Origin of the sequence: Bacteroides sp. OM05-10AA (genome assembly GCF_003439055.1) — a bacterium.
GTDB lineage: Bacteria > Bacteroidota > Bacteroidia > Bacteroidales > Bacteroidaceae > Bacteroides > Bacteroides intestinigallinarum.
This window is the reverse complement of sequence record NZ_QSUR01000034.1, coordinates 1-57,671: the sequence shown is the minus strand read 5'-3', so window position 1 is coordinate 57,671 and position 57,671 is coordinate 1. Positions and strand designations below refer to the sequence as shown.

Genomic DNA, 57,671 nt, shown 5'->3' with positions numbered 1-57,671 from the left:
CCCATTTTGAAGAAAACGAATTGCGCAAGCTGATGCAGAATCCTGTTATCTGGCCATTACTGAAACATCTCGTCTTTATCTGCAACGGACAGACGGGCTTCTACACCGATGGATTGCTGATTACAGTGAATGCCGTTTGCCTCCCGTTAAAACCGAAAGACGAGTTACGCATCGCGCATCCCACAGACCTGTATACAAGAGGAGACTGGCATGCTTATCAAAAATTCCTGTTCGATAAATCAATCCGCCAACCTTTCAAACAGGTATTCCGCGAACTTTACGTTCCGACTCCGGAAGAAGTAGAAGCCACTCAATCCCGCCGCTATGCCGGCAATCAGATTCAACCGCAGAAAACGGTTGCCGTACTGAAAGGACGCCGTTGGGTAGCCGATTATGAAGACGGCCTTCAAAAGATATATTACAAAGAGAATATCATCGCCACCATCTATGCCATGGCAGACTGGTTCTCTCCTGCCGACATCGAAGCTCCGACATTGGAATATGTCTGCTTCCATAGCCGCAAAGACTACAAGTTGATGAAAATCTCGGAGATTCCTCCTGTCATCTTCTCCGAAGTAATGAGAGACGTAGACCTGGCAGTAAGCGTAGCTCATGCCGGAAGCGTTGACCCGGAAACCAGCCACTCTACCATCGAGATGCGCAGCGTACTGGTGGAACTGACGATGCCGTTGTTTCATTTCAAGAACGTGACAATAAAAGGAAGTTTTGCTCACATCGAAGGTAAACTGGGTAAGTACAATATTCATCTGGGCAGCGGTGTGATCCATCAGGAGGGTGGTGCACAGATAGCCGTTCTTCCGGTACATTCGCAAAATCGCGGACGCCTGTTCCTGCCTTTCGTAGATGAAGATCCGAAGACTGCCGAGATACTGACTAAGATTATCTTCTTTGCAGAAGACGATAAGATAAAAGATCCGAGCATCCTGAACCAAATCAAATAGTAAAGAGATGGCAGAAAATTTAATCATCCACACAGGGAGCAAGGAAGAAAAGTATCGGGAGTTACTTCCGCAACTGCATGCTTTGGTAAGTACGGAAGCAGATCTCATTGCCAATCTTGCCAACATGGCAGCAGCCTTAAAGCAGACTTTCGGTTTCTTCTGGGTAGGCTTTTACCTTGTGAAAGAGGAAGAACTCGTACTGGGTCCGTTTCAAGGCCCCATTGCCTGCACTCGCATCCGCTTTGGCAGAGGAGTTTGCGGAACCGCTTGGAAAGAAGCCCGTACACTGATTGTTCCTGATGTAGAGCAGTTTCCCGGACACATAGCCTGTAGTTCGGACTCGAAATCGGAAATAGTAGTACCGATCCTCAAGCAGGGGAAAGTTGTCGGGGTGCTGGATATCGACAGTGATACATTGGATAGCTTCGACACTATCGACGCACGCTATCTGGAAGAGATTTGCACGTATATTGTATTATAAAATAACGGCATAAACATCCTGAAAAAACGGAGGCTCTGATTGAATGAATCAGAGCCTCCGTTTACTATAAATAGAGCCTCTGTTCGAATCAAACAGAGGCTCTATTTTTTTACCAGTCCATATCTTCTATTTCCCGTTCCCGGTACAGCAAAAGTTGTTTGCGAAGCGAACGCATTTCGTGCCTCATATCTTCCATCCTTTCCAGCAAATGATGAATGGCATCGATACCTTCCATGTTGATGGACAAGTCATAGTACATTCTGCTATAACGTTCCACGTTCGGGAGTTCCGACAAAAGCAGATAATGCTCGCCGCCTTCGGTATGCACGTTAATCAAACCGCCCTCTTCCAACATTTCGATGAATGAAGGCTCAATATGACATTTGTGACAGTATTCACTGACAATTATTAATTCGGTCTGCATAGTACTCATTCATTTTAGTTCATACTCTGTAATTGACGGAACAACTCTTTCTGTTTGTCGGTCAAGTTCGTAGGAATCTTGACAGAATAGGTCACAATCAAGTCACCGAATTGTCCTTCCTTCTTATAAACCGGGAATCCTTTACCTTTCAGACGGACTTTCGTACCGTTCTGCGTTTCCGGTTTTATCTTCAGTTTCACTTTACCGTCCAGCGTGTCGACTACTTTCTCGCCTCCCAATACGGCAGAGTAAAGATCTACCTCCACATCTACGTACAGATCGTCGCCCAGGCGTTTGAACACCGGGTCTTCGGCTATAACGAACGTAATGTACAAGTCGCCCGCAGGTCCTCCGTTGACACCTTCGGCTCCGTAGCCTTTCAGTTTAATAACCTGTCCGTCGGCTACACCGGCAGGGATGGTGATACGCACCTGTTTACCATTTACAGTCAATATCTGCTTATGCGTTTGAGCAGCATCACGAAGGGAAAGATGAAGTTCGGCATTAAAGTCCTGTCCGCGGAATCCCGCAGAGCCTTGTCCTCTTCCTCCCCGATGTCCGAACATTGATTCGAAGAAATCGGAAAATCCACTAGCGTTGCCACCGGAAAATCCTTCTCCATCGGAACTATACCAATAGGTTCCGTTACCGTCGGAAAAACCCTGACCCGCACCGCCGAATCCACCGAAACCTCCTGCACCGCCAAAGCCTCCGGCTTGTTGCTGTGCACGTTTCTGCGCTTCGAATTCATCGGCATGCTTCCAATGTTCTCCGTACTCATCATACTTTTTACGTTTCTCGGGATCACTTAGTACTTCATTGGCTTCATTGATTTCCTGAAACTTATCCTTTGCACTCGGGTCATTAGGATTCAAGTCAGGATGATACTTTCGGGCCAACTTACGAAAAGCCTTTTTGATATCATTCTGCGAAGCACTTTTGTCTACTCCAAGAATCTTGTAATAATCTATATAGGCCATGTTTTATGAATTTAATCGTTCATACATCATACGGCAAATAACACACCAATCCTGCTTTTGGATGCAAAAATTAACAAGGATTAATACCTAATACTTAATACTTGATATTCCTCTTTTCCAGCATCTGGAAGTCTTGCTTCTTCATGCCCAAATCATCCAACGGACGGGGTTCATTGTGATCGTTCAGATAAGCCCTCGGTTTTAGGACGTAGTGCGGAGCCGTCACAGCCTGCGAATCATCCCGGTAAGGAGTTTCTATTCCGCCTAAAGACAGCATGGTCGGGAAGAAAGAGCTGCTGGAAGAAACATTCTTATCCTTATTTTCAATAGCGGTATTCCAACGTTCGGGATACGTTTCGCGGTAGTCATCGGACATCCAAATCAGGAATGGCACATGAAGCTGATAATAAGAAGGTACGGGAGAAGCGTGGAGGAACAGATGACGGGAATCGTCGAAAATGTCCTCTCCATGATCGGAAGTGTAGAGCATGGCGGCATCTACCTGCTGTTTTTCCAACATACGGATAAGTCGTGACAGAAAATCATCCGTGTAACGGATAGAGTTGTCATAGGCATTCACCAGGTTATCCCGGTATTTTCTCTCTGCTTCCATCGGATAATCGGGCGTAAAGAAAGCATCTTTCGACGGGTAACGTTCGCGATAGTTAAAGTGGGAACCGTAGGTATGAAGTACGATGAATTGTTTCGTTGCACCTTTCGCCAGTTCCTGCTCCACCAATTTCAGAAGTTCGTCGTCAGAAGGATTGTAGGTAGAGCTGACCGAATCTTCTTTTATAAAATCGTACGTATCGGCTTCCATTCCGAAGAAGTCGATAAACGAATGGTTGTAACGTTGGTTGGAGAAAAAAGCCGTCCGGAATCCTGCCTCTTTGAAAGCGGTGATGATTCCTTTTTGATGATAGATAGAGTCGTAGTTGCAGGCAGTAGCATCCGACATCAGCATGGGGACACTTTTATGTGTCGTATTCGACTCTGTCAACACTTTTGGGAAAGCAATCAGACCCGTTTGCCGGGATAAGAGCGGGTTCGTTTCACGTTCGTAACCATACAATTGCCAGTTTAGGGCACGGGAGGTTTCTCCTACGACCATTACATATACTTCCCGCTTTCCCTCCGGATGAGTAGGCCGGGCATGGAAAGTAAAATCTTTGGATGTACGGTGATAATCCTGCGTCAGGGCGGTTCTTTGGAAAGCAAGACCTACGTTGTAGCATACGTTTAGCGGGTATAAATCAGATTTCAACTCATATCCCGAATCCTGCACATAGGCTCCGACAAGACTAAGGAGGGAGATTCCAAAGACCAGGAAGGCTCTCTTCCGTTCCCTGCGAATGAACTCTACCGTAAGTTTCCGTTTACGTATAATTGAAATCGTCCCTAATATCAGGGCAGGTACATAGAGTATGATTACAGCAATAATGGCAGGTGTGAGATTATCGAGCAGTTCCAATGCCTCACTCGAATTGGTGGTGACCAGATTCAGAAACATATCGACAGCGATAATGGACTGGCCGAATAAATAAAGCAACACGATCTGAAAGGCTCCGAAGAACAGGAACAGGAATAAAATCCAAAGCATCTTGCCGCAATTCCTCGACAAAGTCATCAACAGGTAATAGCAACCGAAAGGTAACAACACATTGGCGACTTTTGCCATAAATGATAAAGGCTCTGTAAAACAGAGTACTATATTAGGTACTATCAAGATAAACAGGAACAGATAAAACAGATGTTCCTGATTCTCCAACCAATTCTTTATATTCTTAAAAAGCTTCATTGATGTTAAAAATAAATCCGGTCTGGTGTTTGCCAAACCCTAAATCCAAACGTACATTTACTCTCTTCTTAAACTCCCAACGATAACCGAAGCCATAGTTAGGCAGAATGTGTTTCGGGGTGAACTCGGAGAGTCGTGGAAAAATCGTTCCCGCGCCTGCCCATACAGCCACTCCATTCCGCTTCCAGACGTGTTGGCGGAGTTCTATCTGTGCATCCATAGCACACTTGTCCCGATAGCGTCCTTCGTAATATCCACGCATGGAGTAAGAGCTTCCCAGCGTTGCCATCAAGCCCCAGGGGGTATCTCCATAAGTAAGCAATGTGTGGAATTGCCCTGCCAGTACTCCCCCCTTCCATATCGGTTGATAATAGCTGGTAGTGAGTTCTGTGCTGCTAAACGCATATTTATTACCGAGAAAAGCCGGACTGAACCTTTGGTCTATCCGCAAGTAATAGCCATGATATGCATTGGTCAGGAAGTCACGAGAATCATAAAGGAGGGAAAGTCCCAGACTGGTATTGGTGGTTCGCGCGGCCATTCCTTCCCATAGTTCCGGTTTCTCAAAATTCCGCCCGTCGATATAATCGAATACGGCCATCGGTCCGATGTAGAAGTTCTTTGCCAGCCGAAACATAAAATCGACTTTCACCTGTGCCTGAAAACGTTTATAATCACTTTCGTTATCAGAGTTCGCTCCATTGTCATATCCCCGACCCCAATACAGGCTGGGGAAAGAATAGAAATACAGATTGTAATTCAACCGGTATTTATCTTGCGGGAACAGATGGTTTCCACGGACTCCCAACAGATAGAAGCCGACCGTCGACACATCTCCGTAAAGAGAGACATTGGAAGGAGGAAGAAGCGAATCAATCCGATCGGTGCGATATAATCCGGCTGCCACCAGTCCGAGTCCGAACTTGGTATCACTGGAATAGTGAGGGCCGCCTATCACACTGAAATCAAACTTTTTATTCTTTTTTTCCTTATTGGCGTCATTGAAGTAATCAAGAAACTTCTTAAAAAAGCTGCGCTTGGCCGGAACAGAATCTTCAATGGGTACAGGTATAGAATCCTCCGGCAGTTCAATTTTAGTAGAATGCAGCTGCGCGCCCAATGGGGTTTGTGTCAATAACAAAATCGCGAATATGATTAGCCTGTTCTGTCTAGTATTCATAATCATAAGAAGTAGAAAACTTTGCGGACAAAGTTAGTTTCAAACTTCTTATAAAAACAGATATTCAGGCGTTTTTGTTGTTCCGGATTTCCTTTTTAACGTTTTAAAAGTCTTATAAACTCGTCTACATCCTCCTCTGTGGTATCAAAAGAAGTTACCAGACGGATTTCATTCTTCTCTTCGTTCCAAAAATAAAAGAAGTAAGACTCCAGCATCCGGTCGATAACCGGGCGGGGCATGGTGAGGAATAACTGGTTACTTTCGGCTCTTTGAGTGAAAGTTACTTCGGGCAGTTTCTTCAATTCAGCGTAAAGTTTGGTAGCCATTGCATTGGCATGGTTGGCATTCTTCAGCCAGAGGTCGTCTGTGAGGTATGCCGTAAACTGGCAAGAGAGGTAACGCATCTTCGACGCTAGTTGGGCGGATTGTTTACGAATGAAGCGGGCTTCCGATTGCAAGTCTTTATTAAATACAATCACGCACTCTCCCATCATCAGTCCGTTCTTCGTTCCGCCAAAACTAAGAATATCGACTCCGCAGTCTACTGTCAGTTCTTTTAAGGAAAGATTCAAAGCGGCACAGGCGTTGGCTATTCTGGCTCCATCCATGTGTACATACATACCATTCAGATGGGCAAAGTCAGTCAGACGTTTTAACTCTTCGGGAGTATAGATGGTGCCAAGTTCGGTACATTGGGAAATATAGAGAGCTCTGGGTTGCGAATGGTGCTGATCGCCGAAACCATGCAGATAGGGTTGCATCAATTCCGGGGTAAGCTTACCGTCGGGAGTAGCAATCGGACGAATCTGACAACCTGTCATTTTCACAGGAGAGCCGCATTCATCTACATAGATATGAGCCGTTTCCGCACAAAAGATAGAATGATACGGACGGGTCATCAGCTGCAATGCTACCACGTTGCTACCTGTTCCGTTAAATACAAACAAGGGGACACAGTTGGGCGTAAAGGTTTCCTTTATTTTCGCTACGGCTTCTTCTGTCCATTTATCATCGCCATATCCTAAAGAATGGTCTATATTAGCCCGGTTCAATGCTTCCATTACCAACGGATGCACACCGGAATTATTGTCGGAGGCAAAATTTCTCATTGTTTCTTACATTTTAATTCGTGATGCAAAGTAACAGAATTATTTCCGGAAATCCATTGAAAGGAAGATACATAAAGCAGAAAAAGGATAAAAAACGAGAATCTCCGAAGTGCTGACTATGCTGTCATCCCTCCGGAGATTCTTCTGTTCTCGTTAAAGTGCCAAACTCTTTCAGCCAATATAAACATTCACACAGAGATAAACATAGAGTTCTTCATCGCACTGATCGAACTCAATCTTGCTCTCTCTTGACAACCACCCCAAAGCGGCACCCAGCTCTTTATCTTTCAGCCCGGATTTTCTCTTCAAAAGTCCATAGCTCCACTTCTCATTATTGCTAAGCAGTTGCCAAACCTTACCGGCATTCACACCGATTTCATTTCTGTTCATTTTTCTAGAGTAATTAAGAGGTTTAATACATTAGGTTAAGATTTCGCCTATAAAGATAACAAAAGGATATTGCAATTGTTTATACATCTTTACTAAAAAGTTGTTACAGAATTAATTTTAACATAAAAGTGGTGATGTGTCCCGACACAAAGGCGTTATTAGCATATGTTAAATCAGAACTTTTCTTTGCAGCCATCTGTTATTACATAAAATCAATCCTAAACCAATTACAGCTATGGCAAAAAAAATAGCAGAACAGTTGATAGATACTCTGGTAAAATCCGGAGTTGAACGCATCTACGCCGTAACAGGCGACAGTCTGAATGAAGTAAACGAAGCAGTCAGAAAAAACGATCAAATAAAATGGATACATGTGCGCCACGAAGAAACAGGGGCGTATGCCGCTGCGGCAGAAGCACAACTGACCGGTCGCCCGGGATGCTGCGCGGGAAGTAGCGGGCCGGGACATGTTCATCTGATTAACGGCTTGTATGACGCACACCGATCCGGCGCACCGGTAATCGCCATCGCCTCTACAATTCCTACCGGAGAGTTTGGTACGGAATATTTTCAGGAGACGAATACCATCAAACTTTTTAACGATTGCAGTTATTATAATGAAGTAGCCACTACTCCCACACAATTTCCACGTATGCTCCAGTCGGCCATACAAACGGCTGTCACCCGCAAAGGGGTGTCCGTCATCGGACTTCCGGGTGACTTGGCAAAGGCTTCTGCCGTTACCGTCGACTCGTCGGTTATCAACTATCCTGCCCCACCGGAAGTTTGTCCGTCGGAAGAAGATCTGGCTCAATTAGCTGACATGTTGAACAAACATACACGTATCACTCTTTTCTGCGGCATCGGTTGCCGGGGAGCTCACGAGGAAGTGATCGCGCTTTCCGAGAAGCTGAATGCTCCGGTTGTATATACTTTCAAAGGAAAGATGGAGGTGCAATATGAAAATCCGTATGAAGTGGGTATGACCGGATTGCTGGGAATGCCGTCGGGCTATTACAGTATGCATGAAGCCGAAGTGCTTCTCATGCTCGGCACTGACTTTCCATATTCCGCTTTCTTGCCGGATGACATCAAGATAGCACAGATTGACATAAAGCCCGAACGTCTGGGACGTCGTGCAAAGGTTGATATCGGACTTTGCGGTGATGTTAAACTGAGCATCCAAAGTTTATTGCGTATGCTGAATCCGAAGACGGATGATTCGTTCCTGTTGAAACAACTCAAAAGATATGAAGGAGTAAAGAAGGATCTGGCTGCTTACACGGAAGATAAAGGCGATGTAAATAAGATTCATCCCGAATATGTGATGTCTGAAATAGACAAACTAAGTTCGGACGATGCTGTGTTCACAGTAGATACGGGAATGACTTGTGTATGGGGAGCGCGTTATCTGCAAGCAACAGGCAAACGCCACATGCTGGGTTCTTTCAATCATGGTTCTATGGCAAATGCTTTGCCGCAAGCCATCGGTGCCGCACTAGCCTATCCTGATCGTCAGGTAGTGGCACTTTGCGGAGACGGCGGATTGTCTATGACTTTAGGAGATTTGGAAACAGTTGTCCAATATAAGTTGCCGATCAAAATCATCGTATTCAACAACCGCTCACTGGGAATGGTGAAGTTGGAAATGGAAGTGGACGGACTGCCGGACTGGCAAACAAATATGCTGAATCCCGACTTTGCCCAAGTGGCTGAAGCGATGGGAATGGCAGGGTTTAATGTCAGCGATCCGGAAGAGGTGTTGACTACCTTACTTAATGCATTCGAACTGGATGGTCCGGTACTTGTCAATATCATGACTGATCCGAATGCACTGGCCATGCCTCCGAAAATTGAATTCGGACAAATGGTGGGTTTTGCACAATCAATGTATAAATTGTTAATCAACGGTCGCTCACAAGAAGTAATTGATACCATCAATTCTAACTTTAAGCATATACGGGAGGTATTTTAAGTTATTCTCTTTTTAAGATCTTCAATACCTCTCCCAAAGTATGACTTACTATTATTGCTAATCGCAATAAGGTAAGTCATACCTTTTTATAGTCTATTTTATAGTCTATCTTGAAGTGGAAATCATTTTATTTTCTTATGTTTGCAATTATCAAAAAGTAAAAACACATGGAAAAGCCCGACTTTTCGCCTTTATCCCGACAAGCTCTACATGCAGATAAAAAACAGTGGAATCAATTCCTTTCTATTTTTTTATTGGCAGTGGGTGTTGGCTTTACAGTGGCAGGCATCGTCTTCTTTTTTGCCTATAACTGGGATGAACTACCTAAATTTGCAAAATTAGGAATGGTAGAAGTATTATTAGTAGCCTCTGTCCTGCTCGCTACATTTACCCGTTGGAGTAAGCTCGTCAAACAAATTCTCCTCACCGGAGCTACATTTCTGATAGGTACGCTTTTCGCTGTCTTCGGACAAATTTACCAAACAGGGGCCGATGCTTACGATCTCTTTCTGGGATGGACTCTTTTCACCATTCTCTGGGCGATTGCTATCCGCTTCGCTCCGTTATGGCTGACGTTCATCGGATTACTTTGTACTACGATATGGCTGTATAATATACAAATTGCCGGCTATGGCTCTTGGGAAATAACTCTATTGGGCAATGCAGTAACCTGGATATGTGCCGTGGCAACTATTATTACGGAATGGATGAGTGCAAAAGGTCATTTGAACAGAAACAATCGTTGGTTTGTCAGTCTTCTTTCGTTGGCTACCATTCTACACACCAGCTTTCTGTTAATGGCGGCCATCTGTGATGATTATACCATATTATCTGTTCCTCTCATAACTACTGTCCTTCTATTCGCAGCGGGACTTTGGTACGGATGGAGAGAAAAGAGTCTGTTCTATCTGGCTATCATTCCTTTTGCCACATTAATGATTTTATTGACTACATTCATATCTAAAAGTGATCTTAGGCATGTTCAGATATTTTTCTATGGAGGAATCATTGTCATCACCGGAACAACTTTACTCATTTACATCATTCTTCATCTAAAAAAGCAATGGTATGGCACAGAAGCATAACCTCACTATTCAAGTCGTATCCATTATCGGGGGAATCCTGACGGCTATTTTCTTTCTGGGATTTCTGGCACTTGCCAGAATCATTCAATCAGAGATTTCCAGTCTGATTATAGGAACTTTGTTAATCATTACTACGTTAATAATCAGCCGCGTCGTTATCCGGCCTTTTCTGGATGCAATGAACATCACTTTATATATAGCAGGATGCGTATTGGCAGGCTTTGGCATGAGTGCTAATATTCATGCCCTCTTCTTTATACTTATAATAATCAGTATACTCACTTTCTTTTTATCAAGAGGATTCATTCTCCCCTTTCTTTCAGTCATCCTGTTTAATATATCTTTATTTGGAGAAGTTGCCTATGTCTTTTCTTCATTTTATCCCCTGCAAATAGCAGTAATCCCTATCCTCGGAGCATTTCTATTTATCAATGCTTTCGAAAAGCTGTTTGAGGGTACAGAGACGAAAAATTACTTTTCCAAATACAGACCATTTCATGCCGGTTTATTTGTATCCAGTATCGTATCACTGGGAGGATTATCAATCAGCTACCTGGTATCGGAAACAAATAGCTGGCTCGTATCGGGCATATTGTCCGTTTATATATGGGTAGGACTTCTCATCATGATTCAACAAATCATACAGGTCATGAAAGGGGATAATCCTGTGAATCAGGTTGGTATCTATATTCTTTGTATTATCATTTGTCTGCCTACCGTATTTGCTCCTTATTTATCCGGTAGTTTGCTACTGATTTTAATATGTTTTCATTATGGTTATAGAGCAGAGTGTGCCGCTGCACTCCTTCTCTTTATCTATGCCGTTTCCAAATACTATTATGATTTGAATTTGAGCCTGCTCACCAAATCCATTACGCTTTTCTTCATCGGAATTGCATGTATTGCAGCCTGGTATTTCTTCACTCAAAAAAGAACAAGACATGAAAAAATATAGCCGAATATTGATTATCGTAAACCTGATATTGTTACTAGGGTATTTCAACTGGTCGGTTTATAAGAAAGAGCAAATCTTGAAAGACGGACGGTTGGTTTTGTTACAGTTAGTTCCTGTCGATCCCCGCTCTCTTATGCAAGGAGACTATATGAGACTTAACTACCAGGAAGCCTCATCAGCTCCGGTAGACGAACAAACTGCCAAACGCGGTTATGCCGTACTTCGAACTGACAGTAATCAGGTAGGAGAAATAGTGCGACTGCAAAACGCTTTAGAACCTGTAAACAGTGATGAACTGGTCATCAAATATAAAATAGTACATTACCGGCTCTTCCTCGGTGCCGAATCTTTCTTCTTCGAAGAAGGACAGGATACTCTTTATCAAAAAGCCATGTATGGCGGACTGAAAGTGAATGATAAAGGACAAAACTTACTTGTAGGACTGTATGATAAGGACTTTCATCGTATTCAATCTGATAAATAAATAATAATGAGAAAGCCCGGACTTTCACAAGCCCGGGCTTTCCATACTCTCAAAACATCTCCTTAATCTATAGGGAAATAAGGGACTAGCAAATTGGTTCTAGTGCAAATAAGGAGATGTTATGAAATAAAGAAAAGGGATACCTGTGGGAAATAAGGGAGGTATCCCTTTCTATAAGAAGAACAGAATGGAAGGATTGACTTTCACAAGCCAAATCCTTCACTCTGTTTCTTCTCGGCGTATTCTTCACACAAAGTGAAGAAGGGTTTGATTTTTCTGAATTTGAAGTAGCTTCAACTGTAATACAGTCCTTTGCTTATTGAAGCATTAGAAAGTTTGAAGCTCTCCTATTTTTCTTCTTATTCTGCCGGAATGGTTACAGTAATTGTATTCTTTCCTTCATAATTCTTGATTGTACCCCACTTAGATGTAGCTTTTACTTCTACAGTATAAGTTACAGCTTCGTAGAAATGGTGAGATTTACCTTCCGATGTAAAAGTCACCTTTCCTGTAGAAGCATCAAGAGACAGATAAGTTGACGCAGCTGCTTCTTTGAATGCAAAAGTAGGAGCTACCAGACCATAGATATCAAGAGGATTAGTAACTGAACTTGCAAATCCATTGTTTCCTGTTCCTGCTATCACAGCACCGTCCTTCCACATAGTCTTACCAGCTAAATCATTCCAAGCAAAGCCTGTTGAAACATTATATTCTACTGATTTATTAGATAAAGAAAGAGCCGTTGCAGTCGGAGCAACCCAAGTTCCACTAATATCTTTCACTTCAACAATACCTTCAATCGTATCCTCTACTTTACCATTATAGCTAGCTTTAATAGTAAACTTAACTACAGCAGGTACAGTTTTACCGCCAACAGTCATTTTACCAGTATAGCGGTCTTTATCAAACGTAAACTTAGCATTGTTTTCATCATAGCTAACACCAGCAATACTATTTTCTGTAATGTTAGTAGTGATTACGAAAGTACCACCCTTAGCCAAAACAGCAGCCTTAACAGCATCAAAGTTGGAGAATATAGTAGCAAGCTTAAATTCGGAAGTAATAGCAGTAGCCGCTGTCTCTGAATCTTTTGTCGGAGTAAAGCCTGTACGAGTTTGATCTGAAGACCACATTTCTGATACTCTAGCCAATTTAGCCAAAGTGATAGACTTAATCTTAACTGGGACAGTTACAGTAAGTGTATAGCCATCTCCTTCGAACTTAGCTGTTGCGGTATAATCACCAGCAGCTGTATTTTTAGGAATGATTAAAGTCAAGGCATTATTTATACCCTTTTCTAAGCGTACACCTGATACAGGAAGAGTTTCAGCCAAGCTCAAACTTTCATAAGCTGATGGACGGATATTCACTGCCGGATCGTTATAAATGTCAGCAACATTTAAAACTACTCTCTCCTCTGCAGCAGCTGCAGCTTCATTAGTCCAGTCACGTTCTACCGAAGCATACACATGTGTAAGTCCATCAATAGTACGTGTTACTTTTACAGTTCCTAACTTTTTAGGATTATTAGAACTAGTTTCCAAATAGAAACCTGGAGCTGTTACTTTAGCCATAACATCAGCAGTTTTGTCCAAAGAAGCAATCAGACCGGATGTTTTTAGACTAACGCTACCTGCAGTAGAAACTTCAAATAGATTTGCATCTGTTCCAGTCAAGCTATAAGTCGTCGCAAAGATATTCTCTACATTCAGTTCTTCTAATGTTTTTGTAAATGCTGTGCTTCCACTTGCAGTTGTTGTATATGAAACTGTCAAAGCTCCAACCCCAGAATAGTCAACCGGTTGGGGGGCATCATAGATAATCTCGCCTGCTTTCTCTGTTGCTACCTCATAATAGGCAGTCTTCAGATAATAACTAGACTGTATCACTGCGATATAATCAGAATTAATATTTGTCGGAGTCAATCCTTCTTTACCTTCCATATCTTTTGTGCTTACAATATTCAAAGATATCGCATGGCTCTTTTCGCTTGAAGTTGTTAATGATACTGTAAGAACACCAGCTTCACAGTTCTTCACTTCTACGGCAAACGGTTCAGCAGCACGAGTCCAGTTACGTTCTTCAGCATTTAACTTGATTTCGTAGTTCTTATTGAAATCCTCCAATGTCATAGCAGCAGAAGCCGGAGAAATACGAAATTGCAATTCTTTTGCATCCGCACTCTTCGCAGCAACAACATAAGAAGATGAGGTTGAAGTTTTCTTAGCATACAAAGTATAGAAATCTACGCTACGATCTATGCTTGTAGGAATATATACTACACTCTGAATCATACCTTTAATAGCAACACCCAGTTTTGCAAGGTCATCTTCTAACGTATCTATACGGCTATTTACAGTCGTCAGTTCTGCTGAAACAATCGCCTTGACTTTTTCACTGAATTCTGCGCTTGCATAAAGACCGGAAAGAGTCGTTTTAAGAGATTTCACCTCTGCAATAACGGCTTCTACACTTTCGAAACCATTTTCTACCGCTTTATCTTCCAATGCTGTTTGATAGTCTTCCAGCGCAGTCAGTTTAGCAAGGATACCAGTTTTATCAGCATTAATAGCAGCATACAATTCTTTAATAACATCTGCTACAGTTGCATCCTCTCCGGCAAGAGCAGCAACTTCCTTCATACTGCCAAAGTCTGCAAGAACCTTTGTTTGAATAGCATCATTTATTGCAGCGGCAATCTCCCCATCTTCTCCCAAAGCTGTGGCAATTTCATCACTGATAAGTCCTGACAGTTTTGCAGATTCAACGTAGTTCTTCAGCTCTTCTTTTGTAGCAAAATTGACTTTTAAACCATCCAATTCCTCTTTAAGGTCTTCCAACTTTACAATTCTTGCTGTCAAACCATCAATATCAGACTTTTGAAGTTTCTTCAGTGCTTCTAAGTCATTCTTAGCTGTTGCCAAGTCTTTTGTCAGCTGGTCGACTGTTGCCTTATCAGCAGTCTTTGACAATTTGTCCTCCAAATCAGTAATTTTCAGACCCAAATCTTTAATTTGAGAATCCTTATTCTCCAATTTTGTCTTTAAATCAGCCAACTGACTTTCCAAAGCACTTTTAGCCGCATTAATGGCAGTTTGCATGTCTCCCACGCTTACAGGATTGTTTGACTTGATCTGGTCAATTTGTTCCTGTACACTTTTTATGTCATCATCATAGTCCTTACAACCTACATAGGTGACAGTAGAAAGTGCCAACGCCCCGAAGAACATCACTTTTACAAATTTTCTTTTCATAACTACTTAAAAATTACATTAATAATATATTATTAAACACTAAGTTTCAATAATAGCATGCCCGTTACTCTGTAGGTAACAGAGAAACCTTTGTGCCTGCTCTTCTGGAGTAGTCAATACTGAAAAATGATACCAAATGTGATGAAACTTTTTTACCCCTGCTTCTGAAAGGCAGTAGAGGGGAAGGAAATCTTTTGCAAAATTTAGAAGTTAACAAAGCCCTAATACAAAGAATCCGCGTGTTTTATTTGTTCTAGTTCTACTTTTGAATGCTTTATTAGAAAAAATGTGTGATTTCGTTTGGTTGTTTTAAGAAATATGCTCATATTTGCACCGATATTCATTCCCGTTACCTACAGAGTAACAGAATAATTTTCAGGCACTTACACCTGTCACAGAACGCTTCACAAAATCAAGAACTTGCTTATTTGCTTCATCGATTTTCTTATTCCTGAAAGGTTTCAGATAGGTTTCAGTGACGGTGATAGACGAATGTCCCATCGCTTCAGAAATAATACCCGGATGAATTTCACAATAATAAGCCGTCGTAGCCCAGGTATGACGGGCGGTGTACGAACTAAGTTTATCTCCCAATCCGAGCAATTCACCCAATAACATCAGCTGCTGGTTAAAGCTGCGTAATGCAAGCTGATATTCGCGATAAGCCTCTTTGGTTCCTTCACGACTTCTCAACAACGGAAATAAATAAGGAGAAGAAGAATCACGATTCATGTATTTCTTTACCAAAGCCATTGCTTCCGGAGTCAATGTCACCGACAATGGGCGCCCGGTTTTACGTCTACGATACGTTATTACATTATCGCGCAAATCACTCTTACGCAAATAAGCAAGATCGACAAACGGCATACCACGAAGCGAAAACATCAAGATGAATAGCTCCTGCGCCTGATATACCGCTAATGGTACACCCGATGCACGAGATAATTTAGTAAACACCTTCTTCATATCCTCATCACCCAACGCACGTTTATGGTCAGCTCGCGTCCCGGTATAAACCGAACGAAACAAATGAGGAACATAAGGAGCCTTCTGAAGATCGACCGCACGATTGTAAACCGCACGAAAGGTCCGTAAATAGGTGGAAACGGTGTTCCAACTACATCCACGACTACGAAGATATACTTCGAACCCTTTCAACCACTCCGAAGTCACTTCACTAAAAACAAAATCTTTTTTCCCACGATAAGCAATGATGGCATTCAGACTACTACGATAAACATGTGCAGTCCCAAAGTTTCCCTCCATCTGTAACCCAGTGGCTACCTGCTTCATAAATGCTAGTACTTTCAACATCTCATAATTTATTAATAATTTAGACGATAAATATACGAGTATTATCCCATCAATGGAAATACCTCGCATGAACAAACAAAGGAAACGGCTAAGATGTTCCAAAGACAAAAGAGTACAAAAAGCCCGGACTTTCGCAAGCCCGGGCTTTCTATACTCTCAAAACATCTCCTTAATCTATAGGGAAATAAGGGACTAGCAAATTGGTTCTAGTGCAAATAAGAAGATGTAATGAGACAAAAAAAGGGATACCTGTGGGAAATAAGGGAGGTATCCCTTTCTAAAAGACAGATATTTAAAGGATATACTTTCACAAGCATGATCTCTTCCATCTGTCTCTCAACATATTCTTTTCAAAGGATTTATTATCCCATATTTCAATCTGTAAAGAGAAGGCATCTTTAGTCCTAAAAGAATTAAGATGCCCTCAATTATTAGTTCATTAATCTAAGTTACTTAATCACTTCAACATAGATTGATGTAGTCTTCGTTTTACCCCACTTATCAGTGATCTTAACATCTACTTTACAAACTGGAGGAGTTACAATACCTGTTGCAGAAGGATTCTTAGATATAGTAACCTTGTTATCTTTCTTACCGTCTTCTGATTCAACTCCTGTAAACTTATTGTCAGATACCGCCAGATAAGTTTCAGCATTCTTATCTGCTAATGCAACTTCAACTTTAACTATTCTATCATCGTCAAATTTATAGATAGCACCATAAACATCCTCTTTCTTGAATTCACTCTCCAATATATCTATAGAACGACCACCATCAACTTCGAATGGATTATCCTTAGTTCCTATAACTTTATCATCTATCTTCTTCGCATATTCGAAATTACCTTCAAAGATTTCAGATTTTATTGTCAGATTAAATTCGTCAACAATAGCATTCAGACGAGGATTTCCGAACGGTGCATAAGTTACAGTTATCTTACGGCCCATGTAAGCACCACCATATGCAGGGGAAGGTTCAACTGATATATCTCCATTGCTAGTGCCTTGACTTTCCAACCATTGTTTTCCTTCCTTCTCATCCGCCTCATCTTCTGGTATTGCTTCATTGAATGCAACAAATGAATTAATAAGCTCTTCACCTTCAAGTATAGAGTTAGCTTGATACAAAGAGTAAAGATTATAAGAAATAGTCTTCGTTTCTACTCCATTCGCATATACCTTACCATATGCAGTAGCATCATTACCCTCAAAGTAAGCATCTGCACGCTTAAAGACAAACAACTTGTCATCCTGCTGATCTACAGTAATCGTAAATGTAGTTTCATACAAATATTGATTACCCAAATCTACCCCTTCTCCTGTGTAATCCTTATTCTTAAACTTCACAGTTGCAGTATGAGGTACAGCAGCAACATGCTCTTTGTCGAATTTAGCTCTGATTACATATTTAATAATAGACTTATCATCCAGTTCTTGAACATCTTCACCTTTTGCATTGAGACCAACTAAAGATAATTGAATACTATTTTTAGTTTCCTCATCTCCATATTCCAGATCTTTCTCTCCATTGATTGTTACCTTTCCACCAGTATATTCTATTTCAGAATCAATACCACTAATATATTTCTTAATTTCATCTACTGAAGGACCAACAATTTCAGATTCTGCCGTTAGCTTCTTATCATCAACAACCCAAGTCATATCTTTAATTTCAGCAGGTTTTGCTACATAGGTAAATGTCAGAGTCAATGAAACAGGCTCATCAACTCCTTCAGTACTAAGATAGTGAAGAACAACAGGCAATTCACCTTCTTTATTTGCAAGAATCGTATTCTTCTCTTTATCAAATGTGGCATCTACCTTCTTGGCATCTGCTTCTTTAACCTCATAATAATAAGCTACTACTTTATCCAAATTGTCATTGCCAACTAATTCATCCAGATTATAAGTCGTTTTAATAGGCAGAGATTCAGGATTAGTAAAATCAACACTTGGTGCTCCTTCTATAGCATTGACTGTTATACCATACTGTGAAATGATTTCATTGCCCCATGCATCTTTTGTTGTAAATGCATATGCAGTTTCAGAATCAAAATCCTTTAATGTATTATAATCTACTTCATCTGCAAATTTGAGAGTCAAATCATAAATTCCCTTATTTGCTGTAGCTTCAGGTTCTTCTGCTGCACGAGTCAAAGCATTTTCACTAAAATTGTCTCCAATACTAGCAACAACAAAGTTAGTATTACCTTTGGAATCTGTCAAACCGATTTCATAGGCTTGAATATCCGCAGCTTTCAAATTCACAGGGTTAATCAATGCATGGATCATGCTACCCCCTCTAGCAACAAGTAAATCTCCTTTCTTCTTGAAAGTTTTGTTTCCATTGAATTCAATATCCTTTTTAGCTTCACCATAGTATAAAGTAGCCTCCGCCTCTGTAGAGCCTAAATCAACAGTACCATCTGCTTTTACACCAAGTACACTCATGCTAGTGATACGAGCAGCTTTCGGCATAGAAACCTTTTCCCATTCTTTTGTCTCCTTATTGAAAACATTCAATACCCAAACCAATGAATTGTTAGGATCAGCAGTTACATAAATATCAGAAGCGGCTTTAATATCTGTTTCTACAGGCTTTTGAGATGCAGCATCCCAAACAATCCAGTTACCATTTTCTGAAATTTGTGGTGCATATCCATCCTCACCATCTTTGCCTGGTTCACCTTTACCCGGTTCACCGTCATCTCCTTTATCACCTTTCTGTCCTTCAGAACAAATGCCACTGTCTTTCCCATCAATAATCCAATTCTTTGTAGTAGGATCAATCTCAATCTTTGTACCACTTGCCCCTGCAGCACCACTTACGATAGAATAACTCTTACCATCATTAAAAGTTATTTTAAATCCATCAGTAATTGGTTCTACAGCGGTTACCCATTTACCTTCTTTCACAAAATTCTGTAACTCGGCAATGCTAGCTTTGTTTGCGTCAATCTGTGTCTGCAGATTGTCGATGTCATCATCATAGTCTTTACAGCCTACATAGGTGACAGTAGAAAGTGCCAACGCCCCGAAGAACATCACTTTTACAAATTTTCTTTTCATAACTACTTAAAAATTACATTAATAATATATTATTAAACACTAAGTTTCAATAATAGCATGCCCGTTACTTTATAGGTAACGGAAGAACCTTCGTGCCTGCTCTTTGAGAGTAGTCAATACTAGAAAACGATATAATATGCAATGAAACTTTTTAACCCCTACCTCAAGGAAAAGGTAGAGGGGAGGGAAATCTTGTGCAAAATTTAGAGGTTAACAAGCCCTAATACAAAGAATCCACGTGTTTTATCTGCTTGTGTTCTCCTTTTGAGTGCTTTATTAGAAAAAATGTGCGATTTCGTTTGGTTGTTTTAAGAAATATGCTCATATTTGCACCGGTATTATTCCCGTTACCTATAAAGTAACAGGCTATTTATCAAGCGGTTAATCCACAAACAGACCGCTTAACAAAATCAATTACCTGCTTATTGGCTTCATCAATTTTCTTATTCCTGAAAGGCTTCAAATACGTTTCAGTCACAGTGATAGAAGAGTGCCCCATCGCTTCGGAAATAATACCCGGATGAATCTCACAATAATAAGCTGTCGTAGCCCAGGTGTGGCGCGCAGTATAGGAACTCAACCTATCACCCAATCCTAACAATTCGCCCAACAACATCAACTGACGGTTGAATGTGCGCAATGCCAATTGATATTCACGATAAGCTTCCCGAGTGCCTTCACGGCTTTTCAACAAGGAAAACAGATAAGGAGAAGAACTGTCACGGTTCATATATCTCCTGACTAGAATCATAGCCTCCGGAGTTAGTGTTACAGAAAGGGTGCGTCCTGTCTTACGCCTGCGATACGTGATCACATTGTCACGTAAATCACTTTTACGCAAATAGACAAGATCGACAAATGGCAAACCACGCAATAAAAACATTAGGATAAATAATTCCTGTGCCTTACGCAATGACGGAGAATAAGGTAAAGCCTGTGATAACCTTGCAAATACCTTCTTTATATCCTCATCACCCAACGCACGTTTATGGTCGGCACGAGTGCCTGTATAAACTGAACGGAACAGGTGAGGGACATAAGGTGCCTTACGAAGATCGACGGCACGGTTATAAACTGCACGAAACGTGCGTAAATAAGTGGAAACGGTGTTCCAGCTACAACCACGACTACGAAGATGTACTTCAAACCCTTTTAACCACTCCGGATTCACCTCATCAAAGGTGAAATCCTCTTTCCCACAATAAGCAATGATGGCATTGAGACTGCTACGGTATACATGTGCAGTACCAAAGTTTCCCCCCATCTGTAGCCCACGGGCTACTTGCTTCATAAATGTTACTACTTTCAACATCTCACGATTTATTAATAATTTAGACGATAAATATACAAGTATTCTCATTATGGAGAATACATTCCACGAATAAACAAAATAAAAAGCAAGGAAGTTCTTAAATAAAAAAGCTACCCCTGCCTTGAAAGTGATTAGTAACAGGGGTAGCCTCATTTTAAGGGATTTTTTCAGACATTCATCCTCTTCTTATATCTATGATGATCCCAATTCTTACCCATTAATAATTTTCATAGTTACTAAATTATCATAAATTCCATTTAGACATATCTGCCAATCAAGGTCTTTACAGTCATCATACCTTTCCAGGCCAGCACCTTCCATTTGCCGCAATATAGTAGACATAGGTGCTACCATTCGGTTATCCGGTGCCACCTGTTTCAGTAGGTCAAATGCATTATATGTAACTTGAAACATCAGATCAACTGTATCATATGTCTTTTGTCCAATCTCCTTACCTTGTTCCAGCAGCTCTTTATCTTCCACAAATTCACGAAATGAAACAAACATTTGTGTGAATTGCGTAGCAAACAAACAACAATAATTTTCGTCGTTCAAGTGTTTACTAAGAAAAGGACAAGTGGTATAGATGGCAACAAAAGCTGAAAAAAATGCATTTTGATAGTCTTTCATTGCATCAAACAGTTGAAATTGGAATCCAGTAGCATTGCAGTAAACCACGTATGCGGCTCCTATATCACCATATTCTTTCAAAATATTCTCTGCAATATCAACACTACTGGCAGCATATTCTAATGCTTCATCCACTTTTCCTGTCTGCATGGAAGCATTTGCCATAGCTTGCTGTGTCATAACTTCCGTTGCCCTGTCTCTAACTTCTTCGTAACGTCCCATAATAATTAAATTTTATTGATTAATAAAAAGGTTTCCTGTATTTTTTCCGGATGACCGGTACATGCATACATCGTAATTTGCTCAGTAAGCATAGCCTTCAACATATTGCGAGTATCACGATGAGTTTTGTCTAATTGATAGCAATGGTCGTAGCAGGCAATACAAGATTGCAAAACACGATCAGTATCTTCCAAAGCACACTTTATCCATTGATGCTTACATAAAAGATATACCTCACGGAAAAGAGTAGCCAGATTATACCCGTCTTCGACATTCAACTGAGCAATATCTATATCTTTTATTACTTCATTATCCATAATCTGCCACAATAACTCCGGATAACAAAATTGAGGAATGCCATGTATTATAAAATGATAAATGAAATTCACCCGTTCATTAGAAGGAAGTAAAGCAGCAATGGCCACAAGATCGCCCACTAAAGTAGGACTTATTAATAAATACTGTATACTTACCGAATAGCGTTCTTTTATATTCTTTCCATCATCCGAAATCATCGTCCGCCGAATGCCATCAATGTGGTGTGCTCTCACCAAATAATAAAAAAGCATATCGTTTTTCTTGGGATCATTATCATCCAGGGATAAAAACACATCCGACAAACGGGCAAACAATTCACATTGTATCTTAGGATCTTTCGAGACTAATTCAGAAGAAAGAGAAAAGCTATTGATGCGCCAATTATGGGAAACACGGTCTTCGATAAAAAAGCCGTCCAATATATATACCAATGTATGGAAATCAAGAGGATTCCATTGCTCTGGCATCAACAATTCCAAATCTGATTCACGCAATCCGTTTCCTGAAATTGCAATATAAACAAACATTTGCATCAAATGCTCCGAGACACGAAGATTGTTCATCAAAAAACGGATCGTGAACAAAAACAATTCGCCGTGATTATCAGGTGCATTCAAATACAGCTGATACATATATTGATTGATCTTCTCAATCTCACTACCACTTCCCTCATTTCGGATTCTACGAAAATCATTGGTACATAAATGCGTCAACAATGTCATAATCATTGCCAACCGCAACGGAGAAGTGGGACGACCAGCCAAGCTTTGCTTAATCGCAGAAGGAAGCTCAATCATATATACTCTTTCTTCATTTTCCAAAATAACCCGCAATTCATCTACACCTAGTTCCTGAATGGAAATACATTGCATAGCAGGGTTATACTTTTCCGCCTTTCCTCTAAATTCCGGAGTAACAGTACCGATAAACATCACTTTCTGATTCAACCAGGAAAGATACGCATCATCTTTATTCTGCATTTCAAATAACTGGATTGCATCTAAATAAACACAAACATTTTTACCTTGCAAATTCAATTCATCTACCAAAGCATAAAACTGATCATAAAGTGAAACCAATGTAGTCCTTTTCTCGTTTAGCAAAACCACATCATCGGGAACGGGGCTTCCCAAATGTTGCGCCAAAAGAAGAATCCATCGAGTCATAATGGGACGGACAGACATCGAATAAAGAGAGGTTCCCACAAAGGCACTCAGACAGATGACAGAAGAATCGTTGCTAAAATGCTGGTATAACTGAGACAATAAAATGGTCTTCCCTGTTCCTTCCAAACCAGAAAGAAGCACCTGTCCTCTCTGTGACAAGATATCCAATGCTTCTTGAAAAGCTAATCGTTTTACTCTTTGGTATGTGTTCTTTTTATGCAGGTACTCCGCATTCTGTTCTTCTTGAAAATACCACGTATCTGCATCTATCTGTTCGGAAACAATCTCCTTATCCACCTCACAGGAAAGTTTTTCAAACAATAAATCAGCAAAAGAATTCAAACCATCAAAATGTCCTTCACGGACATTCCATTGCAAAGTATAACTAATGCAGGCTTGTTCGTCTTTTTGCTTACATAAGTTGACAATGCGTTCTTTCAAATCCTGCAACTTGTTTTTATAATTTAATCGCACGGGCACAGGCAAAACAGCATTCACTTCGTCACAATATGCGGACTTAATTTCAGGTGGCATCAGATCATAAGAAGAAATATCCCGCATGAAAAAAAGACTATGATTCATATACTCGCCTTTATTCCCAATAGCCCCATACAGAATCTCCATTTCCGTAACACTACAACCATCACTATTTTGAAGTAAAGGCCTTTGTTCTTCAGAAAGTCGTGACACTATATATTCCCATTTATCATGGTCCGGTACCCAGCCATATCTTTCTCCTAATAATCCAATGAAAAAAGGACGGGCATTATCTATATTAGCCAGACAAACGTCCAAAACCCTGTTTTCCCGTTCTTCTTCATCTTGAATATCGGCCGTATTGATACCAACACGTAAATCAACGGTCTGAAATTGAATAAACTTATCCTGATATGCTCTATTTAATCGCTTAACGACATCTAATTTGATTATATCACGCTCTTCATCCATATCTTTGAATGTACTGCTTATAAAAATAATATAATGTCGCCATTGCTTTTTCATAATAATCAGACTATTTAATCAACAAGAAATAGAGATGTTTGTGTTGTAATGATTATAAATCAATAAATACGATCATCACACTAAAAGCAAAGGTATCCTTTTTTCTTATATAATCAACATATTATGCAACATAATAAATGAACAAACTTACAAAAATGACAGGCTAAAAAGAGAGGCTTTCATGTTTTAGAGAGGCTTATAACAAAAAAAGCCGCTTTCGGTAAACCGAAAGCGACTTCTATATTTATTCAGCGAAAGCCGGAATTACATCATTCCGCCCATGCCTCCCATTCCGGGAGCACCCATCGGCATTTCTGGCTTATCTTCCTTCTTTTCTACGATTACACATTCAGTAGTCAGGAACATACCAGCGATAGAAGCAGCATTTTCCAAAGCTACACGAGCAACCTTAGCAGGGTCTACTACACCGGCAGCGTGCAAGTTTTCGTAAATATCCAGACGAGCGTTATAACCAAAGTCACCTTTGCCTTCACGTACTTTCTGAACAACTACCGCACCTTCTTTACCAGCGTTAGCAACGATCTGACGAAGCGGCTCTTCGATGGCACGTTTGATGATTTCAACACCAGTTGTTTCGTCGGCATTGTCACCCTTCATATTTTCAATAGCGTCAATTGCACGGATGTAAGCTACGCCACCACCCGGGATGATACCTTCTTCGATAGCAGCACGAGTTGCACGCAAAGCATCGTCCACACGGTCTTTCTTTTCTTTCATTTCTACTTCTGAAGCAGCACCTACATAGAGAACAGCCACACCACCTGACAATTTAGCCAGACGTTCCTGCAATTTCTCACGGTCATAGTCAGACTTAGTTGCCACAATCTGTGCTTTGATCTGTTCGCAACGTTCCTTGATGCTGTCTTTGTTACCTGCACCGTTTACAACAGTTGTATAGTCTTTAGTAACTGTAACTTTGTCAGCAGTACCCAACATTTCGATGGTAGCCTGTTCCAGTTTCAAACCTTTTTCTTCGCTGATAACAACACCACCTGTCAGGATAGCGATATCTTCCAGCATTTCTTTACGACGGTCACCGAAGCCCGGAGCTTTCACAGCACAGATCTTCAATTGAGAACGCAGACGGTTTACTACCAGTGTAGTCAATGCTTCGCTATCTACATCTTCTGCAATTACCAACAGAGGACGACCAGTCTGTACAGCCGGTTCGAGGATAGGCAAGAAATCTTTCAGGTTAGAAATCTTCTTGTCATAGATCAGGATGTAAGGTTTCTCCATCTCACATTCCATCTTTTCCGTATTTGTCACGAAGTAAGCTGACAAATAACCACGGTCGAACTGCATACCTTCTACTACACCGATAGTAGTATCTGTTCCTTTTGCTTCTTCGATAGTGATAACACCGTCTTTAGAAACTTTACGCATAGCATCAGCAATCAATTTACCGATTACCGGATCATTGTTTGCAGATACAGTGGCAACCTGTTCGATCTTGTCATAGTTGTCACCTACAGTTTCAGCCTGATCCTTGATTGATTCTACCACTTTGGCAACAGCCTTGTCGATACCACGTTTGATATCCATCGGGCTAGCACCGGCAGTTACGTTCTTCAAACCTTCAGCTACGATAGCCTGTGCAAGAACGGTTGCAGTAGTTGTACCGTCACCGGCATCGTCACCTGTTTTAGAAGCAACTTCTTTTACCAACTGTGCACCAGTATTCTGGTAAGCATCTGACAATTCGATTTCTTTTGCTACTGTCACACCATCTTTTGTGATGTGCGGAGCACCGAATTTCTTCTCGATGATAACGTTACGTCCTTTCGGGCCCAGAGTTACTTTTACTGCATTTGCCAAAGCATCGACACCTTTTTTCAATTGGTCACGGGCATCGATATTGAATAATATTTCTTTTGCCATTTCTCTATTTACTATTTAAAGTTTTACATCCTATTATTAATTAACCCAAAACAGCGAGAACATCGCTCTGACGCATAATCAGATATTTAGTACCTTCAACGTCAAGTTCTGTTCCGGCATATTTACCATAAAGAACTGTATCGCCTACTTTCAATACCATTTCTTCGTCTTTCGTACCGTGACCTACTGCCACAACTTCACCCTTCAAAGGTTTTTCTTTTGCTGTATCAGGGATAATGATACCACCAATTGTTTTTTCTTCTGCAGGTGCAGGGAGGATAAGCACTCTGTCTGCTAATGGTTTAATGTTCATAGTTACTTGTTATATTTTAGTTATACATTTAATAGTAGATGTTACCCGCCATTTTTCAGGCGGAACGCTAAAGTCATTGCGAAAAGCGTGCCAAAGTAAATAAATGATTCTTTGTCAGAAATTGACTGACAAAATGACTGACAACTTGCATTGTATGGCAAAAAAGTATATTTGTCTCCCACTTTTTAAACAAAACAAAAGGATTATTCCTTATAATGACGTATATTCGTAAACGAACCATCAAATGCACTGTATAAATAATATGAATAGAATAGCATCCGGCCTCATCATCGCCTCTTGCGTTTTCTACTCCTGCACTTCGCGTTCAGGAGAGATTCCTCCTGTACACGAACAACAGACAGACTCGCTGGCACAGGATACACTCACCCAACCCGAAGTTAAACCTGTTGATAAAAAACTCACAGCAGAACAGATACAAATCACCAAAGATTTATTGTACGATCAATATACATTGGATGATATCTATCCTTATAAAGACACTACCCGGCAGTTTCAATGGGATAAAATCAAAGAACAACTGGCCTTGCTCGAAAATATACAGTTGCAACCTTCCACTTGGGCTATTCTCCAGAATTACAAAAACAGGAATGGAGAAGCACCACTTGTGAGGAGTTTCAAAAGAAATGCTTATGGACGAGTGGCAGATACGCTCGGCATAGAACGTTATCAATCCGTCCCACTTTATCTGCTGACTGACACATTGGTACCCGAACGTTACGGCCAGGATGGAGAACTGACCCGTTTCATCGAAGATGGAGAAAAATTTATTAAAGCAGAACCGATGTTTACCGGAGATGAGTGGATGATTCCTAAAAAGTATGTCAAAGTAATCGGAGATACGATTGTGTTTAACAAAGCTGTTTTTGTAGACCGTCACAATCAGAATATCGCTTCTCTCGAACGTAGCGGAGAAGGTCAATGGCTGGTTCGCAGTATGAATCCTTCCACTACGGGACGTCATTTGCCACCGTATGCACAGGAAACTCCGTTAGGTATGTTTGTATTACAGGAAAAGAAAGTGAAGATGGTATTCTTAAAAGACGGTTCGAAAGAAACAGGAGGTTATGCACCTTATGCCAGCCGTTTCACAGATGGGGCCTATATCCACGGAGTACCGGTCAATGCTCCCCGCAAGACGCAGATAGAATATAGTCCGTCGTTGGGTACGACACCGCGTTCACACATGTGTGTACGAAATGCGACTTCACATGCCAAGTTTATCTATGACTGGGCACCCGTAAATGAAACTATTATTTTTGTTTTGGAATAGCGCTGAACAAACCTGTATCGCCATTTCTTGATTCTTATTATCTATTTTACGGAATATGGTTAGAAAACTTATTCTCTATAAGGAGAAAACTTGCTTTCCTCTTGAAGAAAAGTTACTTTCCCTTTACTTCAATCTATAAACGCAAGTTGCATTTATAAAAACAAAGCTTGCAATTATAAAAATGGAACCTTCATTTATATAATCAAAAGTTGCAATTATAGTTTGCCCTATAACCTTACTAAGTTTTCTTCCCATGCAAAAGAAGTTTGCATAGGACGAAAAGAAACTTTTCTATACGTACTTGAGAGGCCAAATAAAAAAGGTCCGAACTCTTCAGTCCAGACCTCCTAATTAGAAAAAGGGATTTATTCATCCCGTATTATCTCATATCAGTTATATGTGAAACTCACTTTTATTTTTCCCTGGTCTCACTCAACCCATACTTTGCCCTTGTTATATTCTGAATGATCTCTCTCTGTACACTTTCCAAGGCACTTATTTCTTTTTGTAATAACTCCAAGGCAGAACCTTTCTGCAATAAATAAGACCGTTCAGTATATTTTATATAAGAAGTCGGAATCTCCTGCTTCTTTTCTTTATAATAGGCAATCGCATATCGCAAAGCTTCCGATCTATATTTGCAGACAGCCTTTCGTTCGGCATAGTACAAATCTTTATAAGCATTCTCTTCACTTCTCAACTTTTTCCAGAATGCAGAAAAGGCTGTGGATACAGCATCTTTCTCTTCCTTGGTTACCGCCTCTTTCTGCTTCTTCACCAGATCTTTATATTCCTTGTATGTATTTAAAAACTTATCCAGTTCCTCTTTACTGGCTTTATGTTCCAGACGATAAGTCTCCAAAGAAGCAGGATGCTCATATTCGACAACCTGTTGCAGATAAGGCAAATCGTTCCAACTTATATATTTATTGTTTGCTTCACAGTAATCTGCATAAGCTGCTGCAAGCTGCCAACTATATTCTTTTGTCTTTTGACTCAATTCCTCGTTGATGGCGGACAAATTCTTTTCCATCTCTTTCAAGTCCTGTGCCGATGCCGTTTGCATACTCCCCCATCCGGAGAGAAACAAACAAAAAATACTCCATAAAACCGTTTTCATAATAAAATGATTTAAATTTCCTCCAAAGTTATTATTTCTCTACAGAATTCCAAACACTATTACAGATTTGCGATATATTTCCATAATGGAGCAGCATTCAGCGCTTGCATAATTTCGTTCTTATCGAGCAGGCTTCTCACTTCTTCCAATGTGAGCAGATGTACAGTGATATCTTCAGTAGCTTCCAGATGCTGATGGTCTATCAGTTCCACGTCTGTGGCAAGAAAACAGTAAGTCAGATTGGTATGAGTGCTCGGATTAGCGGAAATCACCATATACTCTTGCCAGTTTCCTTTTCCGTAGCCCGTTTCTTCCCACAATTCACGCTGGGCGGACACCAACGGCGAAGCATCTTCCTTCTCGCAAACACCGGCACACAGTTCATAACAAGTTCGTTCGATTCCCGGACGGTACTGGCGGACAAAAACGAATTTACCATCTTTGGTAATAGCAATGGTATTTACCCAGTCGGGATACTCAAGGATATAATATTCGGGGATATGGTTACCATTGGGAAGTAGCATATCTTCGCAGCGCACAGTCAGCCATGGACGGCGAAATAGATATTTGCTACTCACCGTTTTCCAGGCTTTATTCTTTTCTTCCATAAGGTCTAATTTTTCTTCCGGCAAAAATACGAATTTCCCCCGGATTATCCTACCTTTCGGTTGCTTGTTTTCATTCGTCTGCGTCGATGCAAGTGATCTCTATCTCATGTATCTGCTGCAGGTATTTTTTGGTAGAACTTACCAAAGAACTTCCCATGTAGAATAAAAACATCAGGCTGATAATAACCATCAATGCACCAATCATAGCAAAACGACTGCGCTGTTCAAAAATACTGCTATTCATAACTCTGCCTCCTCTTATTTTTTGTCCACTACAAAGATAACACGCGAAGGCTACAAAAAAGTGACAAGAATGTTTCAAAAAACTTAAATATTGAAATTCTGTTCGTATCTTTGCACCAACTAACTAACAACCTTTTTATTACAATATGGCATTTACGAATAATATTATGATTGTCCGGCATAAATTGCTGGCGGACCTTGTTAGACTCTGGAAAAACGACGAATTAGTGGAAAAGATAGACCGGCTTCCGATTGAGTTGAGTCCACGAAAATCGAAACCCCTAGGACGGTGTTGCGTACATAAAGAACGCGCAGTGTGGAGATACAAGACTTTTCCACTGATGGGACTGGATATGACTGACGAACACGACGAAGTTACCCCGCTTTCCGAATATGCACGATTGGCATTGAGCCGCCCCGAACCGGAGAAGGAAAATATCATGTGCGTCATCGACGAGGCCTGTTCTTCCTGCGTACAGATTAATTATGAAATAACCAACCTTTGTCGCGGATGTGTGGCACGTAGCTGCTACATGAACTGCCCGAAGGATGCAATACGTTTCAAGAAAAACGGCCAGGCAATGATTGACCATGATGCGTGTGTCAGTTGTGGTATTTGTCACAAAAGTTGTCCTTACCACGCTATTGTATACATTCCCGTGCCTTGTGAAGAATCTTGTCCGGTAAAGGCTATTAGCAAAGATGAACACGGCATAGAGCACATTGATGAAAGCAAATGTATCTATTGCGGAAAATGCATGAATGCTTGTCCGTTCGGTGCTATCTTCGAAATTTCGCAAACATTCGATGTATTGCAACGGATCAAGAAAGGAGAAAAGATGGTTGCCATCATTGCTCCGTCTATTTTGGGACAGTTTAAGACTTCTATCGGACAAGTGTACGGTGCTTTCAAGGAAATAGGATTTGCCGATGTGATCGAAGTGGCCGAAGGTGCCATGTCAACCACTAGCAATGAAGCCCACGAATTATTGGAAAAGCTGGAAGAGGGACAGAAGTTTATGACTACTTCCTGTTGTCCTTCTTATATCGAATTGGTAGAGAAACATATTCCGGATATGAAACCTTATGTTTCTACCACCGGATCACCGATGTACTACGCTGCACGGATTGCCAAAGAGAAGCATCCGGATGCTAAGATTGTATTTGTCGGTCCTTGTGTGGCAAAACGAAAAGAAGTACGCCGCGATGAAGCTGTGGATTATATCCTGACGTTCGAAGAAATCGGTTCGATTCTCGACGGGTTGGGTATTCAGCTGGAACAAATGCAGGAGTTCTCCGTATTGCATACTTCCGTTCGCGAAGCACACGGATTTGCACAGGCAGGTGGTGTGATGGGAGCTGTCAAAGCTTATTTGAAAGAAGAAGCGGAGAAAATCAATGCGATACAAGTGTCGGACATCAATAAAAAGAATATCGCTCTGCTGCGTGCCTGCGCCAAAACAGGAAAGGCTGCCGGACAATTTATTGAAGTGATGGCATGCGAAGGAGGATGTATCACCGGACCGAGTACGCATAACGACATTGTTTCGGGACGTCGCCAACTGGCACAAGAGCTGCTCAAACGGAAAGAGAGCTATGAAACAATGGATCGATAAACTACGACAGGAAAGAACACTGACACCGGAAGAGTTCCGGCAACTGTTGACCGGATGTGACGCAGAAATTCTGCGTTACATCAATAAACAGGCGCAGGAAGTCGCACTCCTCCACTTCGGAAATAAGATTTATATCCGCGGACTGATTGAAATCAGTAACTGCTGCCGGAACAACTGTTATTACTGTGGTATCCGAAAAGGGAATCCGAATATCGAACGTTACCGGTTAAGCCGGGAGAGTATACTGAACTGTTGCAAACAGGGTTATGAACTGGGATTCCGCACCTTTGTATTACAAGGAGGAGAAGATCCTGCACTAACAGACGATCAGATAGAAATGACTGTTGCCCGTATCAGACAGGAGTATCCGGATTGTGCTATTACACTGTCGCTCGGTGAAAAATCACGTGAGGCATACGAACGTTTCTTCCGTGCCGGAGCCAACCGTTATCTGTTACGTCACGAAACTTATAATGAGCCGCATTACCGGCAACTGCATCCGGCGGAAATGTCCGGCAAACAACGTCTGCAATGTTTAGCAGATTTGAAAGAGATCGGTTATCAGACAGGAACTGGAATTATGGTCGGCAGTCCGGGACAAACAGTAGAGCATATTATTGAGGATCTATTGTTTATAGAAAAGCTCCGCCCGGAAATGATTGGCATCGGACCTTTCCTGCCGCATCATGACACACCTTTTGCGGGACATCCCAACGGAACGGTGGAACAGACCATTCTTCTATTATCCATCTTCCGCCTGATGCATCCGGCCGCATTGATTCCGGCAACAACAGCTCTTGCCACTCTCATTCCTGATGGCAGGGAACGAGGTATTTTAGCAGGTGCGAATGTGGTTATGCCTAACTTGTCTCCTCGGGAGGAACGGAAAAAATATGAATTATATAATGACAAAGCTTCACTCGGAGCGGAATCTGCCGAAGGGCTGGCTGCCTTACAAAAACAGTTGAATGCCATCGGCTACGAGATTTCCACTGAAAGAGGCGACTTTAAGTGCACCACAGACTGCACAGATTCACAAAGATTTATTTCGGATTAAATCTTAATCTGTGATATTTGTGCAACCCGTGGTGAAAAAACAGAGAATATATGATATACCAAAAAGATTCATCAAAAGCAGAAGAGTTTATCCATCATGAAGAGATTCTGGATACACTGGAATACGCGCAGAACAATAAGGATAACCGTGTCCTGATTGAACAACTGATTGAAAAAGCTGCTCTGTGCAAGGGACTAACGCACCGGGAAGCGGCTATTCTGCTGGAATGTAACCAACCTGACCTGATAGAACGTATCTTTCATCTCGCCAAAGAAATCAAACAGAAGTTTTATGGCAACCGTATCGTCATGTTCGCACCGCTTTATTTGTCGAACTATTGCGTAAATGGTTGCGTATATTGTCCGTATCATGCTAAAAATAAGACGATTGCACGCAAGAAACTGACGCAGGAGGAAATTCGCCGGGAAGTGATTGCTTTGCAGGACATGGGACATAAGCGGCTCGCTCTTGAAGCAGGGGAGCATCCGTCACTAAATCCGATAGAATATATTCTGGAATCTATTCAGACGATTTACAGTATCAAACATAAAAACGGAGCTATCCGCCGCGTAAACGTAAATATCGCAGCCACTACAGTAGAAAATTATCGCCGATTAAAAGAGGCAGGTATCGGTACGTATATCTTATTCCAGGAGACTTATCACAAGGACAACTACGAAGCGCTTCATCCCACCGGCCCGAAAAGTAATTACGCCTATCACACCGAAGCGATGGACCGTGCCATGGAAGGGGGAATCGATGATGTAGGTATTGGTGTGCTTTTCGGTTTGAATACTTATCGGTATGATTTTATCGGATTGTTAATGCATGCCGAACATCTGGAAGCTAAATTTGGTGTAGGTCCTCATACAATCAGTGTGCCGCGTATCTGTTCGGCGGATGACATTAATGCGGGAGATTTTCCGAATTCAATCTCTGATGAGATATTCAGTAAGATTGTAGCTGTTATCCGAATTGCCGTTCCTTATACGGGAATGATTATTTCCACACGTGAATCACAAGAATCACGTAAAAAGGTGCTCGAATTGGGTATCTCACAAATCAGCGGCGGCTCACGTACCAGTGTGGGCGGATATGCTGAAACGGAATTACCCGATCATAATTCCGCACAATTTGACGTAAGCGATACCCGGACATTGGACGAGGTGGTCAATTGGTTGCTAGAACTCGGATATATTCCCAGCTTCTGTACTGCCTGTTACCGGGAAGGACGGACAGGTGACCGTTTCATGTCATTAGTGAAATCCGGTCAGATAGCTAACTGTTGCGGCCCCAATGCACTGATGACCCTGAAAGAGTATCTGGAAGATTATGCTTCCGAAGATACCCGTCAGAAAGGATTGAAATTGATTCTAAAAGAGACAGACCGAATCCCCAACCCCAAAATCAGGGAAATAGCTATCCGAAACCTCAAATCCATAGCCGCAGGGCAAAGAGATTTTAGATTTTAAATAATACGCCAATGTGCTGATATGTCGATGCGCCAATTGGCTGTACATGAATTAACAGATTGATAAATTAGTAATTATGAGCTTAACAGATACTCCAAATGCAAGCAGACTTCATATAGCCCTTTTCGGTAGACGAAACAGTGGTAAATCTTCTCTTATCAATGCATTGACAGGACAAGATACCGCCCTCGTTTCAGATACTCCGGGAACGACTACCGACCTTGTATCCAAAGCTATGGAAATTCAAGGTATTGGTCCGTGTTTGCTTATAGATACTCCGGGGTTCGATGATGAGGGAGAACTGGGAGAGCTGCGTATCAGCCGGACTTTAAAAGCTATTGAGAAAACGGATATTGCATTGCTACTATGTGGAGATACTACCTTTTCTCATGAAAAAGAGATGCTGGCACTATTGAAAGAGAAGAACATCCCTGTCATTCCGGTATTGAATAAAATAGATATAAGAGAGAACAGCGATAGCTTAGCTACATACATTGAGGAAGAATGTAAAATACGCCCATTACTTATCAGCGCCAAAGAAAAGACAGGAATTGAACAGATCCGGCAAGCCATTCTCGAAAAGCTGCCTTCGGATTTCGGTCAACAGAGTATCACTGGAGAGCTTGTTACAGAAAACGACCTTGTACTTCTGGTTATGCCACAGGATATTCAGGCTCCCAAAGGCAGACTAATTCTGCCCCAAGTGCAGACTATCCGTGAATTGTTGGACAAGAAATGTCTCGTAGTGACTTGTACTACTGACAAGTTTCCGGCAACCCTGCAAGCTCTTGCCCGTCCTCCAAAATTAATCATCACCGATTCACAGGTCTTCAAAACGATTTATGAACAGAAGCCAGAGGAAAGTGAACTAACCTCTTTCTCTGTGCTTTTCGCAGGATATAAGGGTGATATTCATTATTATGTAGAAAGTGCAGCTGCCATTGAAAGACTGACGGAATCGTCACGTGTACTAATAGCGGAAGCTTGTACGCACGCTCCCCTTTCCGAAGATATAGGAAGAGTGAAACTTCCCCATTTGTTACGGAAACGAATTGGAGAGAATCTGCAAATTGATATGGTAGCCGGAACCGACTTTCCACAAGACCTGACTCCTTATTCGCTGGTAATCCATTGCGGAGCATGTATGTTCAATCGTAAATACGTACTTAGCCGCATCGAACGTGTGCGGGAGCAACACATTCCTATGACGAATTATGGAGTAGCGATTGCTTTCCTCAATGGAATACTAGATCAAATAAAGTATTAAATCCCGGTCAAAAAGAAAGAGTCCGGTGCAATACCGAACTCTCGCAATATACAGTAAATTATTAACTGCTCAACTTTTGGGATGCAGTTAATAATTTTATAATTTCAATTCATCGCTGCTTATTTCTTCACAGTAGCAATCAGCTCCTCTGCTGAAACAAGATTCTGTTCTCCTGTCTCCATATTCTTCAGCATTGCTTTGCCTTCGTTCATTTCATTCTCACCGACAATAGCTACAAACGGAATATTCTTTGCATTAGCATAGCTCATCTGTTTCTTCATCTTGGCTGCATCCGGGAAAATCTCTGCACGGATACCGGCAGCACGCACTTTCGATAAAATACCCATAGAGAATGCAGCTTCCTTTTCACCGAAGTTGATAAACAGAACTTCTGTTCCATTCACAGCTTCTTTCGGATAAAGTTCGAGCTGGTTCAATACGTCGAAGATACGGTCTGCACCGAAAGAGATACCTACTCCCGACACTCCTGCCATACCAAATACTCCGGTCAGATTATCATAGCGACCACCACCTGTGATACTGCCAATCTGTACATCCAACGCTTTCACTTCAAAGATAGCACCTGTATAGTAATTCAGTCCGCGAGCCAATGTCAGGTCAAGCTCGATTTCATTCTTCAAGCCCATTGTTTCCAATGTATTCAGGATAAATTCGCTCTCTTCCACTCCCTTCAATCCTACTTCACTGGCTGATAATACATTTTTCAATGTTGCCAACTTTTCCGCATTCGTGCCGCTAAGGAGAATAATCGGCTGCAACTTAGCAATAGCCTCATCACTGATTCCCTTCTCTTTCAGTTCGGCATTTACATTATCCAAACCTATTTTGTCCAGCTTGTCAATCGCTACGGTAATATCGACAATCTTATCCGATTCGCCTATAATTTCAGCGATACCGGAAAGAATCTTACGGTTGTTAATCTTAATACATACACGAATATTGAAACGACTGAAAACAGTATCAACAATCTGCATCAATTCCACTTCGTTCAATAACGAATCACTTCCTACAACATCGGCATCACATTGATAAAACTCACGATAGCGTCCCTTCTGCGGACGGTCGGCACGCCATACCGGTTGAATCTGATAACGTTTGAACGGGAAAGTGATCTCATCACGATGCATCACCACATAGCGGGCAAAAGGTACTGTCAAGTCATAACGCAAACCTTTCTCACAGAATTTGCTTGCCAGCTTGGCAGCATTACGGCTTAACAATTCTTCGTCAGTAATCCCGGAAAAGTAATCTCCTGAATTCTGAATCTTAAAGAGTAGTTTATCCCCTTCATCGCCGTACTTTCCCATCAGTGTAGAAAGCATCTCCATCGAAGGAGTCTCTATCTGCTGGAATCCATACAAATGATATACGTCACGAATCGTATTGAATATATAATTACGCTTCGCCATTTCTACCGGCGAAAAGTCACGAGTTCCTTTAGGAATACTTGGTTTTGCTGCCATAATATTACTGTTTATAATTTTAATTGTGCAAATTTACTGCAAATTTCCGAGCAATGCTTACATATATTTGAAAAAATCCTCCATAGTCTTCGGAAAGACTGCGGAGGATCTCTTTTTATTTTATAGAAAGAAGCTGGCAAACCTGCCTTTTCCCTTTTTCATTTCTTAGTCTCTTCTACCCATGAAGATCATGATGTAGTAAACCAATGTAGCCAATGAACCTAATGCAGCAACGACATACGTATAAGCAGCAGAACGAAGAGCATCTTCAGCCTGTGCATGATTGTACGAATTAGTAATGCCGGATGAGCTCAACCATACCAATGCACGTTTACTTGCATTGATTTCCACCGGCAGCGTGATAAAGCTGAACAGTGTAGTCATAGCAAACAGGATAATACCTGCCAACAATAACTGCGGGAAAGAGTTTATCAGCAAGATACCACCCAACAATACCCACGTCATAATGGAAGAAGCAAAGTTCACCACCGGAACCAGCGCACTACGCATCTTCAACGGGGCATACATACGTGCATGCTGCACAGCGTGTCCACACTCATGGGCTGCTACGGCAGCCGCCATAATGCTATTACTTTCATACACCCCCTCACTCAAATTCACTGTTTTGTTAGTAGGATTGTAGTGGTCGGTCAATCGTCCCGGCGTATGTGTAACCTGCACATCATAAATTCCATTGTCATGCAACATCTTCAAAGCAACGTCGCGTCCTGTCATTCCGTTTCCTGTAGGAATCTTAGAGTACTTCTTGAATTTGTTTTGCAAATTCATCTGTACCAACCAACTGACAACAGCGATTCCTATAAATAATACCCAATAAGACATCATATACTTTTCAATTTTAATTATTACTCTATATCTCTATAAACAAATTGTTTGCCAAAAATAAGGGGAAACGTTCAATGTCAGAATAGTTTCCCCTTGCTTTTATGAAGAATTAGCTAAAAATTAGTCAATTGTCAGTTCCACTACATAGTCAATATCTTTCGGAACCTCGGCAAATTCGAGCAAAACACCAGCTTTCGTCTTTGTGAAACGAACCGGAGACTGATCTTTAAACAAGACTGCTTTCTTAACCTTCTTGCCTGTCAATGGCAGGAACAAAGCCACATCTTTCAGATCGAGGATATGTACATAGAGTTTATTTCCTTTTTGTGTTGTCACTCCCCAATCATGTGGAGCAACTACACCATTTCGTGTTCCATAGATCGTTTCGCCATATTGTTTCATCCACTCTCCCATCTCTGCCAAGCGTTGCACAGCTACCGCAGGAAGTTCCCCATCGGGTTGAGGGCCGATATTCATCAAAAGGTTGGCATTCTTACCGGCTGCCTTCACCAGATAATGAATCAATGTCTTTGTAGATTTATAATTCTGGTCGGTAATCTTATATCCCCACATACCATTCATTGTTTCGCAAGTTTCCAACGGCAGGTGACTCACCTCCTGTCCGGACAGTCCCGAAGCATTCTCACCCGGCAGATCACGTTCGAAAATCTGAATATCTTCCCCGTCGAAAGGTGTCTGATGATGATTGTTACCCACCAGACAACCCGGCTGGAGCTTATGAATCAAAGCATACTGCTCCGGTAATTCCCAATTAAAAGTCGGTGCCTGGTCCCACCATCCGTCAAACCAGATGGCACCTATCGGACCGTAGTTCGTCAACAACTCCGTCAACTGATTATTCATGAATTGATAATAACTTTTCCAATCCCCTTTCGAATTCGAACGTCCCGTTCCCTGTCCTGTACGTCCCCAAGGATAGTCCTCACGCGCCCAATCAAGATGTGAATAATAAAAATGAAGCTTGATACCCTGCTTGGCACAGGCTGCTGCCAGTTCTTTCACAATATCTCTTTTAAAAGGGGTGGCTTTGACTACGTTATAATCCGAATACTTAGTATCAAACATAGAAAAACCTTCGTGATGACGGCTAGTGAAACAGATATATTTGGCTCCCGAAGCTTTAATAGCCTCCACCCATTTATCCGCATCAAACTTGGAAGGATAAAATCCACCTGCCAGTTTGGCATACTCTTTATAATTCAGATTATTGTTTGTCATAGTCCACTCACCGGAAGCGAGCATAGCGTATAGCCCCCAATGAAGAAAAATGCCAAACTTGTTGTCTTGAAATTCCTGTCGTGCTTTCAGATTCTCTTCGGCAGGCTGATAAGAAGATTGGGCAAATACTCCCAAGTTCATGACGAACAACAAAAGGAAAGTAATAAAACGTGTTTTCATAAGGCGTACATTATTTTTCTGTGTGTTTAGAATAGACTACAAAGGCTTGAATAAGAAAGGCGGAGTTTCTCTTCAATCTCCGCCTTTCCTCCATATAATAAATCAATGGTTATTCTTCAGTATAACGTTCGATCGTCTGTGCTCTGTCCGGTCCTACGGAAACAATCTTGATTTCTACACCAAGCTGCTCTTCCAGGAAAGTCAGATAAGCATTGAACTCTTCCGGGAATTCATCTTCGCTCTGCATCTTAGTCATATCTGTCTGCCAGCCCGGAAGCTCTGCATAAACAGGTTCTACCCCTTCTGTGATGTCATACGGGAAATAATCGATTTCTTCACCGTTCACTTTGTAGGCAACACAAGCTTTGATTGTTTCGAAAGTATCGAGTACATCGCTCTTCATCATAATCAATTTGGTAACCCCGTTTATCATAACGGAATACTTCAGCGCTACCAGGTCGATCCATCCACAACGACGTTTACGTCCGGTAACAGAACCGAATTCATGTCCCAAAGTACACATCTTGTCACCTGTTTCATCAAACAGTTCTGATGGGAACGGACCTGCTCCTACACGAGTACAGTATGCTTTGAAGATACCATATACTTCACCGATACGATTAGGCGCCACTCCCAGTCCGGTGCAGGCTCCCGCACATACGGTATTGGAAGAAGTCACGAACGGATATGAACCGAAATCAATATCAAGCATAGTACCCTGAGCTCCTTCACAAAGAACGCTCTTACCATCTTTCAACAGATTATTCACTTCATGTTCGCTATCTACAAAATGGAATTGTTTCAGGTATTCGATACCTTCCAACCAAGCTTTTTCCAATTCTGTGAGGTCATATTCATAATTCAGCCCCTTCAGGATTTGTTCGTGACGAGCTTTTGCAGCAGCATACTTCTCATCGAAGTTATGAAGAATGTCACCTACACGAACACCGTTACGGCTCACTTTATCCGTATAAGTAGGGCCGATACCCTTTCCGGTAGTTCCTACTTTGGCATCTCCTTTGGCTGCTTCATAGGCAGCATCCAGAATGCGGTGTGTCGGAAGAATCAGATGAGCTTTCTTTGAAATGTGCAAACGTTCTTTCAGCGGATGACCTGATGCTTCAAGTGCTTCTGCCTCTGCCTTAAACAATGCCGGATCAAGTACCACACCGTTACCGATGATGTTTACCTTGTTTCCCTGGAAAATACCGGAAGGAATAGAGCGGAGCACATATTTCTGTCCTTCGAACTCAAGCGTGTGACCGGCATTCGGGCCGCCCTGAAAACGAGCAACCACATCATACTTAGGTGTTAAAACGTCGACTACTTTTCCTTTACCTTCGTCGCCCCATTGTAATCCTAATAGAACATCTACTTTCATTTTTCTTTTTTATTGTTGTTATTTACTTTTTTCCGTTTGTTAGCTCTGTCGCACTTACTACATACTCCATATATATATAAGGAGTAATGCGAAAGCTGGAAGCGGCTCAATTTCGTATTTTCAATGGCATGCTGCAATTCCTCGTTCTGAAACTCGGTCACTCTACCACATTGAGTACATATCTGATGATGATGTGTCTCGCGATTATATGATTTTTCGTATTGGGAAGAAGTGCCAAACTGATGCTTAATGACCAGTCGTGCATTGATAAGGAGGATAATGGTGTTGTAGAGAGTTGCACGGCTCACCCGGAAATTCTCCTGGTCCATCATCCGTGAATAAAGCATGTCAATATCGAAATGACCGTCGATAGAATAAATAGTATCGAGTATGGCGTAGCGTTCAGGAGTCTTACGATGCCCGTTCGCCGTGAGATATTCCGTGAATATCTGCCTTACTGTATCTTTCACGTTTTGAGTTTCCATCATCAGCCAAAATTAGCGCGAACAAAGTTAAGCCTTTTTTGCGGAAAGCAAAAGAAATTCCTAGAAATAAGTAATGGGTTAATTATTCTTCAGTCTCTTCTTTCACCATGTTGTAGAGCATCTGCTCCCCTTCCAAGGTAGAATCAGCCATTCCTTCCACCAGACGGCATACTTGAAAGGCATGTTCTTCACTATGCTGCATATATTTGCGGATAACCAATAAAGCAGCGTTACGAACATGATAACTGTCGGAATGTACGGCACAGATTGCCTGATCGAGTAATTCGCCGGAGGCGCGTTCAGTCATATCCCCTTTCTTCATCAAAAGACGGGCGGCAGTCAGAAAACCGCAAGTCTGTATATACTCTTGCTCATCTGCAATCCAGTGAAAAGATTTGGCCGGAGCATACGGCAAATGCTGGAAGAGATTCATGCAAGTCAGCTCGGCTATTTCGATATTCCGGATATTTTCTACCCAAATGTCGGCTATCTCGGGATAAAACGTTTCAATCGGTTGAAGCATCCCCGCCAGAATTTTACATTCGCGAATGTCCTCTTTCCACAGAGCCTGTGCCAAGTCATGATTCTTCTCATAACTTTCGGCAATCATCTTGATACGGGGCAGTTCCACTCCGAAATTGAGTTTATAAACCAGCCCCTTCTCACGCATACTTTGGGACACAGCCCCGTTCATAGAGAGACGGAGCTGTGTCTTGATATCTTTTAATTGTTCTTTTATATCCATTTCAAATCAGTTGTTTATTGAAGGCAGCGGAGAATAATCAGTGCTGTAACGCAGCATTTGTTCTACATAACCTTCATCATAGGAAACTGTGACATCTGTAACAGTTCCGTTTTCATCTGTCACCAGTTCGTATTTCGGATTCACAAAACCTTTGTAAGGAGCCAGATTCAGCTTCTTATAGCGTTCCAGAACTTCTGCATGCAGAGCCGGATCCACTTTTACCGCATAGTTTTCTACCAATGTACGGGCTCCTTCAAAATCACCAGTCGACTTGATGCGCTGGATTTCAGCTAATAATTCGCCGAAAAGCTGACGTACCTTCTGATAGTCATTGATAACCACATAAGTCTTTCCGTCTTTCTTCACCAGTTCCACCGCTTTATCGGCAGCTCCTTTTTCAAATACCCAGCGGGCTATCAGCTGGCGATTGCGCATGTGAGCTTCTTCAACACTATTTCCCGGTTCGATACGTACCAGTTGTGTCATCAGCCCATTCATCAGATAAGTATAGTATTGAGCCTTATAAGCATCGGGAGAAGAGAGCAGTCCCAGTTCCACCAGCTTCGGATCGGCTACATAATACAATCCGAATAAATCGGCACGTGCCTCTTCGATGGTAGAGCCATAAGCCTTCAACGCATCCGGATCTACACCCGGAAGCAACTTACCGGAACCGTGTCCCAGACATTCATGTAAATCTGTATGAAGCTCATCCGTCAAGTCAGAGTATGCATCGATCAACTGTATTTCCGCATCACTATAAACAAATTCTTCATTGAACCCGTTTCCATGAGCAGCTTTATTATAAGCATCCGTAATGTTTCCGATAGTCACTGATTTGGAGCCATGATGAGCACGAATCCAGTTGGCATTCGGCAGATTGATACCGATAGCAGTTGCCGGATAAAGATCACCCGCAAGGATAGCAGCAGTAATCACTTTAGCCGATACCCCTTTCACCTTTTCTTTCTTGAAAGATTTATCAACCGGAGAATGATCTTCAAACCATTGCGCGTTACTGCTGATAATCTCCGTACGATGTGTCGATTCCAGATCTTTGAAGTTCACCAAAGATTCCCAACTCGCTTTCATCCCCAGCGGGTCGCCATAACTTTCAGTAAATCCGTTCACAAAGTCGATTCGTGAATCAAGGTCTTTCACCCACAGAATCGAATATTCATCGAAATCTTTCAGATCACCGGTTTCATAGAATTGAATCAGCTTGGTGATAACAGCTTTTTGTGCTTCATTTTCTGCCACACCTTCCGCTTTCTTCAGCCAATAAACAATCTTCTCAATTGCCTGTGTATAGAGTCCGCCTACTTTCCAAACCTTCTCTGTCAACTTCCCGTTTTCTTTTACCAAACGACTGTTCAGTCCATAAGAAACCGGTGTTTCATCTTTCGGATCTTTCAGCACGCTATAGAAACTTTCCGCCTCTTTCTGCGTCACTCCATCATAATAGTTACAAGCAGAGGTCAACACAAGATCTTCGCCATCCGCCTGGTTTACCCGCTTCGGCATAACCGCCGGGTCGAAAATCACCGGGAACAGCTCTGCACAAAGTTGATCGGCAGTCTGCCCTTTCTCCAGCGGAAGCAACTTGGCATCCAGACCGAGCACGGCCTGTTTCAAGAATTCCTGTGAGAAGTTCGGCACAAATTTCTCCGTACCATAGTGGTGATGAATACCATTGGAGAACCATACCCTTTTCAGGTACACCTCCATGTTTTTGAAATCAGGTGTTGTTTTATCCCCCTGATAGTTTGTATATACTGCTTCGAGCATCCTACGGATTCTCAAATTATATTTTCCATTCTGGTCAAACAGAATATCCCTTCCTTCCAGAGCAGCCTCTGTCAGGTAATAAATCAGTTCCTTCTGTTTCAGCGTCAGTTCCTCAAATCCGGGAACCCTATAACGCAATATTTGTAAATCAGCAAATTGTTCCACTGTATAATCAAATTTTTCTGCTTCAGCAGTTGTTGTTTTACTTCCTCCGCACGATGTTAAGAGCGTGGCGGCCACTGTCATTAAAATCAGATGTTTTCTCATAATGCTAGCATTGATTAATTAAAATGAGAAAAGGAATTATCCCCAAAATTTATCTTTCAGAGGTAATTCCTTTTAATCAGTTTCGGAACGCGCAATTATTTCTTATTCTCGATATGTCTTTTGCGATATCCGTTAGGAGTCTCACCTACGTTTTTGTAAAATGCAGCGTAAAAAGATTGACGATTTGCAAAGCCAACCATGGCACTAATTTCTTCCACATTTTTGTCGGCATAACGTTTGTCAGTCAATAAATGCAAAGCATCTTTTACTCTGTACTCATTCAACAGGCAAGAATAGTTCATGCCAAAGCGTGAGTTTACTACTGCAGAAAGGTAACGAGTATTCGTCTTCAATTCTTTTGCCAAGTCCTTAGCTGAATAATCAGGATCCTTGTACTTCTTCTGTACAACGATGATATTCAAGATCTTGTCATACAACTCGTCTGCCAATTCCGGTCTAATCAAAGACCTGTATGCAGCCTTCTTTTCTTTCTTTTCCCTCAAATTGTAGGGACGTTTTTTCGGAGTTTCTTCCGTTTTTTTGTTCTCTAAATCACTCATTGAATTAACTGGTTAGGGTTTGTTCATTTGTTAATAATCGCTCAATTGCAACATAACATGTTACAAATGTCTTACTTTTTTTTTAAACACACAATTATTTTGTGCATTTTTTTTCTAAATAAACAATCAAAAACCTTGAAAAAGAAGGAATAGCCTTGAATAATAAGAAACTTTAACTTATTTATAATTCATATCAGAAACAGAAATCTACACATGACGAAAATTGCCGAAGAAAAATGTACCTTTGCAGCATGGATAAATCAGCATCAATGAGAGAAACTCTAAAGACATATTTCGGATACGATAGTTTCCGTCCTCTACAAGAAGAAATCATCCACCACGTCCTGAACAAACAGGATACATTGGTATTAATGCCTACTGGTGGGGGGAAATCGATCTGCTACCAACTTCCCGCACTGCTGTGTGAAGGCACTGCCGTTGTCGTTTCTCCACTCATCTCATTGATGAAAGATCAGGTAGAAGCATTGCTGGCAAACGGCATCGCAGCCGGGGCACTGAACAGCAGTAATGACGAAACGGAAAACGTTCATCTGCGACGTGCCTGCATCGAGGGGCGACTGAAGCTGCTTTACATTTCACCCGAAAAACTTTTAGCAGAAAAGGATTATTTATTACGGGATATGAACATCTCTCTGTTTGCTATTGATGAAGCGCATTGTATTTCACAATGGGGACATGACTTCCGTCCGGAATACACACAAATGGGAGTGCTCCACCAGCAATTTCCGCAAATACCGATTATTGCCCTAACTGCCACTGCGGATAAAATCACGCGTGAAGACATTGTACGACAATTGCATCTCAACCATCCCCGTGTCTTTATCTCATCTTTCGACCGCCCCAACATCAGTCTGACTGTAAAACGTGGTTTTCAAGCGAAAGAGAAGAACAAGGCTATCTTAGAATTTATTCACCGTCACGGGGGAGAAAGCGGGATTATTTATTGCATGAGCCGGAGTAAGACAGAAACTGTCGCACAAATGTTGCAAAAGCAGGGTATCCGCTGCGGTGTCTATCATGCCGGATTATCCACCCAACACCGGGACGAAACACAGAATGATTTTATCAACGACCGCATACAGGTGGTATGTGCCACTATTGCATTCGGAATGGGGATCGATAAATCAAATGTCCGCTGGGTCATACATTACAATCTACCCAAAAGCATAGAAAGCTTTTATCAGGAAATAGGCCGTGCCGGGCGGGATGGACTGCCCAGCAGTACTGTCCTATTTTATTCACTCGGAGATCTTATATTACTCACTAAATTTGCTTCGGAAAGCAATCAGCAGAGCATCAATCTGGAAAAGCTACAACGGATGCAGCAATATGCTGAAGCCGATATTTGCCGGAGAAGAATCCTGTTAAGCTATTTCGGAGAAACAACAACGGAGGATTGCGGTAATTGCGATGTTTGTAAAAATCCTCCTCAACGATTTGACGGTACGGTCATTGTGCAAAAGGCATTAAGCGCCATCGCACGTACAGAACAACAAATCAGCACAGGATTGCTGATTGACATTCTCCGTGGAAACTATTCTGCGGAAGTAACCGGAAAAGGGTATCAGGAACTTAAAACGTTCGGTGCCGGACGCGACATTCCTCCTCGTGACTGGCAAGACTATCTGCTTCAGATGTTGCAACTCGGCTACTTTGAAATAGCCTATAACGAAAACAACCATCTTAAAATTACTGCAAGCGGAAGTGATATTCTCTTCGGGAGAGCTAAGGCAACATTAGCAGTCATCCGGCACGAAGAAGTCGCCACTCAAAAAGGAAAAAAGAAAAAAGTGGTTGTTGCAAAGGTACTTCCTTTCGGCCTGGAAGGTGGAGAAAACGAGGATTTATTCGAAGCCTTACGCGGATTGAGGAAACAACTGGCCGATCAGGAGGCACTACCCGCCTACATCGTCTTGTCAGACAAAGTATTACACCTGCTTAGTATTTCCCGTCCTACCACTATAGAAGAATTCGGAGAAATCAGCGGTATCGGAGAATACAAGAAGAAAAAATACGGAAAAGACTTCGTTAATCTGATTAGGCAGTTTGTAGAATAATCATACGTCACTTGCACTGCTTAAGCTGTTCGTGCAAATCAGCCGGAGGCACTCCCAATGAAATGGCTTTCTCAAAGTCAGCTTTGGCAAGTCCTTTCTTTTTCTGTGCCAGATAGATATTCCCACGCAGCAGATAAGCATCAGCCGAGGCAGCATCCAACCGGATCGCTTCCTCCAAATCAACCAATGCCAGATCTTCATGCTTCATTTCACGTTCCACGTCGGCACGGGCAATATAAAGTGTCGCATCGTCAGGAGTAGCCGTAATCATCTTATTCAGAATTTCAAGAGATTCCCGGAATTTTCCTTCTTTCTGCTCCAGAGTAGCCAATCCCAGACGACCGCTATAACTCTGCGGATCCAGTTCCAGCAAACGATTATAATCGATTCTCGCAGCCGGATAATCCCGGCGGAGCACATAAATATAGGCACGCATCAACAAAGCTTCCTTGTTCTGCTTATCCTCATCAAGCACCTGACAATAATCGGTATAAGCACGGTCCGTTTTTCCCATTTCCATATAAATAGCGGCACGGTCGAGTAAAATAGGAACTGCCAAAGGAGCAAAATTCAGTGCAAAAGAATAAGACTCCAGCGCTTTATCAAACTCACCCAAGCGACGCTGTACCAATCCCAGGTTAGAAAAAAGCAACGCATTTTTGGCGTTCTTCGGTTCCAGCTTCAAAGCCTGAAGCAAAAGTTCCTCTGCTTTGGGAAGACTGTCTTTCTCAATACATTCAATGGCTCTCTCGGACAATTGCTGATAAGTTTGTGCAAAGGCAACAGCCGGAAAACAAAAAAGCAAAGCTATAATTATTCTTACCATGGTTCAGGTCTTTTTTATAATGAATGAATTAATCCAATGGATATGCGTCAAAAGCAAACAGTTCGGTCGACAAATAACGCTCTCCCGTATCAGGTAACAACGCTACTATTTTTTTGTTCTTAAATTCCGGACGCAGTGACAGTTGACGGGCAGCATACACAGCTGCTCCCGAAGAAATTCCCGCCAGCAGACCTTCCGTCGACGCTAACTCACGTCCCGCACGAATCGCTTCATCATCGGGTACACCCATCACCTCATCTACCACAGAAGCATCATAAAGTTTGGGAATAAAATTTGCTCCGATACCCTGAATACGATGCGGAGCCGCCTCTCCTCCTGCCAATACAGGAGACGACGCCGGTTCTACCGCCACAATATAAATATCCGGATTATGTTTCTTTAAAGCACGGGCTACACCGCAAACCGTTCCTCCGGTGCCCACTCCGGCCACAAAAACAGCCACTTCACCGTCTGTATCCCGCCAGATCTCTTCACCTGTCGTCCGCTCATGAACAGCCGCATTAGCCGGATTCTCAAATTGTTGTAAGATCACCGAACCGGGAATACTATCACGCAACTCCTGCGCCTTGGCAATAGAAGCTGCCATCCCTCCTAACCCGTCTGTCAATACAATCTGCGCACCCAGCGCTTTCAACAGATTCCGCCGTTCCAGGCTCATTGTTTCAGGCATGGTCAATATCAAATGATACCCTTTAATAGTGGCTACCATTGCCAACCCAACACCTGTATTTCCGCTTGTCGGCTCAATAATCGTCGCACCGGGTTTCAATAATCCCCGAACTTCAGCATCTTCAATCATCGAAAGAGCCACCCTGTCTTTTACACTTCCCGCCGGATTAAAAGCCTCCAGTTTGGCAATTATATTTTGTTCCAGACCGTACTTTCCGCTATAACCGGAAAGTTCCATCAAAGGGGTATTCCCCACTAAATCTGTTAGTTTCCTTGCAATCTTTGCCATCTTATTACTTTATTTTTGTCACAGACACGACAAAGATATGGAAAAAAAGGTATGTTTTATATCACTTCATGAGAAAGATAAGGAAAAGTATAGTAACTTTGTATCCGTTCAATCTTTTTAAGTTTACAGATATGAAAAAGAGAATCATACAATTTCTCACGACCTATTTTTTATTTGTTCTTTTATTCGTTCTTCAGAAACCAATCTTCATGGTTTACTACCATGACTTATATACCAATGTATCTTTAGGTGACTACTTCCGCGTCATGTGGCACGGATTGCCTCTGGATTTATCTCTTGCAGGCTACCTGACCGCTATCCCCGGCTTACTGCTCATCGCCTCCGCCTGGACCAATTCATCCATACTCCGCCGCATCCGGCAAGGATACTTCGGGGTAATCGCCTTTGTCATGGCTTGCATTTTTATCATCGACCTGGGATTATACGGCTTTTGGGGATTCCGTCTGGATGCCACCCCCGTTTTCTATTTCTTCTCTTCCCCCAAAGATGCTATGGCAAGCGTCAGCTTTTGGTTTGTACTATTGGGAATCTTATCTATGCTGATCTATGCAGCAATTTTATACTTCATTTTCTATTACGTCCTTATCCGGGAGAAAAAGCCCCTGAAAATACCTTATCGACGTCAGAATGTCTCGCTTGCGCTCCTTTTGCTGACAGCGGCACTCTTCATCCCTATCCGGGGCGGATTCAGCGTATCCACCATGAATTTGAGCAAAGTGTATTTCAGTCAGGACCAACGCATGAATCATGCAGCCATCAATCCGGCATTCAGCTTCATGTATTCCGCCACCCACCAGAATAATTTCGATAAGCAATATCGCTTCATGGACCCGAAAATAGCTGACGAATTATTTGCAGAGATGGTAGACAAACCTGTCGCAGCAACAGACAGCATCCCCCAATTATTGAATACACAACGTCCGAACATTATTTTTATTATCCTTGAGAGTTTCTCCACACACTTGATGGAAACTTTCGGAGGACAACCCAATGTGGCTGTCAACATGGATAAATTCGCTAAAGAAGGCGTATTATTCAGCAACTTCTACGGCAGCAGTTTCCGCACAGACCGCGGACTGGCATCCATCATCAGCGGATATCCCGGCCAGCCAAGCACCAGTATCATGAAATATCCCGAAAAGACGGACAAACTTCCTTCTATCCCGCGCAGCCTGAAAAATGCCGGATACAACCTGGAATATTACTATGGCGGAGATGCCGATTTCACAAATATGCGCTCTTATCTGGTATCTTCCGGCATCGAGAAGATTATTTCCGATAAAGATTTTCCTCTGTCCGAACGTACAGGAAAATGGGGAGCACAGGATCACGTCTTATTCCAACGCCTGATGAAAGACCTGAAAGAAGAAAAACAAGAAGAACCGTTCCTGAAACTCGTACAGACATCAAGCAGCCACGAACCATTCGAAGTCCCGTTCCACAGGCTGGATGATAAAATCCTCAATTCTTTTGCGTATGCCGATAGTTGCGTAGGAGATTTCGTGAAACAGTATCAAGAAACACCGCTATGGAAAAATACACTGTTTGTACTCGTTCCCGATCATCAGGGTGCATATCCGTATCCAATAGAAAATCCGCTGGACGGTCAAACCATTCCGCTGATTTTAATCGGAGGTGCAATCAAACAACCTCTTGTGGTAGATACCTATGCTTCACAGATTGACATTGCCGCCACCTTGCTTGCCCAATTAGGATTGCCGCATGATGAATTTACTTTCAGCAAGAATATCATGAATCCGGCCTCTCCTCATTTTGCATACTTTACCCGCCCGAACTATTTCGGAATGATTACCGCTGATAACCAATTAGTGTACAATCTGGACGCAAATACTGTGCAACTGGACGAAGGTACCGCCAAAGGAGCCAATCTGGAAAAGGGAAAAGCGTTCCTGCAGAAGCTCTACGACGACCTGGCGAAACGCTAGGAAATGAGTTATATTGAATATTTATAAAGTAATATAGAACAATAAAGCCTGATGATACACACCGGAATTGTCCAATATCTTTCGGAGATAGATACAAATATCTTCTTGTCTTTCAATGGCATACATTCCCCTTTCTGGGATTATTTCATGAGTTCTTTCACGGGTAAATTCATCTGGATTCCCATGTATGCCACTATATTGTATATTTTATTAAAAAACTTCCACTGGAAAGTAGTACTGTGCTACGTGGCTGCCATTGCACTGACTATCACCTTTGCCGACCAGATGTGCAGCAGCATCATTCGTCCGGTAGTAGCACGTCTGCGTCCCGCCAATCCGGAGAACCCGATTGTAGATCTAGTATATATCGTAAATGGTTACCGCGGAGGAAGCTACGGTTTCCCATCGTGCCATGCCGCCAATTCATTAGGTCTTGCCATGTTTGTCATATTCCTGTTCCGTAAACGTTGGCTAAGCATTTTCATCCTGACCTGGGCAATACTCAACTGCTACACACGTATATATCTGGGTGTACATTATCCCGGTGATTTACTCGTAGGAGGTATTATCGGAGGATTCGGCGGTTGGTTGTTCTGTACCATCGCCCACAAAGCAGCCATCTATCTGGAACCTTCCACCCGCACGAAGAGAAAAGAAATAAAACAATGGTCAGTCACTATCTATGTAGGATTACTGACTATACTCGGTATCGTTCTATACTCCACTATTAAAAGTTGGTAGAACACAACATATTTCGAACTAAAAAGTAAAAGCCTGACACCGTTATCCGATGCCAGGCTTTTACTTTTTTATCCGGGTTTATCAAGCTTTCCTGATATAATCAACAATCCACTGTCCTACTTCTTTTGTTCCGTACTTAGCACCGTCAGCCACCTGGATTTCCGGCGTACGTATATTCTCATCCAAAGAAGCATCTACGGCTTTACGAATCAATGCACCCTCTTCTTTAAGGTCGAAATACTCGAACAACATAGCTACAGAAAGAATCTGTGCCAACGGATTAGCAATGTTCAATCCCTTAGCCTGCGGCCATGAACCGTGAATCGGTTCAAATACTGGAGTACTTTCACCTGTAGAAGCAGAAGGAAGCAAGCCCATAGAACCACTGATTACAGAACCTTCGTCAGTCAGGATGTCACCGAATGTATTTTCCGTTACCATCACATCGAAGAAAGCAGGTTCCTGAATCATCTTCATTGCAGCATTATCCACAAACATATAATCAGTTGTCACTTCCGGATAGTTCGGAGCCATTTCCTGTGCAATCTGACGCCACAGACGGGAAGAAGCCAACACATTTGCCTTATCTACCACAGTCAGATGTTTTCTGCGCTTCATCGCATATTCGAAAGCCACCTTCAAAATACGTTCGATTTCCGGACGAGTATAATAGTTTGTATCATACGCCTTATCATTATCCTGGTACTTTTCACCGAAATACATACCTCCGGTCAGCTCACGGATACAGATAAAATCGGCATTCTCTACCAACTCCGCACGCAACGGAGATTTGTGGATCAGGCATTTGAATGTCTGTACCGGACGGATATTAGCGAAAAGACCCAGTTTCTTACGCATAGCCAGCAAACCTTGCTCCGGACGTACCTTGGCAGTAGGATCATTGTCAAATTTCGGATCACCTACGGCAGAGAACAAAACAGCATCCGCCTCTTTACAAACCTGATAAGTTGCTTCCGGAAACGGATCGCCTACTTTATCAATCGCATCAGCTCCACAGATTGCATATTCGTAACTTACTTTGTGACCAAACTTCTCGCAAACGGCACTCATCACATCTACACCTTGCACAGAGATCTCCGGTCCGATGCCGTCGCCTGCTAATACAGCAATTTTAAAATCCATAATCGTTTATTCTTCTATTTATATATTCTTATAAAAAACATTCTTCGGGCAAGTTGTTTCTCACTTGCTCTTCTCGTATTCATCTTCGATGAGGTTCAACATCTTCATAGTAGCCTTGATGGCAGCCTCTGTCTGGTCGGCATCGAGTCCGCGGGTACGGAACACCTGCTCATCATAACTCCACGTGATAACTGTCTGCACAAATGCATCCGTACGTCCACCGGGAGGAATGGTTACCGCATAATTGGTCAACATCGGGAATTTACGTCCTAATGTCACCTTATATATCTTACGCAGCGCACGAACAAAAGCATCATACTGACCATCGCCGCCTGAACTCTCTTCGTACTCTTTTCCGTTGATTTCTATCTTCAACGTTGCCATCGGTTTCAACCCATGAGCCAGATTCACAAAATAGCTCTTCAGTTTAACCTTCTCACCCACTGCTCCATGTTTCAACACATCCGAAACAATGTACGGCAAATCTTCCTGTGTAACCAGTTCTTTCTTGTCGCCCAACTCGATGATGCGTTCCGTTACCTTGCGCATAGCATCTTCGTCCAGCTCCAATCCGAGATCTTCGAGGTTCTTACGGATATTTGCTTTACCGCTTGTCTTACCCAATGCATATTCGCGCTTGCGGCCAAAACGTTCGGGAAGCAAATCATTGCAGTAGAGATTATTCTTGTTATCCCCGTCGGCATGCACTCCGGCCACTTGCGTAAAGACATTCTCACCTACAATCGGTTTATTGGCAGGTATCACAATTCCCGAATAAGACTCCACTACCCGGCTGACATCATTCAAACGGCTTTCGTCGATATTGGTCACCGCATTGAAATGGTCTTTCAGGATAGCCTGCACACTTGCGAGAGGAGCATTTCCTGCCCGTTCACCCAGTCCGTTGATGGTTGTATGCAATCCTTTGACACCGCTTAATACCGCGGCAAGGACATTACTCACAGCCAAATCATAATCATTGTGCGCATGGAAATCGAGATGAGTATTCGGATAACGTTTCTTCATCTTCCGCATATACTCTATCACTTGCAAAGGATTCAAGATACCCAACGTATCAGGCAACATAAAACGCTTGACACTCGTCTCTTTCAATCCATCCATCAACTGAAATACATATTCGGGAGAATCTTTGATACCGTTGCTCCAATCTTCCAGATAAACATTGACGGTTATATCCTGTTCGTCGGCATAATGCACCACACTTATGATATCCGCCAGATGTTCTTCCGGTGTCTTTTTCAGTTGTTGCGTACAATGCTTCAGTGAACCTTTACAAAGAAGATTTATCACACGGCATCCGGTACGCTGAATCCAATCGACAGAAGTATGCCCGTCGACAAAGCCGAGCACTTCCACTTTATGGAGCAGACTACGACGGGCCGCCCAGTCGCAAATCATCTTCACGGCTTCAAACTCACCGTCCGACACACGCGCCGAAGCAACCTCCACCCGGTCTACCTTTAAATCTTCTAACAGTAAACGGGCGATCATTAGTTTCTCATGAGGCACGAAAGATACTCCGCTGGTTTGTTCACCATCACGGAGCGTTGTGTCCATGATTTCTATTTTCACGCCTTCTTTTCCCATTCTTCTATTTTATCTTTATTGCTCAACAAGAAATCGATATCGTCCAATCCGTTCATCAAACAAAGTTTCTTGTAAGCATTGATTTCGAAATGTTCACTTTTACCTGTCGCCTTGTTGGTGATGGTCTGTTCGGGAAGGTTCACTTCCACTTCCATCTTCGGGTCCGCTTCTATCGAATCAAACAACTCCTGCAGAAACTCCTCGGTAACAACCACCGGCAGCACAAAGTTGTTCAACTCATTATTCTTATGAATATCGGCAAAGAAACTGGATACCACCACGCGGAAACCATATCCTGCAATAGCCCAGGCAGCGTGTTCACGGCTGGAACCCGAACCGAAGTTTTTTCCTGCCACCAATATCTGTCCGCTATAAGTAGGATTGTTCAACACAAAATCCTTGTTCAGGGAACCGTCAGCATTATAACGCCAGTCACGGAAAAGATTATCACCAAAGAATTTTTCTTCACGAGTGGTTGCTTTCAGGAAACGTGCCGGAATAATCTGGTCGGTATCTACGTTTTCTAAAGGAAGAGGTACACAAGTACTTGTTATTATATTAAATTTTGTCTTAGCCATCGTCTTATTTACAATTTAATGATTTACGAATTACGGTTGAATTACATCAGCTCTCTCGGATCGGTAATCACACCTGTCACCGCAGCAGCGGCAGCTACCAGCGGACTAGCCAGCAAAGTGCGTGCACCGGGTCCCTGACGTCCTTCGAAATTACGGTTACTGGTAGATACCGAATACTTTCCGGCAGGAATCTTATCATCGTTCATTGCCAGACAAGCAGAACATCCCGGCTGACGGATAGCAAATCCGGCTTCCGTCAATATCTTGTCGATTCCTTCCTTACGGATCTGTGCGTCTACCATCCATGAACCCGGAACCAGCCATGCAATTACATTCTCCGCTTTCTTACGACCTTTCACGATGGAAGCAAATGCACGGAAATCTTCAATACGACCGTTTGTACAAGCACCAAGGAATACATAATCAATCTTCTTACCCAACAAAGATTCACCCGGTTGGAATCCCATATACTCCATTGATTTCTTGAACGAAACCTGTGCAGCTTCACTCATTCCTTCCATAGTAGGAATATGCTGTGTGATTCCCATACCCATACCCGGATTCGTTCCGTAGGTAATCATCGGTTCAATATCAGCCGCTTCGAAACGGACTTCTTTATCAAACACGGCATCATCATCACTCTTCAATGTCTTCCAATAAGCCAAAGCCTTGTCCCATGCTTCGCCTTGCGGAGCACTTTCACGTCCTTTGATATATTCAAAAGTCACTTCATCCGGAGCAACCATACCACCACGCGCACCCATTTCAATAGAAAGGTTGCAAAGGGTAAGACGTCCCTCCATTGTCAGATTGCGGATAGCCGAACCTGCATATTCCACGAAGTAACCTGTAGCACCACTGGTAGTCATCTTAGACATCATATACAGAGCCACATCCTTTGCAGTCACCCCTTTACCCAGTTCACCGTCTACAGTGATACGCATTGTTTTCGGTCTCGACTGGAGAATACATTGTGAAGCCAGCACCATTTCCACCTCGCTCGTTCCGATACCGAAAGCAATCGCTCCCATTGCACCGTGAGTAGAAGTATGAGAGTCACCGCAAACAATCGTCATTCCCGGCAGGGTCAAACCACGTTCGGGACCTACCACATGGATAATACCATTCTTCGGATGCATCATGCCGTAGTGTGTCAGACCAAAATCCTTCGCATTCTGCGTCAGCGTGTCCACCTGCGTTTTAGAAATCGGATCTTCAATCTCCTTATCCTGATCGTGTGTCGGTGTATTATGGTCGGGCATACAAAATACCTTTTCAGGACGCAATACTCCGATTCCACGTTCACGCAATCCCGCAAAAGCCTGCGGACTAGTCACTTCGTGACAATATAACCGATCAATATAAAGCTGTGTAGGGCCATCTTCCACAGTAGTCACCACGTGGGCATCCCATATCTTATCAAATAATGTATTCATCTGTTTATTTACTATTTTACTAATTACTATTTACTCTTTCAATCAATCTCTGTAATACCAAACCGACTGTCAATCTCTTTTTTACGATTTGAATTTGTTAATACAGTCGATGTAGGCTTCTACCGAAGCAGCAATAATATCTGTATTGGCACCAAAACCATAATAAATCTGGTTATCGTATTCTACCTGCATGTGCACTTTACCTACATCATCACTTCCCTTACTGATAGCCTGAATAGTAAACTCTTTCAGAGTCATGTGGCGTTCTACAATCTTTTTCAATGCTTTGATGGCAGCATCTACCGGACCATTACCACTGGCACAAGCTTCAAACTTCTCACCGGCAATATTCAATCCCAAACTAGCTACCGAACGAACACCGACACCACTCGTCACCTGCAAGTAATCCAGTTTGATACGATGGTTCTGGCTACGGTCTGCACCTGCCAATACTAAAATATCATCATCATTAATATCTTTCTTCTTATCAGCCAACTTCAGGAACTCATCATATACCTTATCCAGTTTTTCCTGATCCAGATTCACTCCCAATATAGAAAGACGATTTTTCAATGCAGCACGTCCGCTGCGGGCAGTCAATACGATAGAGTTATCATCAATACCCACATCATGCGGATCGATAATCTCATACGTCTGTACATTTTTCAATACGCCATCCTGATGGATACCTGAAGAGTGTGCGAAAGCGTTACGTCCAACGATTGCTTTATTGGGTTGTACCGGCATATTCATCAGGCTGGATACCATACGGCTGGTCGGATAAATCTTCTGCGTATTGATATTGGTTTGAATATCTATTTCGTGATGGCTCTTAATAATCATGGCGATTTCTTCGAGAGCAGTATTTCCTGCACGTTCGCCAATACCGTTGATGGTAACTTCCACCTGACGCGCACCGTTCAAAACACCGGCTATCGTATTGGCAGTAGCCATACCCAAGTCATTATGACAGTGAGTAGAAAGTATGGCATTATCAATACCGTCTACATGGTCAACCAGGTATTTTATCTTGGCGCCATATTCTGAAGGCAAGCAGTAACCTGTTGTATCAGGGATATTCACTACGGTAGCTCCCGCTTTGATAACAGCTTCTACCACACGTGCCAGATATTCGTTATCCGTACGGCCTGCGTCTTCTGCATAAAATTCCACATCGTCTACAAAACGGCGGGCGTATTTCACAGCAGCTACTGCACGTTCGATAATCTCTTCACGATTCGAATTGAATTTATATTTAATGTGCGAATCAGAAGTACCGATACCGGTGTGAATACGTTTATGTTTAGCAAATTTCAGTGCATCTACGGCTACATCAATATCTTTTTGAACTGCGCGGGTCAAAGCACAGATAGTAGGCCAAGTCACCGCTTTTGAAATCTCAATTACTGAATTAAAATCTCCCGGGCTCGAAATGGGGAATCCGGCTTCAATCACGTCTACTCCCAACGCTTCCAATGCCTTTGCTACCTGAATCTTTTCTACTGTATTCAACTGGCATCCCGGAACCTGTTCACCATCTCTAAGAGTGGTATCAAAAATAAATAACCTATTGTCCATATTCTTATGTATATTATATAATTATTAGCATTAAAAAAAGCCTTTCACACTTGGAAGTGAGAAAGGCTTTCGTATATTTTCATTTATACACATTTACGCGCAGCACTCACTTCCACTAACCTTTGATAGTAGAATAATAATACCGCATAGTAGAATATGTATAAACATCTGATTCATTTCTTGTCTCTTTTATTAGTTTGACGGTGCAAAGGTATGGATTATTTCTTTACCACCAAATAATACGTTACTTTTTTATCGAAAAAAATATCATTTCATAAGTTAAAGCCGATTATTAGCAAAAATGTATCACGAATAAAGCGATATGTTTATTAAAACAGAAAGAGGGAGTAGAATGTTTGAACCATTCTCTCCCTCTCCTTCTTTATTGTTCTAAATCAATAGATTACTTCTTATCGCAACATTCTTTCTTTTCTGCGCAATCAGCTTTTTTGTCGCAAGCAGTAGCACAAGAGTCCTTAGCCTGGCAGCAAGAATCAGTTTCAACAACAGCTTCCACTGTTTCTACAGTTGTCTCTTCACCTTCAGAAGCAGCGTTAGTAGTTTTGTTACCAGTACAAGACATCATTGCAAAAGAAAATGTTACTGCTACAGCAGCCAAAAATAATTTAGTTTTCATACCTTTTAAATTTGCTTTAAACGTTTAATAAAATAATTGTCGGTCGCAAATATAGCACTTTTTTCGCAAAGTACCAAATGACAGAAAGCCCCTTGATTCAAAATGAATCAAGGGGCTTCTTAAAAAC

47 protein-coding genes (1 of these 47 running past the window's edge) are annotated in these 57,671 nt (G+C 42.1%); 14 read left to right on the top strand and 33 right to left on the bottom strand.

The features are described from left to right. Both DXB58_RS21700 and DXB58_RS21695 read left to right on the top strand, forming a co-directional pair. Positions 1-962, top strand: the end of a protein-coding gene (locus tag DXB58_RS21700; protein WP_122138236.1) for a DUF4132 domain-containing protein. The gene continues 4,099 nt to the left of window position 1, outside the view; only the last 962 of its 5,061 coding nucleotides appear in the window; the start codon falls outside the window, past its left edge; the stop codon is at positions 960-962. Positions 963-969: 7 nt separating this feature from the next. Continuing rightward, the gene (locus DXB58_RS21695; protein ID WP_004327073.1) at positions 970-1,443 is read left to right on the top strand and encodes a GAF domain-containing protein; all 474 of its coding nucleotides are present in this window, start codon (positions 970-972) and stop codon (positions 1,441-1,443) included. Positions 1,444-1,552: 109 nt separating this feature from the next. Here DXB58_RS21695 and DXB58_RS21690 read toward each other — a convergent pair whose 3' ends face one another. From DXB58_RS21690 to DXB58_RS21665, 6 genes are all read right to left on the bottom strand, one after another. Further along, the gene (locus tag DXB58_RS21690) at positions 1,553-1,867 is read right to left on the bottom strand and encodes a chaperone modulator CbpM (protein ID WP_004307142.1); all 315 of its coding nucleotides are present in this window, start codon (positions 1,865-1,867) and stop codon (positions 1,553-1,555) included. Between the two features lie 14 nt (positions 1,868-1,881). Then, positions 1,882-2,847, bottom strand: a complete 966-nt coding sequence (locus DXB58_RS21685) for a DnaJ C-terminal domain-containing protein (protein WP_122138235.1) — start codon at positions 2,845-2,847, stop codon at positions 1,882-1,884. A 94-nt stretch (positions 2,848-2,941) separates the two neighbouring features. Then, positions 2,942-4,645 (bottom strand): phosphoethanolamine transferase, encoded by a 1,704-nt coding sequence (locus tag DXB58_RS21680; RefSeq protein WP_122138234.1) that lies wholly within the window; start codon positions 4,643-4,645, stop codon positions 2,942-2,944. Continuing rightward, the gene (locus DXB58_RS21675; RefSeq protein WP_199488004.1) at positions 4,632-5,831 is read right to left on the bottom strand and encodes a BamA/TamA family outer membrane protein; all 1,200 of its coding nucleotides are present in this window, start codon (positions 5,829-5,831) and stop codon (positions 4,632-4,634) included. The genes DXB58_RS21680 and DXB58_RS21675 overlap by 14 nt, the downstream gene beginning before the upstream one ends. An 89-nt stretch (positions 5,832-5,920) precedes the next feature. Then, positions 5,921-6,934 carry a low specificity L-threonine aldolase gene (locus DXB58_RS21670; RefSeq protein ID WP_122138233.1) on the bottom strand — a complete coding sequence of 338 codons (1,014 nt, stop codon included), beginning with the start codon at positions 6,932-6,934 and terminating at the stop codon, positions 5,921-5,923. A gap of 171 nt (positions 6,935-7,105) precedes the next feature. Next, the gene (locus tag DXB58_RS21665; protein WP_004301053.1) at positions 7,106-7,324 is read right to left on the bottom strand and encodes a winged helix-turn-helix domain-containing protein; all 219 of its coding nucleotides are present in this window, start codon (positions 7,322-7,324) and stop codon (positions 7,106-7,108) included. Positions 7,325-7,559: 235 nt separating this feature from the next. Here DXB58_RS21665 and DXB58_RS21660 point away from each other — a divergent pair, with 235 nt between their 5' ends. From DXB58_RS21660 to DXB58_RS21645, 4 genes are all read left to right on the top strand, one after another. Then, positions 7,560-9,299, top strand: a complete 1,740-nt coding sequence (locus tag DXB58_RS21660) for a thiamine pyrophosphate-dependent enzyme (RefSeq protein WP_055278932.1) — start codon at positions 7,560-7,562, stop codon at positions 9,297-9,299. Between the two features lie 167 nt (positions 9,300-9,466). Then, entirely contained in the window at positions 9,467-10,384 is a 918-nt protein-coding gene (locus DXB58_RS21655; RefSeq protein WP_122138232.1) for a DUF2157 domain-containing protein, read from the top strand. Beyond that, positions 10,368-11,339, top strand: a complete 972-nt coding sequence (locus DXB58_RS21650) for a DUF4401 domain-containing protein (RefSeq protein ID WP_122138231.1) — start codon at positions 10,368-10,370, stop codon at positions 11,337-11,339. The genes DXB58_RS21655 and DXB58_RS21650 overlap by 17 nt, the downstream gene beginning before the upstream one ends. Next, complete coding sequence (locus tag DXB58_RS21645) at positions 11,326-11,823, top strand: GDYXXLXY domain-containing protein (RefSeq protein ID WP_122138230.1); 498 nt, start codon at positions 11,326-11,328, stop codon at positions 11,821-11,823. Before DXB58_RS21650 ends, DXB58_RS21645 begins: the two co-directional genes overlap by 14 nt. A 359-nt stretch (positions 11,824-12,182) precedes the next feature. On the opposite strand, the gene DXB58_RS21640 is transcribed toward DXB58_RS21645, so the two are convergent. The 8 genes from DXB58_RS21640 to DXB58_RS21605 all read right to left on the bottom strand — a co-directional run bounded on the left by DXB58_RS21640 (position 12,183) and on the right by DXB58_RS21605 (position 26,324). Beyond that, on the bottom strand, positions 12,183-15,077 hold the full coding sequence (locus DXB58_RS21640) for a MepB protein (protein ID WP_122138229.1): 2,895 nt from the start codon (positions 15,075-15,077) through the stop codon (positions 12,183-12,185). A 375-nt stretch (positions 15,078-15,452) separates the two neighbouring features. After that, on the bottom strand, positions 15,453-16,391 hold the full coding sequence (locus tag DXB58_RS21635; RefSeq protein ID WP_117935966.1) for a site-specific integrase: 939 nt from the start codon (positions 16,389-16,391) through the stop codon (positions 15,453-15,455). 449 nt (positions 16,392-16,840) lie between these two features. Continuing rightward, positions 16,841-19,459: a PL29 family lyase N-terminal domain-containing protein gene (locus DXB58_RS21630; protein WP_122138228.1), complete on the bottom strand. Its 2,619-nt coding sequence runs from the start codon at positions 19,457-19,459 to the stop codon at positions 16,841-16,843. 373 nt (positions 19,460-19,832) lie between these two features. Then, the gene (locus DXB58_RS21625; protein ID WP_122138246.1) at positions 19,833-20,771 is read right to left on the bottom strand and encodes a site-specific integrase; all 939 of its coding nucleotides are present in this window, start codon (positions 20,769-20,771) and stop codon (positions 19,833-19,835) included. 210 nt (positions 20,772-20,981) lie between these two features. Then, positions 20,982-21,623, bottom strand: coding sequence for a hypothetical protein (locus DXB58_RS21620; protein WP_122138227.1), 642 nt, complete (start codon positions 21,621-21,623; stop codon positions 20,982-20,984). A 5-nt stretch (positions 21,624-21,628) separates the two neighbouring features. Next, complete coding sequence (locus DXB58_RS21615; RefSeq protein WP_122138226.1) at positions 21,629-24,109, bottom strand: DUF4062 domain-containing protein; 2,481 nt, start codon at positions 24,107-24,109, stop codon at positions 21,629-21,631. Between the two features lie 264 nt (positions 24,110-24,373). Continuing rightward, the gene (groL, locus tag DXB58_RS21610) at positions 24,374-26,011 is read right to left on the bottom strand and encodes a chaperonin GroEL (protein WP_117935976.1); all 1,638 of its coding nucleotides are present in this window, start codon (positions 26,009-26,011) and stop codon (positions 24,374-24,376) included. Positions 26,012-26,051: 40 nt separating this feature from the next. Next, positions 26,052-26,324 (bottom strand): co-chaperone GroES, encoded by a 273-nt coding sequence (locus tag DXB58_RS21605; protein ID WP_004314007.1) that lies wholly within the window; start codon positions 26,322-26,324, stop codon positions 26,052-26,054. 244 nt (positions 26,325-26,568) lie between these two features. On the opposite strand from DXB58_RS21605, the gene DXB58_RS21600 reads away from it, so the two are divergent. Continuing rightward, complete coding sequence (locus DXB58_RS21600) at positions 26,569-27,615, top strand: L,D-transpeptidase (RefSeq protein ID WP_117935978.1); 1,047 nt, start codon at positions 26,569-26,571, stop codon at positions 27,613-27,615. Between the two features lie 412 nt (positions 27,616-28,027). On the opposite strand, the gene DXB58_RS21595 is transcribed toward DXB58_RS21600, so the two are convergent. The 3 genes from DXB58_RS21595 to DXB58_RS27990 all read right to left on the bottom strand — a co-directional run bounded on the left by DXB58_RS21595 (position 28,028) and on the right by DXB58_RS27990 (position 29,587). Beyond that, on the bottom strand, positions 28,028-28,735 hold the full coding sequence (locus DXB58_RS21595) for a DUF5039 family protein (protein WP_117935980.1): 708 nt from the start codon (positions 28,733-28,735) through the stop codon (positions 28,028-28,030). A gap of 59 nt (positions 28,736-28,794) precedes the next feature. Continuing rightward, a complete protein-coding gene (locus DXB58_RS21590) occupies positions 28,795-29,343 on the bottom strand; it encodes an NUDIX hydrolase (protein WP_022199825.1) in 549 nt (182 codons plus the stop codon). 70 nt (positions 29,344-29,413) lie between these two features. Further along, positions 29,414-29,587, bottom strand: coding sequence for a hypothetical protein (locus DXB58_RS27990; protein ID WP_175486882.1), 174 nt, complete (start codon positions 29,585-29,587; stop codon positions 29,414-29,416). A 145-nt stretch (positions 29,588-29,732) separates the two neighbouring features. Here DXB58_RS27990 and DXB58_RS21585 point away from each other — a divergent pair, with 145 nt between their 5' ends. The 4 genes from DXB58_RS21585 (at position 29,733) to hydF (ending at position 34,998) form a co-directional block, all read left to right on the top strand. Next, positions 29,733-31,202 carry a 4Fe-4S dicluster domain-containing protein gene (locus DXB58_RS21585; RefSeq protein ID WP_117935982.1) on the top strand — a complete coding sequence of 490 codons (1,470 nt, stop codon included), beginning with the start codon at positions 29,733-29,735 and terminating at the stop codon, positions 31,200-31,202. Beyond that, positions 31,183-32,259 carry a [FeFe] hydrogenase H-cluster radical SAM maturase HydE gene (hydE, locus tag DXB58_RS21580; protein ID WP_117935984.1) on the top strand — a complete coding sequence of 359 codons (1,077 nt, stop codon included), beginning with the start codon at positions 31,183-31,185 and terminating at the stop codon, positions 32,257-32,259. The genes DXB58_RS21585 and hydE overlap by 20 nt, the downstream gene beginning before the upstream one ends. A 50-nt stretch (positions 32,260-32,309) precedes the next feature. Continuing rightward, positions 32,310-33,731, top strand: coding sequence for a [FeFe] hydrogenase H-cluster radical SAM maturase HydG (gene hydG / locus DXB58_RS21575; RefSeq protein ID WP_199488003.1), 1,422 nt, complete (start codon positions 32,310-32,312; stop codon positions 33,729-33,731). A gap of 76 nt (positions 33,732-33,807) precedes the next feature. Beyond that, on the top strand, positions 33,808-34,998 hold the full coding sequence (gene hydF, locus DXB58_RS21570; protein WP_117935986.1) for a [FeFe] hydrogenase H-cluster maturation GTPase HydF: 1,191 nt from the start codon (positions 33,808-33,810) through the stop codon (positions 34,996-34,998). A gap of 119 nt (positions 34,999-35,117) precedes the next feature. On the opposite strand, the gene hisS is transcribed toward hydF, so the two are convergent. From hisS to DXB58_RS21530, 8 genes are all read right to left on the bottom strand, one after another. Beyond that, positions 35,118-36,482: a histidine--tRNA ligase gene (gene hisS, locus DXB58_RS21565; RefSeq protein ID WP_115484927.1), complete on the bottom strand. Its 1,365-nt coding sequence runs from the start codon at positions 36,480-36,482 to the stop codon at positions 35,118-35,120. A gap of 165 nt (positions 36,483-36,647) precedes the next feature. Further along, positions 36,648-37,328 carry a zinc metallopeptidase gene (locus tag DXB58_RS21560; protein ID WP_004301089.1) on the bottom strand — a complete coding sequence of 227 codons (681 nt, stop codon included), beginning with the start codon at positions 37,326-37,328 and terminating at the stop codon, positions 36,648-36,650. Between the two features lie 120 nt (positions 37,329-37,448). Next, positions 37,449-38,747, bottom strand: coding sequence for an alpha-L-fucosidase (locus DXB58_RS21555; protein WP_122138225.1), 1,299 nt, complete (start codon positions 38,745-38,747; stop codon positions 37,449-37,451). 109 nt (positions 38,748-38,856) lie between these two features. Further along, on the bottom strand, positions 38,857-40,128 hold the full coding sequence (locus tag DXB58_RS21550; protein WP_074637943.1) for an adenylosuccinate synthase: 1,272 nt from the start codon (positions 40,126-40,128) through the stop codon (positions 38,857-38,859). Continuing rightward, positions 40,125-40,613 carry a Fur family transcriptional regulator gene (locus DXB58_RS21545; RefSeq protein ID WP_004327109.1) on the bottom strand — a complete coding sequence of 163 codons (489 nt, stop codon included), beginning with the start codon at positions 40,611-40,613 and terminating at the stop codon, positions 40,125-40,127. The genes DXB58_RS21550 and DXB58_RS21545 overlap by 4 nt, the downstream gene beginning before the upstream one ends. Before the next feature lie 82 nt (positions 40,614-40,695). Next, entirely contained in the window at positions 40,696-41,358 is a 663-nt protein-coding gene (locus DXB58_RS21540) for a DNA alkylation repair protein (protein ID WP_004307185.1), read from the bottom strand. Between the two features lie 6 nt (positions 41,359-41,364). Beyond that, positions 41,365-43,413, bottom strand: a complete 2,049-nt coding sequence (locus DXB58_RS21535) for a dihydrofolate reductase (protein WP_199488002.1) — start codon at positions 43,411-43,413, stop codon at positions 41,365-41,367. 95 nt (positions 43,414-43,508) lie between these two features. After that, the gene (locus tag DXB58_RS21530; protein ID WP_008999723.1) at positions 43,509-43,973 is read right to left on the bottom strand and encodes an AraC family transcriptional regulator; all 465 of its coding nucleotides are present in this window, start codon (positions 43,971-43,973) and stop codon (positions 43,509-43,511) included. Positions 43,974-44,242: 269 nt separating this feature from the next. On the opposite strand from DXB58_RS21530, the gene recQ reads away from it, so the two are divergent. Further along, complete coding sequence (gene recQ / locus DXB58_RS21525) at positions 44,243-46,051, top strand: DNA helicase RecQ (RefSeq protein ID WP_122138223.1); 1,809 nt, start codon at positions 44,243-44,245, stop codon at positions 46,049-46,051. A gap of 7 nt (positions 46,052-46,058) precedes the next feature. Here recQ and DXB58_RS21520 read toward each other — a convergent pair whose 3' ends face one another. Together DXB58_RS21520 and cysK are read right to left on the bottom strand one after the other, a co-directional pair. After that, complete coding sequence (locus DXB58_RS21520; RefSeq protein ID WP_004301105.1) at positions 46,059-46,877, bottom strand: lipopolysaccharide assembly protein LapB; 819 nt, start codon at positions 46,875-46,877, stop codon at positions 46,059-46,061. Between the two features lie 28 nt (positions 46,878-46,905). Continuing rightward, positions 46,906-47,856 carry a cysteine synthase A gene (gene cysK / locus DXB58_RS21515; protein WP_074560012.1) on the bottom strand — a complete coding sequence of 317 codons (951 nt, stop codon included), beginning with the start codon at positions 47,854-47,856 and terminating at the stop codon, positions 46,906-46,908. A 131-nt stretch (positions 47,857-47,987) separates the two neighbouring features. Here cysK and DXB58_RS21510 point away from each other — a divergent pair, with 131 nt between their 5' ends. Both DXB58_RS21510 and DXB58_RS21505 read left to right on the top strand, forming a co-directional pair. Continuing rightward, positions 47,988-49,823 (top strand): LTA synthase family protein, encoded by a 1,836-nt coding sequence (locus DXB58_RS21510; RefSeq protein WP_187343890.1) that lies wholly within the window; start codon positions 47,988-47,990, stop codon positions 49,821-49,823. A gap of 51 nt (positions 49,824-49,874) precedes the next feature. Beyond that, on the top strand, positions 49,875-50,564 hold the full coding sequence (locus tag DXB58_RS21505; RefSeq protein ID WP_122138222.1) for a phosphatase PAP2 family protein: 690 nt from the start codon (positions 49,875-49,877) through the stop codon (positions 50,562-50,564). An 81-nt stretch (positions 50,565-50,645) separates the two neighbouring features. On the opposite strand, the gene leuB is transcribed toward DXB58_RS21505, so the two are convergent. The 6 genes from leuB to DXB58_RS21475 form a co-directional block, all read right to left on the bottom strand. Beyond that, positions 50,646-51,707 carry a 3-isopropylmalate dehydrogenase gene (gene leuB, locus DXB58_RS21500; RefSeq protein ID WP_122138221.1) on the bottom strand — a complete coding sequence of 354 codons (1,062 nt, stop codon included), beginning with the start codon at positions 51,705-51,707 and terminating at the stop codon, positions 50,646-50,648. Between the two features lie 60 nt (positions 51,708-51,767). After that, on the bottom strand, positions 51,768-53,315 hold the full coding sequence (locus tag DXB58_RS21495) for an alpha-isopropylmalate synthase regulatory domain-containing protein (protein WP_004301119.1): 1,548 nt from the start codon (positions 53,313-53,315) through the stop codon (positions 51,768-51,770). Beyond that, entirely contained in the window at positions 53,297-53,893 is a 597-nt protein-coding gene (leuD, locus tag DXB58_RS21490; protein WP_004307192.1) for a 3-isopropylmalate dehydratase small subunit, read from the bottom strand. Before leuD ends, DXB58_RS21495 begins: the two co-directional genes overlap by 19 nt. A gap of 41 nt (positions 53,894-53,934) precedes the next feature. After that, a complete protein-coding gene (leuC, locus tag DXB58_RS21485) occupies positions 53,935-55,329 on the bottom strand; it encodes a 3-isopropylmalate dehydratase large subunit (RefSeq protein ID WP_004301124.1) in 1,395 nt (464 codons plus the stop codon). Positions 55,330-55,410: 81 nt separating this feature from the next. Continuing rightward, entirely contained in the window at positions 55,411-56,907 is a 1,497-nt protein-coding gene (locus DXB58_RS21480; protein ID WP_004301125.1) for a 2-isopropylmalate synthase, read from the bottom strand. 403 nt (positions 56,908-57,310) lie between these two features. Beyond that, the gene (locus tag DXB58_RS21475) at positions 57,311-57,544 is read right to left on the bottom strand and encodes a hypothetical protein (protein ID WP_004307193.1); all 234 of its coding nucleotides are present in this window, start codon (positions 57,542-57,544) and stop codon (positions 57,311-57,313) included. Positions 57,545-57,671: the final 127 nt, after the last annotated feature.

Coding starts and splice junctions, on each gene's coding strand:
- DXB58_RS21505 (WP_122138222.1), top strand. CDS start 49,875: ATGATACACACCGGAATTGTCCAATATCTTTCGGAGATAGATACAAAT.
- DXB58_RS21520 (WP_004301105.1), bottom strand. CDS start 46,877: ATGGTAAGAATAATTATAGCTTTGCTTTTTTGTTTTCCGGCTGTTGCC.
- DXB58_RS21635 (WP_117935966.1), bottom strand. CDS start 16,391: ATGTTGAAAGTACTAGCATTTATGAAGCAGGTAGCCACTGGGTTACAG.
- cysK (WP_074560012.1), bottom strand. CDS start 47,856: ATGGCAAAGATTGCAAGGAAACTAACAGATTTAGTGGGGAATACCCCT.
- leuC (WP_004301124.1), bottom strand. CDS start 55,329: ATGAATACATTATTTGATAAGATATGGGATGCCCACGTGGTGACTACT.
- DXB58_RS27990 (WP_175486882.1), bottom strand. CDS start 29,587: ATGAATAGCAGTATTTTTGAACAGCGCAGTCGTTTTGCTATGATTGGT.
- DXB58_RS21675 (WP_199488004.1), bottom strand. CDS start 5,831: ATGATTATGAATACTAGACAGAACAGGCTAATCATATTCGCGATTTTG.
- DXB58_RS21480 (WP_004301125.1), bottom strand. CDS start 56,907: ATGGACAATAGGTTATTTATTTTTGATACCACTCTTAGAGATGGTGAA.
- DXB58_RS21555 (WP_122138225.1), bottom strand. CDS start 38,747: ATGAAAACACGTTTTATTACTTTCCTTTTGTTGTTCGTCATGAACTTG.
- DXB58_RS21695 (WP_004327073.1), top strand. CDS start 970: ATGGCAGAAAATTTAATCATCCACACAGGGAGCAAGGAAGAAAAGTAT.
- leuB (WP_122138221.1), bottom strand. CDS start 51,707: ATGGATTTTAAAATTGCTGTATTAGCAGGCGACGGCATCGGACCGGAG.
- DXB58_RS21585 (WP_117935982.1), top strand. CDS start 29,733: ATGGCATTTACGAATAATATTATGATTGTCCGGCATAAATTGCTGGCG.
- DXB58_RS21655 (WP_122138232.1), top strand. CDS start 9,467: ATGGAAAAGCCCGACTTTTCGCCTTTATCCCGACAAGCTCTACATGCA.
- DXB58_RS21590 (WP_022199825.1), bottom strand. CDS start 29,343: ATGGAAGAAAAGAATAAAGCCTGGAAAACGGTGAGTAGCAAATATCTA.
- DXB58_RS21640 (WP_122138229.1), bottom strand. CDS start 15,077: ATGAAAAGAAAATTTGTAAAAGTGATGTTCTTCGGGGCGTTGGCACTT.
- DXB58_RS21645 (WP_122138230.1), top strand. CDS start 11,326: ATGAAAAAATATAGCCGAATATTGATTATCGTAAACCTGATATTGTTA.
- DXB58_RS21665 (WP_004301053.1), bottom strand. CDS start 7,324: ATGAACAGAAATGAAATCGGTGTGAATGCCGGTAAGGTTTGGCAACTG.
- leuD (WP_004307192.1), bottom strand. CDS start 53,893: ATGGCTAAGACAAAATTTAATATAATAACAAGTACTTGTGTACCTCTT.
- DXB58_RS21685 (WP_122138235.1), bottom strand. CDS start 2,847: ATGGCCTATATAGATTATTACAAGATTCTTGGAGTAGACAAAAGTGCT.
- DXB58_RS21690 (WP_004307142.1), bottom strand. CDS start 1,867: ATGCAGACCGAATTAATAATTGTCAGTGAATACTGTCACAAATGTCAT.
- DXB58_RS21625 (WP_122138246.1), bottom strand. CDS start 20,771: ATGTTGAAAGTAGTAACATTTATGAAGCAAGTAGCCCGTGGGCTACAG.
- DXB58_RS21600 (WP_117935978.1), top strand. CDS start 26,569: ATGCACTGTATAAATAATATGAATAGAATAGCATCCGGCCTCATCATC.
- DXB58_RS21680 (WP_122138234.1), bottom strand. CDS start 4,645: ATGAAGCTTTTTAAGAATATAAAGAATTGGTTGGAGAATCAGGAACAT.
- DXB58_RS21510 (WP_187343890.1), top strand. CDS start 47,988: ATGAAAAAGAGAATCATACAATTTCTCACGACCTATTTTTTATTTGTT.
- groL (WP_117935976.1), bottom strand. CDS start 26,011: ATGGCAAAAGAAATATTATTCAATATCGATGCCCGTGACCAATTGAAA.
- DXB58_RS21615 (WP_122138226.1), bottom strand. CDS start 24,109: ATGAAAAAGCAATGGCGACATTATATTATTTTTATAAGCAGTACATTC.
- DXB58_RS21475 (WP_004307193.1), bottom strand. CDS start 57,544: ATGAAAACTAAATTATTTTTGGCTGCTGTAGCAGTAACATTTTCTTTT.
- DXB58_RS21595 (WP_117935980.1), bottom strand. CDS start 28,735: ATGAAAACGGTTTTATGGAGTATTTTTTGTTTGTTTCTCTCCGGATGG.
- DXB58_RS21560 (WP_004301089.1), bottom strand. CDS start 37,328: ATGATGTCTTATTGGGTATTATTTATAGGAATCGCTGTTGTCAGTTGG.
- DXB58_RS21540 (WP_004307185.1), bottom strand. CDS start 41,358: ATGGATATAAAAGAACAATTAAAAGATATCAAGACACAGCTCCGTCTC.
- DXB58_RS21535 (WP_199488002.1), bottom strand. CDS start 43,413: ATGAGAAAACATCTGATTTTAATGACAGTGGCCGCCACGCTCTTAACA.
- DXB58_RS21660 (WP_055278932.1), top strand. CDS start 7,560: ATGGCAAAAAAAATAGCAGAACAGTTGATAGATACTCTGGTAAAATCC.
- hydF (WP_117935986.1), top strand. CDS start 33,808: ATGAGCTTAACAGATACTCCAAATGCAAGCAGACTTCATATAGCCCTT.
- DXB58_RS21670 (WP_122138233.1), bottom strand. CDS start 6,934: ATGAGAAATTTTGCCTCCGACAATAATTCCGGTGTGCATCCGTTGGTA.
- DXB58_RS21650 (WP_122138231.1), top strand. CDS start 10,368: ATGGCACAGAAGCATAACCTCACTATTCAAGTCGTATCCATTATCGGG.
- DXB58_RS21620 (WP_122138227.1), bottom strand. CDS start 21,623: ATGGGACGTTACGAAGAAGTTAGAGACAGGGCAACGGAAGTTATGACA.
- recQ (WP_122138223.1), top strand. CDS start 44,243: ATGAGAGAAACTCTAAAGACATATTTCGGATACGATAGTTTCCGTCCT.
- DXB58_RS21545 (WP_004327109.1), bottom strand. CDS start 40,613: ATGGAAACTCAAAACGTGAAAGATACAGTAAGGCAGATATTCACGGAA.
- DXB58_RS21630 (WP_122138228.1), bottom strand. CDS start 19,459: ATGAAAAGAAAATTTGTAAAAGTGATGTTCTTCGGGGCGTTGGCACTT.
- hisS (WP_115484927.1), bottom strand. CDS start 36,482: ATGGCAGCAAAACCAAGTATTCCTAAAGGAACTCGTGACTTTTCGCCG.
- DXB58_RS21550 (WP_074637943.1), bottom strand. CDS start 40,128: ATGAAAGTAGATGTTCTATTAGGATTACAATGGGGCGACGAAGGTAAA.
- hydE (WP_117935984.1), top strand. CDS start 31,183: ATGAAACAATGGATCGATAAACTACGACAGGAAAGAACACTGACACCG.
- DXB58_RS21530 (WP_008999723.1), bottom strand. CDS start 43,973: ATGAGTGATTTAGAGAACAAAAAAACGGAAGAAACTCCGAAAAAACGT.
- DXB58_RS21605 (WP_004314007.1), bottom strand. CDS start 26,324: ATGAACATTAAACCATTAGCAGACAGAGTGCTTATCCTCCCTGCACCT.
- DXB58_RS21495 (WP_004301119.1), bottom strand. CDS start 53,315: ATGGGAAAAGAAGGCGTGAAAATAGAAATCATGGACACAACGCTCCGT.
- hydG (WP_199488003.1), top strand. CDS start 32,310: ATGATATACCAAAAAGATTCATCAAAAGCAGAAGAGTTTATCCATCAT.